This is a genomic window from Nonomuraea sp. NPDC054003 (genome assembly GCF_055585125.1).
Window position 1 is genome coordinate 1 of the sequence record NZ_JBVJKR010000009.1, and the last position, 53938, is coordinate 53938.

A 53938-nucleotide genomic window follows, 5' to 3' on the forward strand; every position below is an offset into this window, starting at 1 on the left:
AACACCCACCGGCCGCATCAGGCGCTGGACATGAGCCGGCCCGCCGACCGGTTCCGCCCCCGCCACGAGGACGCCTTGCCGCTGCGGCTGCCGCCCGCCCTGCGCGCACCCTGCGATCCGCACTCCGGAGCTGCGCCCGAACCTCAGCCTGAGCCCGTGATGATGCCGTCGACGCAGGCCGAGACAGCCGACCTGGTGGCGACTGACGACACTGACTCGGTCGAGCTGGCGGTGGAGTTCACCCGGGTCGTTCCCGCCTCGGGCAACCTGGCCGTCTGCGGGCAGCAGTTCTGGCTGGGCACCCACCGCGCCGGCCTCACCATCACGCTGCGGGCCGATACCGGCACCGTCGAGCTGCTGGCCGGCGGGGTCAGGATCAAGAAGGTCCCGTCCCGGCTCACCCCACAGCACCTGCAACGGCTGATCGTCGAGGGCGGCAGGCGCATCCGGCCCGCTCCCGCACCGGTCCGGCCCGGCGTCGGCGGGGCGGTCGAGGTCGACCGGACCATCAACGCCAGCGGCCTGGTCGCCCTGGGCGGCCGGCAGTACTCGGTCGGCTACCAGTTCGCCGGGCGCCGGTTGACCGTCCGCATCGACGGTGCCGTGCTGCACCTGAGCGATGGGCACACGCTGCTGCGCACCCTGCCCAACCCGCTCACCAGCACCGAGATGGCCCGCCTGCGTGACGCCCGTCCCGCCGGGCCCGAACCACGCCCGGCCGCCGAACCCGTCCGCGGGCAGCGGCGCGTCAGCAGCCGCGGCCAGCTTTCGGTCGCCGGCCAGCGCATCCGGGTGGGTATCGGCCACGCCGCAACGACCGTGACCATCGAGGACACCGACGGGACCTTCCGCATCACCACACATGCCGGCCAGGTCATCGCCGAGGTCGCCCGCACCACCACCAAGCCGATCGCCCGGTTCAAAGTCCGCAAGCCCCAGCACCAACGGAAGGTCACCTCGGGCGGGTAGAACTGCGTCCATGGACGTGATCAAGCTGCAGCAGGCGTTAGACGACCTCTTCGACCAGGCCCTGCTGCGGCACGGCTTCGTGGATCACCTGCGCGACTACCAGCTCGTGATCCTGCCGATGCCCGATCCCCGGACCGGGACCACACCGGCGACGCGGCGTTACCTGTTCCGGTACTGCGTGCAGGCCACCTGCACCACCGCGCTGCCGGCCCACACCTGGCGGGTATCGCTCGATGACCGGCTCACCACCTACGAAACCGGCGTCGAGCTCGACGGATACGTCTGGGGCGTCAACTGGCAGGAGCTTTATCCCGGCGCCACGCTCATCACCGACTCACCCACCGCCCGCAGCTGGGCCGCAGCCATCGGCATCGACTTCCATGAAGTCCGGATCGAGACCAACGCGCACGACCTCACCCTGGTCTTCTCCGACCTGACCATCGAAGAACTTCCGCCCCCGTCACCGGGACACGGCCACGAATTCCCGGTTCAATAGGCACCAAGAGAACGACAGATCATCTAGCCGGAGTGTCACCCACCTCCCGAGCCGGATCTGTCACACAGGTCCTGAGACCTGACATTGAGCCGTTGCGGCTCTAAGCAGGTCTTTTCGCCTGTCACTCGAAGCCGCTCGGCTGTACCGCCTGATCCCTGGCTGGTACCTATCCTTCAGCGGGCTCGGTTGAGGTGACGAAGCTGCCGAGGTTGGGGACGGTGTAGATCTTGCCGGCGGCTCTGAGGCGTTCCATGGCCTTGCGTATGGTGGGGCGGGAGACTCCGAACTCTTCCATGAGCTTGACCTCGGAGATCTTGAACTTGGTTCCCCATTCTCCTGAGTCGATCCGCTCCATGAGGACTTCGAGGATCTGCTCCCAGCGGGAACGGTCCTCTTCGTACTCCCAGGTGCGTGTGTGCTCGACGTATCTGGCCACGGTATGAGAATAGGAGGGCGTTTCATGCTCCTTCAGTGCGGATCGTGGCATTCCACGGAGCTGCATGAAGCTTCATGGAGTGGACAGGGGCTTACAGGATTGGTAGCTTGGTGACATGGCGTTGGTGAGCGACGGTTCAGAGCCCCTCCGGGTGGGGCTCCGCCCGTGCGCTCCGGCTGGCTGCCCCGTGAGGGTGCATCGCGCGGCTAGAGCTGGCTACCGCTCACCAGCGCCTACCCCTGTGTTCGCGGCCTGGCTCGGCGTCGCCGACTAGGGTGCCCCTGAGCTACGGAGGTTGATGGACCTGTGACCCCGCTCGACGATCTTCATGGCAGGCATCCCGCCTCACCCCGGCCGCACGCGCTAGCTGTGAGATGGTCGCTCCATCAGCCACAAGCAACCAGAATCCGCGTCCGCGACTACACCTGTGAATGCCTGGACGTGGTCTTCGAGCAGTGCCGGGCTGGCGGGCTCGCCTTTATTCGGCGCTATGACCGGTCGGTCTTTCCGTGGGTGATCACCGAGAGTCCGTGGGAGAGGGTCCGCGACACAGAGCTGTTGTGGCGGCAGCTCATGACGGGGAAGGCGAGGTAACGACGCACCGGGTCAACCACCAACGCGCACTCAGCGTCACGATTTATCGCTGATCTGTGACGAGCGTTTCCGCAGGTCGAAGGCTGACCTGCGGTTTCGCGCGCCCGCCGACTGGCAGTTTTTCTGCCAGTGACGCAGGTCACCCGCCTTATCGTCGAAGCAAGCGACGGCGAGAGGAAGGGGCTCGGACGTGGCAACAGAGTATGCGACGCAGGGTCAGCGGATCGCGCGGGCTCGTCACCGTAAGGGCTGGGATCAAGCAACTCTCGCCGAGAAGATCGGCCGTTCTGTCTCCTGGCTGTCGAAGGTGGAGAACGGGCGGATGCCGCTGGACCGGATGAGCGTCGTCGGCCAGCTCGCCGAGGTACTCGGGATAGAGGTCGCCGAGCTGACCGGCCAGCCGTACCAACACGAGACGCCCGAACTCGACTCCGGTCACGCGGCGGTTCCGGGACTACGGCTCGCCCTGCAGCAAGCCTCGCTTCCCGGCGGCGTCATGTTGCCGACGGCCCGGGAGCCGCGGAGCTTGCAAGAGTTGGAGGCGAACGTTCGCCTGGCCGAGCTGCTTCGCCAGGACGCCAAGTTCACCGCCCTGGGTGAGGTGCTGCCCAGGATCCTCACCGACCTGATCGCGATCATCAGCAGCTCTTCCGGAGATCGCGACCGGGCCGAGGCGTTGATGCTGCGGGCCTGTCACATGGCCCGGGTGTCGTCGAACCTGCTGGGACACCATGATCTCGGCTGGACGGCGGTACAGCGCGAACTCGTCGCCGCTCAGCACGTGGGTTCGCCTGAGCTGATCGCCGCAGCAAGCTGGGATCTGTGCGGGGTGTGGCTGCACGAAGCACAGCTCGACCCGGCCAAGGACGTGGCTCTGTCGGCGCTGAACCAGATCGAGCCGCATGTGAGCGGAAACGACACGGTCAAGGCGATGTGGGGTGCTCTGCATCTGAGGGCCGCCGTGGCGTACTCCCGGCTATGGGATCAGCGAGAGGCGGAGGACCACCTTGAGGAGGCTCGCCGCGTCGCCGAGGTCCTGCCGCGCGACGGCAACGCATTCCAGACCCAGTTCAACCGTGTCAACACCACTATCCACGCCGTCGAGGTCAGCATGGAGCTGGGCCGTCCGCGTGAGGTCATCTCGCGGGCCGAACACGTCGAGGTCGCCGAGATCGCCTCGTCCGAGCGCCAGGCTCACTACTGGACCTGCACCGCGGCCGGTTACCACATGAACAGGAAGGAGAACGAAGCCGCAGATGCTCTGCTCCGTGCCGACCGGATCGCGCCTCAGCACGTCCGGAACCGTCCGTTGGTCCGCAACATCGTGCGCGACCTGCGAGACAGCGGCAAGCTGCATCGTCAGCGCGAGATCCTCAATCTCGCAAAGGTGATGCGGCTGCTCTGAGCGCGACAATGGAGGGCCATCCGCGCAATGGCTCCCCACCCATCAGGTAACCCGGGGGCGCTTCGGCGTCCTACCTACACAATGGGGTGGTACGTGGGTCTCAGTGAGACTGAACGACAGATCTTGCTTCGCGAGCTGGCGGAGATAACCGTCGACCTGGCCGAACTCCACCAGCGCGCGATCAGGATCACTTCTCGGCTTGATCAGGGCGAGTCCGAGCGTCTAGCTCGTCCAGCCTGACCGCCAGCTTGCTCATGTGCTGACGGATCTCGCGCAACTGCTCGGAGATGATGCGGAACTCTTCGCTGTGCTCGCCGGGGGAGGGGGCGGCTTCGACATCGTCAGGGGTGCGGGTGACGAAACTGCCCGACCCCTGGCGAGTCTCGATGAGCCCTTCGTCGCGGAGCACAGCCAGGGCATTGCCGATGGTCATCATGGCCACGCCGTACTGTTCGGACAGCTCGCGTGCCACGGGGAGTTGCTCTCCCACGGCATACCGGCCTGAGGCGATGTCGCGCCGGATGTCTTCGGCAATCCTCAGGTACGGCCGGCGCCGGTCAGTGGTTGCCATGACTCCACAGTAGACGTTCTAGATGCCTAGGTCCCTGGGCAACCTGTAACCAATCTCGAAAAGATCATGGCGTTCTCAGTTTGAAGAGCTAGATATCTAGGTATCTTGATATCCAGCACAGTCACTCAAGGGAGTTGCACCAATGCGCACCGTCCCCATCCCCGTCGACACGAACAAGCTCACCATCACCTGCGTGAAGGCCCCGCGCCCGCGCGTCCTCAACCGCGACACCGGCGAGATCAAGACCGACAAGAACGGCAACACCGTCTACGAGGTCACCGTCTCCGTCGAAGACGAGACCGGCCGCATCGAACTCGTCAAGATCGGTATCACCGGAGAGCCGCCCATCAAGGCCGGCGACCCGGTCAACGCGGTCGGCCTGCTCGGCTACGTCTGGGAGATGGCCGGCCGGTGGGGGATCTCCTACCGCGCCACCGCCCTCCTCCCGCTACGGGAGGCCGCCGATGTCTGACCAGCACTGGTCGATGCTCGGAGTCCTGGCCGCCGTCGCGGCCGGGCTCTGGGCCTGGCGCCGCTTCCACTACCGCTCCTTCTGGCTCGTCGTCGGCTTCCCGATCGTTGCCATCACCGTGCGGGCCACCTGGCGCAAGGTCGCGCTCGGCTGCGGGCTGACCAAGAAGCGGCAGCGCTTCTGGTTCACCACCGTCCCCGGCCTCGTCTCCTCGACCGGCGTCATCCGCGTCCGGCGCAAGTTCCAGCGCGTCGCCGTGGACACCAAGCCCTGGATGTGGCTGCCAATGCCGACCCGGCACGGCTGGCGCGTCACCTTGCACACCCTGGAAGGACAGATACCTGGCGACTACGCCGACGTCGCCGAACGGCTCGCGCATTCCTGGGGCGTGCACGCCGTGCGCGTCTCCTCCGACAGGCCCGGACGGGTCCGGCTGGCCGCGACCATGCGCGACCCGCTGGTGCGGGTCGATGAGCTGCCGCCCTCGCCCGAGCTGCTCAAGGTCACCGTGGGCCGGTTGGAGACCGGCGGGCCGTGGGTCGTCGACTTCAAGACCGTCCCGCACTGGCTGAACGCCGGGGCCACGCAGTCCGGCAAGTCCAACCTCGCCAACGCCCTGATCGTCGGCTTGGCGCCGCAGCCGGTGGCGCTGGTCGGCTTCGACCTCAAGGGCGGGGTCGAGTTCACCCCGTACGCGCCGCGCCTGTCGGCGCTGGCCACCACCCGGGCCGAATGCGGCGGGCTGCTCGATGACCTGGTGGCGCTCATGACGGACCGGATGGGCGTGTGCCGGATGGCTGCCGCGCGCAACATCTGGCAACTGCCGCCGACCATGCGGCCGGTCCCGGTTGTGGTCCTGGTGGACGAGCTGGCCGAGCTGTACCTGATGGCGGACAAGAGTGAGAAGGACGAGATCGCCAAGACCTCTACCGCGCTGCTGCGGGTGGCGCAGCTCGGGCGGGCGTTCGGCATTTACCTGTTCTGCTGCGGCCAGCGGATCGGCTCCGACCTCGGGCCCGGCGTCACGGCGCTGCGGGCGCAGTGCTCGGGCCGGATCTGCCATCGGGTCAACGACCCGGAGACCGCGACCATGACCCTCGGTGACCTCGACCCGGCCGCGCTCGACTCCGCCCGCGCCATCCCTGCCCAGACGCCCGGCGTCGCGATCGTCGCCAGCCAGGACGGTCAGTGGTACCGGGCCCGCTCCTTCTACGTCAGTGAAGCCGCGGCCGAATACGCCGCCTGCACCTACGCCGCTCTCGCCCCGTCCTGGGCGGACGTGATGGCCGCGCAGCCTCACGAGCTGCCCGACTCGCAGACCGCCTGACCAGAAGGGAGGAACCGTGATGTGCCGCTTGGCCGCCTGGCTGCTCGACACCGGCCCGGTCGTCGTCCTGGCCCTGATCGCGGGCGCGGGCTCGTTTACCCACATCCGCGACACCGCCACCGAGCACGGCCAGAGCGGCTGGATGGCCTGGGCCGTGGCCGTCTGCATCGACCTCACGTGCGTGATGGCCGCTCGCGAGCGCCAGCGTGACAAGAGGACCGGCCGCATCCGGCGCGGCCCGGTCTCCTGGCCCGTCCTCGTCCTGGCCGGCGGCATCGTTCTGTCGCTGGCGGCGAACCTGCAACAGGCCGACCCGACCGTGTGGGGCTGGATCACCGCTGCCACCCCGGCCGCCGCGTTCCTCGTCGCCGTCTCCATGCTGGAGCGCCGCGCCGAAGCGAACCGTACGGAGCCGTCCTCGGACGTCCCGCAGACGTCCCCGTCCTGGACAGCGGCGTCCCCGCCGGTCCCCGAACGTCCGCAAGCCGTCCCGGCCGCGGTCCCGTATGAGGACCGTCCCGCGCTCGTCCCCGCTACCGAGGACGGCCAAGACGACAGGCAGGACGGGCCCACGCCCGACCCGGCACTCGTCGACTACGCCCGCCGCGTCGCCGACGAACACCGCACCACCTATGGCAAGCCCATCACCCGCGACCAGCTCCGCGCCCGCCTGGGCGTGTCCAACCAGCTCGCCTCAGACCTGCTGCGCACCCTGCGTACCGCATGAGGACAAGGAGATCACCGATGCCCGACGACCGCCTCGCCCTCGTTCACGGCCTCATCCACCTGGCCGCCTTCCTCCAAGCCAACCCCGACGTGCCCACCCCACGAAGGGCCGTCATGCACTACTTCGCCGAGCACGGCGACGACGACCAGATGCGCGCCCAGATCGACACCATCGCCCGCCTTCTCGGCAGCACGGCCGACCCGGACGGCGGCCACTACACCACGTCGGTGCGCTTCGGCCCTGTCGAGTACCGGGCCGTGGCCATCCTGTCCGACGCCCGCGGCCGCCACGCCGCCCACGACAGCTACCGCGACTGCATCACACCCGACGCCAACTAAAGGAGAACCGCCATGCGTATCCGCCTCGAAGGAAACCGCGCCGAGATCGCGCTCGGCATGCTCCACCTGCGCGACGCCTTCGACGTCACCTCGATGTCGCGGGCCTACCCCGACCGGACCCGGCCCCGCAGCTACCGCATGTACGTGACGATCAGCCCGCGCAAGAGCCGGTGACCGCCATGACCGAACAGCCCTGGGCCGACTGGCCCGAGATCCTCGACGCCATCCCGATCGCCCGCTACCGCTGCTGCACCTGCGGCGGCACCGGGCTCACCGACGACACCTGCGCCGACTGCCACGGCACCGGCTTCGACACCCACGGCGCATAGCCGTAGCGCCCCCCGCCTGGCCACACATCCGCCAAGACGTCCGCCAGGCCGGGGGCCATCCCACACCAGCTGACTGGATAGGACGGTCCCATCTTGCCCTGCCTTGCCCACTCCCACGCCGTCGCCGGAATGATCGACCGGCTCAACCACCCCGACTACGACCGCTGGGCCTCCCAGATCCGCCGTACCGGCGGCTGCCGCCAACCCATCCACCTGCGCGGCAAGGTCGAACACTACGACCAGGCCACCGGCCAACTCCTGCACCGCTACACCACCCGCACCGAACCCGACGGCATCCTGCGCGTCCCGTGCAAGACCCGCCGCGCCTCCCGCTGCCCGGCCTGCGCCGAGATCTACCGCGCCGACACCTACCAACTCATCCGCGCGGGCCTGGTCGGCGGCAAGAGCGTGCCGGAGACGGTCAGCGCGCATCCGTGCCTGTTCGTCACCCTGACCGCCCCGTCCTTCGGAGCCGTGCATGTCCGGCGGGAGAAGAACGGCAAGGTCCTGCCCTGCCACGCCCGCCGGAATGCCGCCACCTGCCCGCACGGCCGCATCATGTCCTGCACCGTCCGGCACGCTGCCGACGATCCGCGGCTCGGGGAGCCGCTGTGCCCAGACTGCTACGACTACGACGGGTCGGTGTTGTTCAACGCGATCAGCCCGGAGCTGTGGCGGCGTTTCACCGAGGCCCTGCGCCGCCGCTTCGCCAAGCTCTCCGGCCTGACGCTGAAGGCCCTGCGTGAGCAGGCGGTCATCTCGTTCGCCAAGGTCGCCGAGTACCAGCGGCGCGGCGTCGTCCACTTCCACGCCGTGATCCGCCTCGACGGTCCAGACGGCCCCACCTCGCCGCCCCCTGCCTGGGCCACGGCTGAGGCCCTGGCCGACGCCGTCCAGCACGCGGCGGCAGCCGTGACCGCAGAGATCAAGCCACTCGGCCGTGTCTTCCGCTGGGGGAGCCAACTCGACGTCCGCCGCATAACCCTGGACGGCGAACTCACCGAGCAGGCCGTCGCCGCCTACATCGCCAAGTACGCGACCAAGGCCGCTGAATGCGTCGGCACCCTGGACCGGCGCATCCAACTCCTCGACGACCTCGACGCGCTCCCGATCCGGCCGCACGCCCGCCGGCTGATCGCCGCATGCCTGCGCCTGGGCACCCTGGAAGACCTGGCCGACCTCCGGCTGATCCAGTGGGCGCACATGCTCGGCTTCCGCGGCCACTTCTCCACCAAATCCCGCCGCTACTCCACCACCCTCGGCGCCCTCCGCGCCGCTCGCGAAGAACACAAGCGCGCCGAGAACATCACCACCGGCCGCCTGCCCCTCTTCGAAGAAGACACCGTCCTCGTCATCGCCCACTGGGAGTACGCCGGACAGGGCCTCTCCCTCGGAGACCAACTCCTCGCCGCCGCACTCACCGGCACACGGCTTCCCGCCACTGGTGGTGATGCTTGATGAGCAGGCGTGACGAGCTGCTGACGGTTCCGCAGGTCCTCTCCGAACTCGGTGGGGTCTCTCGCCGCACCTTCTACCGCTGGCGCGAACTCGGCCGTGCGCCGGTCTGCGTTCAACTGCCCAACCTCGAACTCCGCGTCTGGCGGAGCGACCTCATGGCCTGGCTCGACTCGCGACGGGAGGCAGTGTGAACACCACCTACGACGTGCGTTTCAGCCAGATCCAGCAAAGATCCAATGGTGGCGCGTCGAGCTTCGTCGCGCGCTGGCGGGTGGCGGGCAAGGAGAGGTCGAAGAGCTTCCGTACCAAGGGCCTGGCCAACGCCTTCATGTCCGACCTTCGGCAAGCGGCCAAGCTGGGGGAAGAGTTCGATGTCGCCACCGGCCTGCCGGTGTCGATGGCAGCGCCGCCAACCTCCGGTCCGTCGTTCCTGGAGTTCGCGCAGTCGTACGCGCTTTGGCGCTGGAACACCTCGGCGGCTCGAACTCGGGAAACGGACGCATACGCGCTCCTGAGCCTCATCCCCGCCCTGGTGGCGGACGCGCCGCGCCGTCCCTCTGCGGAGGAACTGCGGGAGGTGCTCAGGATTCATGCGTTGCTTCCGGAGAAGCGGCGGGTCGACCTGACCACGGCGCAGACGGCGACTCTGCATTGGCTGGAACGGGCGTCGCTTCCGCTGTCGACCCTCGGGGAGGCAGACGTTCTCCGTACGGCCCTCGACGCCATCTCAGTCACGTTCGCCGGTAAGCCAGCGGGTGCGAACACGGTGCGTCGTAAGCGTGCCGTCCTTCATCACCTGCTGGAGCATGCGGTTGAACAGAAGGTGTTCAGCGGCAATCCGCTGGATGCGATCAAGTGGACGGCGCCCAAAGCCGTGACGGTCGTCGACCCCCGCACCGTGGTCAACCCGGCCCAAGCGCGTCAGCTCCTCGACGCCGTGCCCAAGGTGGGGCGCAAGCGAGGTCCGCGGCTCAAAGCGCTGTTCGCCTGCATCTACTACGCAGCCCTACGGCCGGAGGAAGCGGCCGATCTGCGGCTGAAGAACTGCACCCTGCCTGCGTCGGGCTGGGGCCTGATCGTCCTGGAGCGGGCTCGGCCACAGGGGACGAAGCGCTGGACCAACTCCGGCGAGACCCACGAGTCGCGCAGCTTGAAGCACCGCGCGGACAAGGAGACGCGAGAGATCCCGATCCCACCCGTCCTGGTCGTCATGCTCCGCGAGCACATCGTCGAGTACGGCACTGCCAAGGACGGCAGGATCTTCCGGACCGGCACCGATGGGAGCTACTCCAGCTCGGCGTATTCCTACGTTTGGCAAGAGGCCCGGAAGCTCGCCCTCACCCCGGCACAGGCTGCCTCGTCGCTAGCCGCCCGGCCGTACGACCTTCGCCACGCCGCCGTGTCGCTCTGGCTGAACGCGGGAGTCCCGGCACCGGAGATCGCCAAGCGCGCCGGTCACGGCGTTGACGTCCTGTTGCGGGTCTACGCCAAGTGCATGGACGGCCAGCAAGCACAGATCAACAGCAAGATCAACGACGCCCTGGACCCATAGCCCACCTTCACTCCGACTTCGGCCCCGGCACGACCGGGGCCTTCTGCTTCATACGCGGCGTCAGCCGAGTCGGTCCCACCAGGCGACGCCATGGTACGTCAACCTTTAATGCACGGGTAGTGATCAGGGAGACCCTATGCACGATGAGAACGACCGCCCTGGCCCTTCAACCGAAAACCTTCCTCCACTGCGCCGACCTCCGTACGGCCTGCCACTTCGAAGGCGAGCCCGGCCGATCGACGCCACCGCCAATCTCCGCTGGAGGAGGTACGCGACTCCGACGCCGCCGAAGAAATCAACATTGCACGGCTCGGATCGTCGGGCAAGGCTCGCACTGGTCGCCGGGTTCCTGGCCTGCGTTGTTCTCGGCGTCTGGTCGAGCGTCCCAGGCACCGGCGGGGCCTCCGAGGGGTCGAGAGGCGCCACGGGGACAACACACCACCTGAGTACGGCAGAGAAGCCGGCCGTATCGCTTCCCCCGTCGCCAGAGCCCACGACCAGCGCTCGGGCCTCGACCGTGCTAAGCCCGAAATCTACGCCAGTGAAAACCGTGAAGCGTGAACGGGCAGAAACATCGGGCGTGAGCCGTCACCGGAGGCAGCGCGTAGTTCGGGTCGAACCGCGTAGGAAGCCCTCCGCATCCGCGGGCCGGGGTAGAGCGACCGAGAGAAGAGGCGCGCGTCGGGGTACCGGAAACCCGCTGGTTCCCCTGATCGCCGCGAGGTGCGACGCGATGTTCCCGCCTTCCCGCCCAGCGTCCCGTCTGCGCAACCGGGTATGCCATCAGGTCTACGGTCGATAGTCAGCGCCGTCACTCGTCGAAGCCGGCGATCCAGCCCTCGATGTACTTCGCCGCTTCCTCGGCGAGAACCACGGCCTCCCTGGGGGCCGGGCCGAGGGAGTCGACGAGCTTCTCAGGGTCTACCGGCTGGCCGGGGCTCACGAGATAGCAGGACAGGCCCGTACTCATCTGCCGGGCCATCGAGGAGACGAACGCGTTCCGGCGGAACCTGTTGCACAGCAAGAGCAGGCCCTGGCGCTCAAGTTCCTGCCTCAACTCCGTCAGCGTGTCCTCGAAATCCACCGGAGAGCGGAACACCAGAGGCGCAGCGTTCTGCCGGTCGAAGCGGAGTTCGCAAATATCGTCGTCTTCGATGTCCCGCAGCGTTACGACGCATGGCAGGCGTGACTCATCTGCGAGATTCACTGCTTCAAGCCGGTACATGCTCACCTCGGTTCATAGTTCGGGTTGGGTATCCACGTGTCCGGCTGGTCGAATCGGCCTAACCGCCAAGCGCCCCTGATCTGGCCTGGTTCGATCCGCTTGAACACAACTTCCTGCTCAGGGAGCAGGTACTTCACCCCGTCCCTGTATTTCACGGGCTCGCCGTTACCCCAGTTGTCTATCTCGTAGATGAAGCCCTTGTGTTTGATCGCGAACCCTCGTGCCACGTTCTTGCTTTCGGAAGCCGCGATCAAGCCGTTCCCGCCGGTCATGTGTTCTTCGAGGCCCATCTCAGGGTTGCGGGCGGTCATGCCGTTCTCGAATATCCTCCCCGTTCGTCGGCCGTCGCCCCGGAACAGCGGGGGAGTTCCTTGGTCTACGCGTCCAGAAGTCGCGCTCTCGAGTGATGATGTCTTCCCTGAAGGGCGTACCCTCGTGCTCTCCGCGGCCTTCGCTAGAGCTCCGGCAATGCGCTTGCCACCAGAGGCTACGCTGCTCGACCCGCCTGATCCGAGGGCCGCCAGGATGTCCGGGATGAGGCGTCCGAAGGCTCGTTCGGGGTTGGTTATCCAGGTGTCCCAGTCCGCCGCTGCCTTGGCGAACCCGAGCGGATCCTGAACGCCCGCGATCACTGCTTGCGCGACGTCACCGGCGTCGCGTTCCCACCCCCAGTAGTCGAAGATGATGCGGTTGGGGGACATGGTGAGTACGGTCTGGCCTAGTCCGGTTGCGCCCTCGACGGCGCCCTTGGCGAGTTCGATCACCGGGTCGCCGGAGTTGAGATTCGGGTCGAAGGTGGCTTGGATCTGCTGGCCCACGCGGTCCCAGAAGCCCCCGGTCACTGGGAGCACCGCGCCGGGGGCGAGCAACGCCTCGTCCACCATGACGGGCTTGCCGCCGCTGAACAATTCCGGCTTGTCGAGCTCCATCCGCTCCAGGAGCAATAATCGCCGGTTGATCTCCGGGCCTTGCTGTCCGGCCCACCCGGCTACCTGGCGGATCTTGTTGGCTGAGACCGGCGACAACCAGGCCCCGCGCAGCAGCTCCCATAACTCGTCGCCGATGGAGCCTAGAAAGGTCTCAGCCGTGTGCATGGCTGCCTTCAGCGCCCGGACGCCCTCGGGGACCATGCCTTCGAGTTCGCCCATGGCTCAGCCGGGGCTGTTGGCGGGGGTACGGGCGAGCAGGGCCCGGAGTTCGTCAACGGCCTCGATGCACGCGTTGAGCAGGACCTGGTGCTGTCCGGTGAGCTCTTGGCCGAAGCGCTGCGCGGCTGGGCCGGTCCAGATGCTCTGCGCCATCAGCGTCACCGCTCGGTCGAGGCTGGTCCTGGCCTCGTCGGTCAGTTGCTCTGCTCGGCGTAACGCCTGTTCCACTTGCTCCCGGGTCATGCGCGACTCCCTCGGGCGCGGTGATGGGGCATGAGATCGAGGTTTGTTGCCATTGGACTTCGGTGCATGAGTCAGAGCAACCGAATCGTCGGGATTGGTCTGATATCGCCGAACGGAGTACCTCGCAGGTTTGGACGGCATTCTGGCGGCTCTACGCGGTCGAAGCGGGCGGAGTCTTCCCTAGTACGGCAGCCGCCATTTGCTGTGCAACAACCTCTTCTTCGGCGGAGTCTGTCTCATCCAGGCGAAGCGGTGGGCGGGGCTTGTCGGGCTGGACGCGGTCCACGCGCTCACCGGTGTCATGGCGGACCACAACGCCACGACGGGTGTCCTGGTCACCACCTCATGGTTCGGGCGCGCCAGCGAGCAGTTTGCCCAGCGGAACAGGATCACCTTGATCAACGGCGCCGAGCTCAAGCACCTCATCAAGCAGTACTTGAGCATCGATGTCATTCCGGGGACAACGCCTCCTCGGAATGCGAGAGCCTCGGACAATACGCAATCTGGTCGCCCAGGCCCCGACGCCTGAACGCAGCTTCGTAAGGAGTAGCGGATATGGCGCCGCTACTCCTGCGCCTGAGCTCCGCGCATGATCGTGATGCTCTGGAGGACGTTGCTGACAACGTGGTCGGCTCGGTGCTCGTGGCCTGACCACGTGCCTCGGTCGATCCAGATCGCACGTAGGCCGGCTCCCTGGGCACCTTGAATGTCTGCGATGAGGTTGTCGCCCACCATCCAGCCGCCCTCGGCGAGGCTGACCCCACACCGCTCGGCGGCGATGTGGAAGAGCTGGCTCTCCGGCTTGCGGACGCCCTCGACTCCCGAAACCGCGTATCCGTCCACCGCGGCGGCCAAGCCGGTCCGCTGGAGTTTGCCGAGTTGGTTGTCGGCCATACCGTTCGTGACGATTCCGACTCGCCATCCTGCGGCGCGCAGCTTGGCCAGCGCTTCGAGCACGCCTGGGTAACAACGTACGAGATGCGGCATGCGCTTGCGGTAGGCGGCCCAGAGCTCGTCGACAGGTTCCGGCAGTGCGAAGCGCTCGCGCACTTCGCTGAAGAAGGCCTCTCGATGCGGGTACCCATCTCGATCCAGCGAGAGGAGCCAGGCAACCCCCTCAGCCCCCAGCCAGCGGGCATCTGCGAACTCCTCGGCCCAGCGGACGAACGCGGTGTCGAGGTCAATGAGCGTTTTGTCGAGATCGAAGAGGGCGAGCCGCTGCACGAGGCCACTCTAGTTAGCGGCAAGGGCGCGGCGTGGACATAGGTTCCGGCGGCAGGGAACTTCAGCCTCGAACATCTCTCCGATGCAATCACGGTTGCTCGTCGCCGTAGGACTCCTCCTCGTCCGGGATGACAGCCTCATCGGAGGCGTCGAACTGGTCAGCGGACTCCTGCATCTCGCCTTCAGAAGCGTCGCGTTGCACGGTCTTGCCCATAGCCTTCTCCACCAGCTTGACCAGGGCCTCACGCCGGGCCACGAAGAAGGCGTCGAAGTTGTCGGTACGCATCGCACTCGGATCACACCGGTGTGATGAAACTAGGGCGTCCAGCCGTTCGGATGGGATGTGCGCAGCCTTCTCGATAGCGGCCATGTACTTCGACGGTGCGACGCCTCCGATCTTGCGATTGGTAGCTGCGGACAGTGGCGTCTTGTTCACGATGCTCTCGCGGCGCTCGTCGTCGATGTCGTGGTCGAGGCACCATTTGTAGGGGAAGATGTGGTGGATGTCGACGTTCATGTCGATGTATTGGATCTTGTTGAAGGTCTTGTCGTACATCCAGTCCGCTGCGTCGTCCGCGATAACGAGTGCGTGGATCCCCTTGTAAGCCGCTGCTCCACGTGTCCGCAGCGAGTGCAGCCGGGACTCCACGAATGCCGCGTCCTGGATGGTCCGTGGTGTTGTGGCGCCGTCCTGGCCGCGTGCCCAGTGCGGAACCTGCTCTAGATCCCGGACGAATCGGGTTTCGTTGGCGCTGCCGTAGAGCTCGCCCAGGACACCGCACCAGTACCACTGGGTGATCCGTTCGCGGATCCCGTAGAGATCGATGTCGTTGCCCAGCACTACCCGCAGCGTCGCCATCGGCACGAGTTGCTTTGCGTAGGGCACCGAGCGTTGATCGAAAATGTGCTGGTTCGCGAGGAATGTGGCTGCCCACAGGAAGCCAACGCGCAAAGGTTGTACCCATTCAAGGTATTCGCTCAGCTGGAGCTTGAGGACGTCCTCGCGCTTGGCGGAGACCGCCGGGGGGCGCTCCGAGGTGTCGGCCTGGTTGCGCTTGAGCGTGGCAAGCATTGTGACTGCTTGTAGGAAGTCTGTGTTCTCAACGGCGTGCAGCACCGGATGAGCGGCGAAGACCTCCTGGGTCTTCAGCCAGTCTTCGTTGAGGCGGAAGTCCTCGCCGTGCTCGTCGTAATAGTCCTTGTCGCCGGCAAAAGTTGCGGTGAGGAGTTCGAACACGTTGAGGGTCAGGCCGCCTGTGTTGACCTTCTCGAAGACGGTGGCGACAGCCGACTTGCTCGTCTCCTTATCCAGCTCGATCGCCGGGATATCGTACGTCGTGGCTGGACTCAAGACCTTCGCCATGAACTCTGGCATCAGTGAGATGTCGGGCAGCTTGGTCAGCCAGGTCGCGGCGTTCAGCGGGTCGTACAGCAAGCGGAACGGGAAGTAACCTGCCGCCCGCTCTCTGTCCTCGTCGGAAAGGTCGAGCACGATGTCCTTGCCGAAGTTGGTACGGATCACGCCGTCGCCAGGGACAGAGATGACGGCCTCGTCCATGCGGTCCGTGCCCTGGAGAGCAAGCCCGATGTCGACGTAGTACCGGCGGTCCATGAGCTTGCCGCGGCTGTCCTTGGTTGACACGACACCGTTCCTGGTCAGTGCTTGGGTCAGCGACGTCAGCCGCTGTTGCCCGTCTAGGAGCAAGGCGGCCGGCTCGGTACCGTCAGCAAGCACCACACCTTCGATCGCACGCGGCTTGAACCTGATCTGATCGTTGCCGGTCTTGAGCAGCATCACCACTCCCATGGGGTGGCGCTGCAGGACCGTGACAAGCAGTTGGCGGATCCGCTCTTCCTCCCACTTGTAACCGCGCTGGAAGTCAGGCAGCTGAATCTCCCCGCTTGTGGTCCACTTCAGGTAGTCGGCCAGCTTGTAAAGCGGTGTCTGAAACCCCATCTGAACTTGTCCTCCGTGACATTGAGCTTGCTCTACATCTTGGCCGGAGCAGCCTTGGATGGTGTGACGACGACCGAATTCGAGGGCGGAAACGCGCACTTCTACAGGATGGTGTGGTTATCAGCGAGCGATCCGAGATCAGACGAGGGATGCGGTTGTGGACTGCATGATCTTCGCGTGGCCTCGCAAGCAGGCGCCTATTGCAGACGTCCTTCCATGGAGAATGCGCGCCTGACCTGTGGAGCCGCTCGCGCTCAAGCCCGCTGTGCCTCTTGTTCGGCCGAGCTGAGATGTATGGGGAGAGAGGGGCCTGGTCGATCCCTGGGCCTCGAGCCCAGAAGCATCTCCAAGATCATCCCGCGTATATCCCGTGATCAAGGTCCTACGGCTGCACACAGGTGCCCTCGGCGACCTATTTAGAGTCTGGAAAGCAGAAGACCTGCGGTCAAGAAACCGCAGGTCAGCGTACGAAAAGCCTGGTCGAGATGAGTGCCCCCGGCAGGATTCGAACCTGCGGCACCCGCTTTAGGAGAGCGGTGCTCTATCCCCTGAGCTACGGAGGCGGACAGACCAAGCCTAGCGAAAGTCCGGCCCTCCGTGTGCCACCCGGCCCCCGTGACTTGCCGGAGCCCACGTCATGGGTGGTGTGAGCTGCGGTAAAGCCCTGGCAAGTGATCACCTTTCGGGACAGGTGACGCGGATACCGTCCCACCTGTGGATGCGAGGCGACGGAGGCAGGCGCGCCGGCGGCCGGTGGTGCTGTTTGCGGCGCTGCTGGCGCCGGCGATCTTCGCTGCTGGGTTGGCGGCCGGGGAAGCGGGGCGGGACGAGCGGGTGGGTGGTCGGCGGGGTGTGGTGGCGGGGGAGAGGCCGGTCGTGTTCGGGCCGGTGGTCGCGCCTGCGCCGGCTCATCCGGTACGGGCGTTCGCGGCGCCGGTGCCTGCTCAGGTGGCACCTGCTCCGGTCGTTGAGGAGGCGCCGGTGGTGAGGGCTGTGGTGGCGCCCAAGGTTCGGTCGCGGACTCGGGAGCCGGAGGACGTGGTGAGGGAGACGTCACGGGGCAAGCCGTCGCCGACTGCGGAGGCGTGTCCGGAGGAGTGGGAGGACACGTGGCTGTGGGAGTTCTGCCGGGAGCATGAGCGGAGGGTGGCGGCCGGGTCGCGGCGCCGTGACTGACTCCCGGTGTGGGGGTGGCTGGGGCTCGGCGCCGCGTCCTGAGCCCCAGCAACCTCCCTGCCCCAGAAGTCTCGCCGTGCCAGAAGCCGAGGCACGTCGAAAGCCTAGGTGCCCGAGGCCAAGCCTTCCGGAAGCCCAGGTGCCCGGAGCCGAGCCTCCCGGAAGTCGGGGTGCAGGAGGCCGGGGGCGCAGGAGGTCCAGGGCGCCGCAAGCCAAGCGTGCCGAAAGCCGAGGGTGCCGAATGCCCAACCTGCCGGAAGCCCAGCAGTCCAGAAGCCCAGAAGTCGAGAAGCCCAGCCGCCCTGAATCCCGCTCGCCATAGAACCGCAAGCCTGTCCGCCGCGTACTGACAGACAAGGGCAGCGGTCGTCTTGAAGGGGCAAAAGCGTCGTTCATGTCATAACGGCTCTCCGGAGTTCGGTCCGGACACTCAGAGGGCTGTAGTAACGTGCGTGCCGGACCCGCGTCACGAGTTTGCAAAGCGGAGGAGTCGAACGTGCCAGCCCCTCGGTCAGCAGGTCTGATCGCGGTTGTCATGACGATGACCTCCCTGGCGGGCGTGCCCGTGGCCGGGGCGGCCCAGGCCGCCGGGCAGGCCGCGCATGCCGGTCAGCAGTCCGTACGCGAGGCCGCGGCGAACAAGAAGGCGAACAAGAGGGCGAACGAGAACCCGAAGGACCTCACCGCGCTGCGCAAGGAAGCGCAGCGTTCCGCCCAGGAGCTGGAGGACGCCACCAAGGCTCTGGAGAAGCGCCGCACGGACTTCGCCGCCGCCGAGAAGGAGCTCAAGGAGAAGCTGAAGGCCCTTGAGGTGGCGGAGCGGCAGCTCGCGCAGGTGCGGCGGCCGGTGTCGCAGCTGGCCGAGCTGCTCTACCAGCAGCCCGTCGGCGCCGATGGGGTGGCGTCGTTCCTGGCCGGTGACTCCAACAGTGAGACCTTGCGGGCGCTGGCGAACGTCAACCACATGGTCACGGTGCGGCAGCACGCGGTGGAGGAGACGAGCACGCTCACCCTGCACACGCAGCGGCTGGCCGGCGACGCGCAGGAGTTGCGGGCGGGCAACCTGCTAGCCGAGGCGCAGATGGCGGCGGAGATCGACCTGCTCAGGAAGAAGTCCGACAAGGTCGTCAAGTCGCTGACCCAGCAGTTGGTGAAGCTCGGCATCAAGATCGACAAGGTGGAGAAGGCGGCGCTCGGGTGCAACCCGCTGCGGGCGGCCACGGCCAACGACTACCCCAACGGGCTGATCCCGACGAGCATGCTCTGCCCGTTGCAGCAGAAGGGGCACAGCCTGCGGGCGGACGCGGCGATCGCGTTCGTCAGCCTGAACGAGGCCTACCGCAAGCAGTTCGGCAGGCCGATGTGCGTGACGGACGCCTACCGGAGCCTGGCGGAGCAGCAGTCGGTCTACTACCGGCGGCCGGGGTTCGCGGCCGTGCCGGGGAAGAGCAACCACGGGCTGGGGCTGGCCGTGGACCTGTGTGGCGGGGTGGAGAGGTTCCGGTCGGCGGAGTTCAACTGGCTGGAGAAGTACGGCAAGAAGTACGGGTGGATCCACCCCGACTGGGCCTACCGCAGCCCGTTCGAGCCGTGGCACTGGGAGTACGATCCCGAGGCCGACTCGGTGCTTTAGGGCTCTTCACGCGTGCTCGTCGCCGACGCGCTGATGGTCTGCTCGATGCTGATCAGGGCTTCCAGTTGTTGTGCGGACAGCGACGCGGTGAAGTGGCGGTGGATCGAGGCGAGATGGGCCGGGGCGGCCTCGGCGTAGACCTGCCGGCCTGACTCGGTGAGCACGACGTCGTCGCCGCGGCCGTCGAGCTCGCAGGCTTGGCGGGCGATCAGCCCTCGCCGTTCCATCCGGCCGAGTTGGCGGGACAGCCGGCTGTGGGCCCAGTTCATCCGGGCGGTGAGGCCGTTCACCCGGATGCAGTGCTCGTCGTCGGACAGCGCCGCCACCGCGTCCAGCACCTCGTAGTCGGCCATCGACAGGCCGGTGTCCCGCTCCAGGTCGCGCGCGATCTCCGCGTCCACGAGCAGGTGCAGCCTGCGGTAGGCCGCCCAGGCCTGGCGCGCGGTCTCTTCTTGCGGTCGCGGTCTCGTCATGGGGATCAGTGTAAGGAATTTTCGTGACATGTAACGAGACTTCCTCTATCGTCTTCGTTACATGTAACCAAAGAGCGGAGGCGTGATGTCGTTCGAGCAGCGCATGATCGAGGTCAACGGGGTCGAGCTGAGCACGGAGTCCTTCGGCCGGCCGGAGCATCCCGCGATCCTGCTGGTCCATGGCGCGGGTCACTCACTGCTGGCATGGGAGGAGGACTTCGTCCGGCGACTGGTGGCCGGGGGCCGATACGTCATCCGCTACGACAGCCGGGACGCCGGCCTGTCGACGAACTATCCGGCGGGAGCGCCGGCGTACGGGCTGCGGGACCTGGTCGCCGATGCCGCCTGCCTGATCGAGGCCCTCGGCCTGACCAGTGCCCACGTCGTCGGCATGTCGCAGGGTGCGGCGGTCGGTCAGCTTCTGGCGCTCGATCACCCCGGCCGGGTCGCCTCGCTCACCCTCGCCTCCGCCACGCCCGGCGGGCCCGGGCACGAGCACCCGGACCTGCCGCGGATGTCGGCGGACCTTCAGGCCCTGTTCGCGGAGGAAGACCCCGGGCCCGACTGGTCCGACCGGGCCGGTGTCATCGACTACCTGGTGGAGGCCGAGCGCCCGTTCGCCGCCGCCTCCAGGCCGTTCGACGAGGCGGGCATGCGGGCCATGGCCGCCCATGTGGCCGGACGCACCAGGAACATCGCCGCCCAGCTGACCAACCCCTTCATGATCGACGCCGGGGAGCCGTGGCGGGGCCGGCTCGGGCAGATCACCGCGCCGACGTTAGTGCTGCACGGCACCGAGGACCCCATGTTCCCCATCGAGCACGGACGCGCCCTGGCCGAGGAGATCCCCGGCGCACGTTTCATGGCGATGGAGCAAACCGGTCACGAGGTCTTCCCTCGCGCCCAGTGGGACACCGTCGTCGACGCCATCCTTGATCACACAAGGGCCATCAGGCCGGTTTGATGGCGATGGACAGGTGGCCCGACGCCTGGGCGCCTGCCAGGGTCTCCGCCTGGGTGAGGGTGGTGGCTAGGACGACGAGGGCGCCGTGGTCGTCGTCGGCCGACGGGATGGTCAGCACGGTCACGTCGTCGGCGACCAGGGAGGCGGTCTGGGTGTCGCCGGCGGCGAGGACGCCGATGCGGGAGCCGGGGGAGATCAGGCGCACGGCGTCGGGGTCGGAGATGCGTACGGGGGTGGCGACCATGCCGGGCGGCAGGCGTAACCGGTCGAGGAGGCGGGCGTCGGTGAGCGGCTCGCCGCGGCGCATGGGAGCGGCCAGGACGCGGCCGGTGGCGCCTGTGCGGAGGGCGCCGTCGGGCGGGGCGGGCATGGGCACGGCGCGCAGGTCGCCGGGGCGGAGCACGCCGGGTGACAGGTCGCGGGCGGCGACCAGCACCGCCGGGCCCGGGAGCGGGCGCAGCGCGAGGTGGCCGCACAGGACGCCGAGGGCGGCCAGGACCGCGGCGATGAGGCGGCGGCGCCGCTCGCACCGCCGCAGCCAGGCGCGGATCACGGCAGCTCGAAGGGAAGCTTGATGCCGTCGAGGGCGGACCCGCAGGAGCACGTGCGCTCCTCCGGCAGGGCCTGGACCGTGTCGGAGACGAGGGTGCGCATGCGGGCGACGTTGCGGGCGAAGAAGGCCAGCACCTCTTCGTGGGTGACGCCCTCGCCGGCCTCCACGCCGGCGTCGTGGTCGGTCACCAGCGACAGCGAGGTGTAGCAGAGGGCCAGCTCGCGGGCGAGCACGGCCTCGGGGAAGCCGGTCATGCCGACGATGGTCCAGCCGTTGCGCTGGAACCACTGCGACTCGGCCCTGGTCGAGAAGCGCGGGCCCTCGATGACCACGAGCGTGCCGCCGTCGGCGGTCTGCCACTCGCCGGCGCGGGCGGCGGCGACGGCGACCTCGCGGCCCGACGGGCAGTAGGGGTCGGCGAAGGAGACGTGGACCGCGCCGCCGGCGTCGTAGTAGGTCTGGACGCGGCCGGAGGTGCGGTCGACGAGCTGGTCGGGGACCACGATCGCGCCGGGGCCGAGCTCGGGCTTCAGCGAGCCGACCGCGCTGGGGGCGAGGACCTGGCGGACGCCGAGGGAGCGCAGGGCCCACAGGTTGGCGCGGTAGGGGATGCGGTGGGGCGGGAACCGGTGGTCCCGGCCGTGGCGGGGGATGAAGGCCACCGGACGCGAGCCTATGCGGCCCACCGTGACGACGTCGCTGGGCGGGCCGTAGGGGGTGGCGACCTCCACCTCCTCCGCCTCGTCGAGCAGGGAGTAGAAGCCGGAGCCGCCGATGACGCCGATGTCTGCGCGAATGACCATGGCGCTGAGAGTAGCGGGCGGGGGAATGGGGTCGAAAAGGCCGAATCTCGTTCTGTGGATATCGCGGGCGGGCGGGGTGAGGGCTGTGGACAAGGCGCGACCACCCAACGTGGCCGATGCGATACGCGGCGTATTATCGGCGCATGCGGCAACGGGGCCTCGGGCTGATCATCATCGCGCTGATGCTCGGCATGCTGCTGGCCGCGCTCGACCAGACCATCGTGTCCACGGCGCTGCCCACGATCGTCGGCGACCTGGGCGGGCTCGATCACCTGTCGTGGGTGGTGACGGCCTACATCCTCGCCTCGACGGTGTCCACGCCGCTGTGGGGCAAGCTCGGCGACCAGTACGGGCGCAAGCGGCTGTTCATCGCCGCCATCGTGATCTTCTTGACCGGCTCGGCGCTGTGCGGGCTCAGCCGTAACATGGGCGAGCTGATCGGCTTCCGCGGCCTCCAGGGTCTCGGCGGCGGCGGGCTGATGGTGCTGGCCCAGGCCATCGTGGGCGACGTGGTCTCGGCCCGCGACCGGGGGAAGTACCAGGGGTTCTTCGGCGCCGTGTTCGCCGTGTCGAGCGTCGTCGGGCCGCTGGTCGGCGGCCTGTTCGTCGACCATCTGTCGTGGCACTGGGTGTTCTACGTCAACCTGCCGCTCGGCGCCGTCGCGCTGCTCGTGATCACCGCCGCGCTGCCCGGCGACCGCCAGCGCGCCCGCCACACCATCGACTACGCGGGCGTGGCCCTGCTGGGCGGCGCGACGTCCTGCCTGGTGCTGATCGCCACCTGGGGCGGCACCGTCTACCCGTGGGCCGACCCGGTGATCGTCGGGCTGGCGGTGGCGGCGGTCGTGATGCTGGCCGGCTGGGTGGCGGCCGAGCGCCGGGCGCGTGAGCCGGTGCTGCCGCTCGCCCTGTTCAGGAACCAGGCGTTCGCGGCGTCGTCGGTGGTGGGGTTCGTGGTCGGGTTCGGGATGTTCGGCGCGCTCACGTACCTGCCTCTCTACCTGCAGGTGGTCCACGGGGTGAGCGCCACGCTGTCGGGGGTCTACCTGCTGCCGATGATGGCCGGCATGCTCACGCTGTCGATCGTGAGCGGGTTCGTCATCTCGAAGACCGGTAAATACCGCTTCCTGCCGATCGCGGGCACGGGCATCGCGACCGTGGGGATGTTCCTGCTGTCGACGCTGACCGAGTCGAGCGGCATGCCGGCCCTGGCGGTCTACCTGCTGATCCTCGGCGTGGGCATCGGCATGACCATGCAGGTGCTGGTGATCGTGGTGCAGAACGCGGTCTCGTTCAAGGACCTGGGGGTGGCCACGTCGGGGGCGACGTTCTTCCGGTCGATCGGCGGGTCGTTCGGGGTCGCGGCGCTCGGGGCGGTCTTCACCGGGCGGCTCGCGCAGGATGTGCGCGAGGTGCTGGCCAGGTCGTCGCTGCCGCCGGGGTTCGACCCGGCCGAGGTGCAGAAGGATCCCACGGTGGTCCGGCGGCTGCCGCCCGGCCTCGCGGCCGAGTTCCTCCACGCGTACGCCGACTCGATCGCCATGGTGTTCCGGGTGGCGGCGCCGGTCATGCTGGTGGCGTTCCTGCTGTCGTGGTTCATCCCGCAGCAGCGGCTCAGGGAGACGACGAAGGCGGCCGACCTGGGCGAATGCCTGGGCGCGACGTCGGCCGAGCGTTCGTCGCTGGAGGAGGTGGAGCGCGGCCTGGTCCGGCTCGCCGACGCCGAGCTGCGCACGGGCTACTACACCCGGATGGGCGATCTGGCCGGGCTGGCGGGCATGAGGCCGGAAGGGGTGTGGATCATCGCCCGGCTGGGCGGCAAGGGCTGGGTGTCGGCCGCCGCCCTGGCGGAGCGGGCGCGGGTCAGCAGGGAGCAGGGCAGACCGTACGCCGACCAGCTCGTCGACGACGGGTTCCTGGAGCGTTCGGCGGACGGCGAGATGCTGCGGCTCACCGAGCGCGGCCAGGAAGCCGCGCTGCGGCTGCTGCGTTGCTCACGCGAGGCGCTGAGCAGGTCGGTCGCCGACTGGGGGCCGCATCCGCAGCTGGAGGAGCTGCTCGACCGGGTCGCTCCGGATCTGCTCGGAGCCCTGGTGGACCGCCCGCGCTAGTTGGAGGCGGCGGCGGGGGCGGGGGCCGACTCGGCGGGCTTGCTGTCCGACTTCGACTCGGACTTCGAAGAGGACGAGCTGTCGGACTTCGAGGAAGAGGACGAGGAGGAGCCCGACGACGAGCGGTTGTCGGTCTTGTAGAAGCCCGAGCCCTTGAAGACGATCCCGACCGCCGAGAACACCTTGCGCAGCTGCCCCTCGCACGCGGGGCACACGGTCAACGCGTCGTCACTGAATTTCTGAACGACCTCGAGCTGCTCGGCGCAGTCGTTGCAGGCGTACTGGTAGGTCGGCACGCGTTCCTCCTAGCAGGCTTTGGCACTCATGCCTTGCGACTGCTAATGGTAACCGATGCGGTCAAACGCCTATTCCAATCCCCGGTCCCCGTACCATCCGGCGAGCTTGCCGCGGCGGCTGACGGCGCGTAACCGGTGTTCGACCTGGTCACGGGTGGCGGCGGTGGTGACGAGCAGGAGCTGGTCGTCGGCCCTGATCTGAGTGGTCTCGCCGGGCACGAACGACCTGCCGTCGCGCACGACCAGCGTCACCTGGGCGTCGCGCGGCAGCCGCAGCTCGAAGATCTCCACCCCATGCAACCGTGACCCGGGTGGCACCGACACCTGCAGCAGGTCGGCGTTCAGCTCCTCCAGCGGAGCCGCCTCCACCTCCAGCTCGTGCGCCTCGACGGGTGTGGTCACCTTGAGCAGGCGGGCGGCCCACGGCAGCGTCGGCCCCTGGAGCAGGGTGAACACGATGACGATCACGAACACCTCGTTGAAGATGTCCTTGGAGCCCTCGACCCCGGCGGCCCACGGGATCGTGGCCAGCACGATCGGGATCGCGCCGCGCAGCCCCGCCCACGACAGGAAGGCCTGCTCCCGCCACGGCACCCAGCCCTGCCCGATCAGCCGCCCGAGAGACGCGCTGACCAGCACCGCCAGCGGCCGTGCCAGCACCACCATGACCGTGCCGGCGATGAGGCCGGGCACGATCGCCGACGACATCTCCATCGGGCTGGCCAGCAGGCCCAGCATCACGAACAGCCCGATCTGCGCCAGCCACGCCATGCCCTCCGCGAACCCCCGGGTGGCGGCCCGGTGCGGCAGCTTCGAGTTGCCCAGGACGAGCGCGGTCAGGTAGATCGCGAGGAAGCCGGAGCCGTGCAGCAGCGCCCCTCCCGCGTACGAGAAGAGGGTGAGGCCCAGCACCGCGATCGGGTAGAGGCCCGAGACGGGCAGCGCGATGCGGCGCAGCGCGAACGCGCCCGCCGGGCCGATCGCCAGCCCGACGGCTGCGCCGATGGCCAGCTCGCTGCCGGTCTCGACGAGGAACGAGCCGAGGTCGGGCGACGCGTGGACGGTGCCGCTCAACAGCACCACGGCGAGCACCGTCGGGGCGTCGTTGAAGCCGGACTCCGCCTCCAGGATGCCCGCAAGCCGGGGCGGCAGCGGCAGCCGGCGCAGGACGGAGAACACCGCGGCGGCGTCCGTCGGCGCCAGCACCGCGCCGATGATCAGCGCGGTGATGGTGTCGACGCCCAGCAGGTAACGGACGGGGATGGCCACGGCCAGGATGCTGACCGCGACGCCGACCGTGGCCAGGATCAGCGCCAGCGGCACCGATCGGCGGACCTGACTCCAGTTCGTGGTCAGGCCGCCCTCGGCCAGGATCACCGCGAGCGCCAGGAAGCCGATGTCCTTGGCCAGGCCGGGATCGGCGAACGGGATGCCGAACCCGGCGTCTCCCAGGACCAGCCCGAGCCCGAGGAACAGCAGCAGGCTGGGCAGTCCGCTGCGGTGCGCGACCCGTACCGAGATGACGGCGGCGATGACGATGACGGCACTGACGAGGAGCCAGACATCCAGCGTCATCCGGCCCCCTTTGATCACCTGTGTCTAGGTAAGTTTAATTAGTCCCGAAGGTGTGATCGCAAAGCGGACGGCCCGATCGTGCGGTTCCGCCGGGATGTCGTCCCTGAGCTCGCCCTCGTGCAGCGGCGCGACGGTCGGCACGTTCGGCCCGACCCGGGCCAGCGCCCGGTCGAACGACCCGCCGCCGCGGCCCAGCCGCACCCCGGTGCGGCGGTCCACGGCCAGCGCGGGCGCGATCACCAGCGCGGCCGTGCGGATCGCGTCGACCCCGCGCCGCGTGTCGACCGGCTCCATCAGGCCGAACCGGCCCGGCGCCAGGGTGTCAGGCCCGTCGTACACCGCCCAGTCGAGGTCGTCGTCCTCGCGCAGGACCGGCAGCATCACGGTCGCGCCGTGCTTCCACAGCGCGAACACCAGCCCGTGCGTCCCGGGCTCGGCGCCGATCGACCAGTAGCAGGCGACCAGCCCGGCCATCTGGACCCAGGGCTGGTCGAGCAGGGTTTCGCGGACTTTGGTGGCGTTCGCGCGGAGCTGATCGGGGGTGAGCGAGGCGCGCGCCGCGAGCAGTTCGCGACGCAGGTGCGGCTTGTCCACAGGTACCTCCACTAGGGTCTAGGCATGGCTGACTTCGACCCTGTGACGAAAGCCGTCGTGCCCGCCGCGGGTCTGGGCACCCGGTTCCTTCCGGCGACCAAGGCGACACCCAAGGAGATGTTGCCCATCGTCGACAAGCCCGCCATCCAGTATGTCGTCGAGGAGGCCGCCTCCGCTGGCCTGCTCGACGTGCTGATGGTCACTGGCAAGAACAAGCGGTCCATAGAGGATCATTTCGACCGCGCGTACGAGCTGGAGGACGTGCTCGAGGCGAAGGGCGACGAGCACCGGTTGTCCCAGGTCCGCGAGCCGGCCTCACTGGCGACCCTGCACTACGTGCGGCAGGGCGAGCCCAAGGGGCTCGGGCACGCGGTCCTCTGCGCCAAGCAGCACGTCGGCGACCACCCGTTCGCCTGCCTGCTCGGCGACGACCTGATCGACCGGCGCGACCCGCTGCTGCAGCGCATGATCGAGGTGCGCGGCGCGTACGGCGGCAGCGTGATCGCGCTGATGGAGGTCCCCAGGGAGCAGGTCTCGCTGTACGGGGTCGCGACCATCGAGGCGACCGGCGAGGACGACGTCGTCAAGGTCGTCGACCTGGTGGAGAAGCCTCCGGTCGAGGAGGCGCCCTCCAACTGGGCGATCATCGGGCGCTACGTGCTCGACCCGGAGGTCTTCGCCGTGCTGGAGGAGACCCCGCCGGGCCGCGGCGGCGAGATCCAGCTCACCGACGCGCTGCGCACCCTCGCCGGCCGCGACGCCGACAAGGGCGGCCCGGTGCACGGCGTGCTGTTCCGCGGCCGCCGCTACGACACCGGCGACAAGCTCGACTACCTGCGCACGGTCGTGAAGTTCGCGGCCGACCGGCCCGACCTCGCCCCCGACTTCCTGCCCTGGCTGCGGGAGTTCCTCGATGAAATCGGTTGACGCGCACCTGGCCGACATCCTCGCCACGGTGCGCCCGCTCGCGCCGCTGGAGCTGGAGCTGGAGCAGGCCCTCGGCGCCACGCTCGCGGAGGAGATCACCTCCCCGGTGCCGCTCCCGCCGTTCGCCAACTCCGCCATGGACGGATATGCCGTACGAGCGAGCGACATCGCGGACGCGCCGGTCACGCTGCCCGTGATCGACGACGTGGCGGCCGGGGCCGGCGAACTGCTCGCCGTCGGCCCCGGCCACGCCGTCCGCATCATGACCGGTGGCCCGATGCCCTCGGGGGCCGACACCGTCGTGCCCGTCGAGCTGACCGACGGCGGCACCGTCCAGGTCCGCATCGACGAGACCGTGCGGGAGGGCAACGCCATCCGCCTGGCCGGCGAGGACGTGCAGGCCGGCGCGGTCGTGCTCAAGCCCGGCACCGTCATCGGCCCCGCCCAGCTCGGCATCATCGCCGGCGTCGGCCGCCGCCGCGTCCTGGCCCGGCCCAGGCCGCGCGTCGTCGTGCTCGCGACCGGCGCCGAGCTGATCGAGCCGGGGCTGCCGCTCGGCCCCGGCCAGATCTGGGACTCCAACAGCTTCACGCTCACCGCCGCCGCCCGCTCCGCTGGCGCCGACGGCTTCCGCGCCCCCACCGTGGGCGACGACCCGGCCGCGTTCCTGGAGCGTCTCGACGCCCAGCTCGTCCGCGCCGACGCCGTCGTGACCAGCGGCGGGGTGTCCATGGGCGCGTACGAGCCGGTCAAGGAAGCCCTCGGCCCGCTCGGCACCGTACGGTTCGACAAGGTCGCCATGCAGCCCGGCATGCCCCAGGGGTTCGGCACCGTCGGCGACGACCAGGTGCCGATCTTCGCGCTGCCCGGCAACCCCGTCTCGTCGTTCGTGTCGTTCACGCTCTTCGTCCGGCCCGCGCTCGACAAGATGCGCGGCCTCCCGGCGGGGCCGCCCGCCACCGTCACCGTCCGCACCACGGCGTCGCTGCGCTCCCCTGCCGGCAAGAGGTCGTTCCTGCGTGGCATGCTCGGTTCCGACGGCTCCGTCGCCCCCGTGCACGGCCAGGGATCACACCAGCTCGCCGCCCTGGCCTCCGCCAACGCGCTCATCGTGGTGCCGGAGGACGTGACCGAGGTGCCCGCCGGCGAGCAGGTGGAGGTGATCAGGCTGTGAGCGAGCTGACGCACGTCGACGAGACCGGCGCCGCGCGCATGGTGGACGTGTCCGCCAAGGACGTCAGCGCCCGCACCGCGACGGCCACCGGCCGGGTGCTGCTGTCGCCCGAGGTGGTGGCGCTGCTGCGGTCCGGCGACGTGCCCAAGGGCGACGCGCTCGGCGTGGCCCGCATCGCCGGCATCATGGGCGCCAAGCGGACACCCGACCTCATCCCGCTGTGCCACCCCATCGCCATCCACGGCGTCAAGGTGACGCTCGACGTGGCCGACTGGGGGGTGACGATCACCGCCCGGGTCAAGACCGCCGACCGCACCGGCGTGGAGATGGAGGCGCTCACGGCGGTGTCGACGGCGGCGCTGGCGCTGTTCGACATGGTGAAGGCGGCCGATCCGGCAGCGGTGATCACCGACATCCGGGTCGAGGAGAAGACGGGCGGCAAGACCGGCGAGTGGAGGCGGGCGTGATCAGGGCGCTGGTGGTGACGGTGTCGAACCGGGCGTCCGCCGGGATTTATGCCGATAAGTCAGGACCGCTCCTGGTTTCCCTGCTCACCGAGGCCGGCTGCACCGTCGAGGGCCCGGTGGTCGTCCCCGACGGCGACCCCGTCGAGGCCGCCCTGCGCGACGGCGTCGCCCAGGAGTACGACGTGATCGTCACGACCGGCGGCACTGGCCTCACCCCCACCGACCTGACCCCCGAGATGACCGCCCGCGTGATCACCCGGGAGATCCCCGGCATCGCCGAGACCATCCGCGCCGCCAACCGCGACCAGGTGCCCACCGCGATCCTCTCCCGCGGCCTCGCCGGCCAGGCAGGCCACACCCTCATCGTCAACCTGCCCGGCTCCAGCGGAGGCGTACGCGACGGCGTCGCCGTGCTCGCCCCCGTGCTCAAGCACGCCGTCGACCAGATCCGCGGCGGCGACCACCCACGCTGACCTCAGATGCGCCACCAGACCCGTGGCGGCATCGCGCCGAATCGGGGGATGATGTCAGATGTGGATCGACTACGCGGCTGGCCTGCGACGCTGACCGAGGGCCCGGTGTCCCTCAGGCCGCTCCGGCTGAGCGACGTACGCGTCTGGCGCGACACCCGGGTGCGCAACGCCGACTGGCTGCGCCCCTGGGAGCCGAGCAACCCCGAGACACCGCTCTTCCGCACCGGGCTCGGCCCGTACATCACCATGGTCGCCACCCTGCGCCGCGAGGCCCGGCAAGGCCTCGCCCTGCCCTGGGTGGTCACCTACCGCGGCCGCTTCGCCGGGCAGCTCACCATCGGCGCCATCGTCTGGGGCTCGGCCCGATCCGCCCAGGTCGGCTACTGGATCGACGGCGCGCTCGCCGGCCGCGGCATCACGCCGACCGCCCTCGCCATGGCCGTCGACCACTGCTTCTTCACCACCGGCCTGCACCGGATCGAGGCGAACATCCGCCCCGAGAACCAAGCCAGCCGTAGAGTGGTTGAGAAACTGGGCTTCCGGGAAGAAGGCATTCGGCGTCGCCAACTCCACATCGACGGAGCCTGGCGCGACCACATCTGCTACGCGCTGACCGCGGAGGACGTCCCCGGCGGCCTGCTCGTACAGTGGCGTCGCGCCCGGTCGTCCGTGGAAGAGGTTTGACGATCTCGCGACACACCGCATCGAATGCTCGTCAATCAGTGACACGCGGTCTTACGGTGCGTGACGTGAGCACAATGAGAACGCCCGACGCACCGAGGCGTTCTCGTGCTGCCCGGAGGTGCCTGTGAGCGGTGCTCTCCTCTACCTCGCCATCGTCATCATGTGGCTCTGCGTGCTGGTGCCCATGTGGCTGCGCCGGGACAAATCCAACCTCGCCGAACTGGCCGAGCTCGAAGAGCACTACACCGGCGAACACCAGATCCCCGACCTCACCACCGCGCCCGACGAGGAGCCGGTGGAGACCGAACGCGTCGACCCGCGCCAGTTCCGTTACCGGCGGCGGGCGATCATCGTAGCGCGCCGGCGGCGGTTGCTGTTCTTCACCGTCCTGCTGGTGGTGGCCTCGGTGGTCACGGCCTCGGTCCAGATGATCCCCTGGTGGGGCGTCGCGCCGTCCGGCGCCGTCATGTTGCTCTACCTCGTGTTCCTGCGCATCGCCGTCAAGGTCGACCGCGAACGCCGCCAGCGCGCCCTCCAGGCCCGCGAGCGCACCCGCCGCATCCGCGCCCGCCGCCGCGCCGAGGAACTCGCGGCCAGGGAGGCGGAGGTCATCGAGTTCACGGGGGCGCAGGGGGACGTTCTCTTCGACCAGTACGCCGAACCGCCTCGGCGAGCGGTGGGCGACTGAATACTGTGGCGCGAGGACCCTCGGTTGTTTGCTAATCTGGTCGAGGTCTTGGGGATGTAGCGCAGTCCGGTAGCGCACTTCGTTCGCATCGAAGGGGTCAGGGGTTCGAATCCCCTCATCTCCACAAAATCAAAAGGCTCGGTTCCGACTTCGGGGCCGGGCCTTTTTGCTGGTCAGAGGCGATGCGGGTTGTCAGTGATCCCCGATCGGTGGCGGAGTTGTCAGCGCAGAGGTTCGGCCCGGAGTCAGCGAGAAGTCAGCGGACGTCCTTGGAGCCGCTTGCCGTAGGCGGGGGTGTCAGGGACGGGCTCGCTTGACTGGCAGCCATGAGGTGAGCAGCGGGGCCAGTTCGGGGAGCAGGCTGGAGCCGAAGATGCAGAGGGTCTGTTCCCAGGGGTGGCCGAAGGTGCCGTTGGTCATGTCTTCGGAGAGGAAGACGTAGTAGTCGCCATTGGGGAAGATCTCGACGGGCCAGTCGGCGGTGTCGGCGAGGGCCTGGCGGTGGGGCCGGAACCACCAGCTTGGGTGCTGCCAGTCGAGCACGAGCAGGCGTTGTGAGTCGGCGAAGGCGCGGGTCATGGCCAGCAGGCTAAGGGCGTTGACGGCGTCGTTGGCCGCGGAGAACCGGGCTGGGGAGCTGGTGAAGATCGGGACCAGGTCGATGGTCAGGGACGGGGTGGGTTCGTTGATCGCAGGTTCGCCGTCCTTCCATGAGTACGGCCGGAAGGCGAAACGCGCGTCGAACGGGGCCCAGCCGTCTTCGTAACGTTCGATTTCGATCTGCTCCCAGGCGGGGGTGGTCACGGGAGAACCATAACGGTGGGTGTGGTCTGGGTCGTGCTGTTCGCGTGGGAACTGGGCTGCGAATCCGGAAAGGCCCGACTCCAAATCTCGGAATCGGGCCTTCTCCGGTCCTCGGCTACGAGGTGGATTGGTGGTCTTCTGGCCAATGCTCCGAGGAGGGATTAAGCGAGAAGTCTGCGAAGACGGCGCGGGCCCTGTTGTTGCGGTCGCGTGAGGCGTGTGTGTAGCGGTTGAGCGTGGTCGAGATCTGCTCGTGGCCGATGAGCCCGGCGACGTCGTTCACCGGCACGCCGCTGGAGACGAGCCAGGTGGCGTAGCAGTGTCGGAGGTCGTGGAAACGCAGCCCTTCCCCGGCGTGCTGGGCGACGTAGGTGACGGCCTCCTCCCTGGTCATGAAGCGCTTGCTCTGCTCGGTACCGGCCTTGGTCGTCCAGGTGCCGACGAACCCTTCCCCGGCCGGTGCGACCGAGCCGAGGAGACCGGCGCGGACGAGCGAGGGCCGCCAGACGCGGGCGCGGAAGGTGTGGCGGCTCATCAGGTTGCCGCTACGTAGGGTGAAGACCTCGCCGAGCGGACCGGCCGAGAAGGCCTTCCGATGTGCGGTGAGGAGGTCGAGCGCGAAGCCGGGCAGCGGGATCTCTCGTCGTCCTGCTCGGGACTTGGGATACGGCTTGATCGTGATGTGCCCGTTGATCTCGACTGCGACGCGGAGCACCCGGACGGTACCGGCATCGAGGTCGATGGCATCCCATCGCAGCCCGGCGCACTCGCCCCACCGTAGCCCCGCTCCGGCGGCCAGGCCGACGACGGCACGATACCGGTCGGGGACATGCCGGAGGAGCATGGCGAACTCCTCCCGCGTGATGATGCGGTCATCGTCGGCCTGGCGGCGGCGCTTGGGCAGGCGTACGCCCTCACACGGGTTCGCGCCGATGAGCCGATCCCGTACGGCCGAGCGCATCACTCCCGACAGCAGCCGATGGCACTCGATCACGGTGGCAGGGGAGAGGCGCTTGCCGAGATCGGTGATCCACGCCTGTACGGCGGAGTGGTCGATCTTGCCGAGCGGAAGGTCCTGCCAGCGGGGCTGGACGTGGTTGCGCATGATGGACTGATCGCGCGCGGCGGTGGCCAGCTCGTGATTGCGCGACGCGAGCCAGCTACTCGCGTACGGGCCGAACTTGGTCTTGCCCGCGTGCGGGTCGACGTACGAACCGCGGTTGAGCGCGCTCTTGATCTCTGCGAGGAACGCGGCTGCCTCTCGCTTCGTGGAGAAGGTCTTCGAGCGCTGGCGGTCGGTGTGGTCGCGCCAGTTGGCTCTGTACGTCCCGGCCTTGGTCTTGACGATGTGCCCCATGTCAGTTCGCCTCGCTTTCCGGCGTGCCGTCCAGCCAGGAGTGGAACCGGCGCTTGGGGATCACCCAGCGGTTGCCCATGCGGATGGCCGGGATGGTGCCGTTGCGGACAAGGGCGTAGGCGCTGCCCCGAGACAGCGACAGCAGGTGTGCTGCCTCGATCACGGTGTAGACGGCGCGCTGCTCATCCGAGATGGACTCGGCAGGAGCGTGCTGTGAGGTGCTGATCAGGTGATGCATGGTTAGTTACCTCCTGCCGGGTTGTGGTTGCTGATCTGGCTGGCCAGTGCGGATTCGCCGGGGGTGAAGCCTTGTCCGGCGTACTTCCAGTGGGCCAGGACGAGGGTGCTGGTCGGGTCGTGCCGCAGGCGTTGCAGCTCTTGGGCCTCGCGGTACTCCAGGCGGACGCGGCGCAGGGCGGTCAGGGTGGTGGAGTAGGCGCGACTCTTGGTGGAGAAGTGGCCTCGGAAGCCGAGCATGTGAGCCCACTGGCGCAGCCGGAGCGGAGCCAGGTCGGGGTGGGCATCGGTGTTGCCGAGGTCCCAGGCGGTGCGGATCAGGCGGGAGGCGTGCTCGGTGACGCCGTGGGTGTGCAGGCGGGCCAGGTCACTCCGGGTGACGCGGCGGTCCAGGGTGCCGGAGGTCTCGGCGGCCTTGGTGGCGTACTTGGCGATGTAGCCCGCGACGGCGGCCTCCGACAGGGCGTTGCCATCGAGGCCGGCGGACTGGATCGGGCGGACGTCGACGGTGCCCCAGGTGAGCGGTTGCCCGGTTTCCGGAGCGGGCAGACGGACGGCCTTGGCGGCGGAGGTGATGGCGCTGGTGAGCAGGTCGAGGGTGGCCCAGGCGGGCGGGTTGGTGAGCGTGTCGCCGTCGCGGCCGTCGAGGCGGATGACGGCGTGGAAGTGGACGACGCCCCGGGCCTGATACTCGGCGACCTTGGCGAAGGACAGGCGGGTGGTGCGGGCGAACTCCTTGCGGGTCAGGCCGGTGGCGGCGGCCAGGTGCTGGCGGAGGTAGATGGTGAAGCGGTGCCACAGGACGGCGGCGTGGGCGTTCCACAGGACGTGCCCGGTGTGGTCGTAGGTATCGGAGTCGAGCGGTTGGCCGATGGTCGGGTCTCCCTTCTGGTGCCGGGTGAAGCAGGACGGGCCGGTCCGGCGCGGGTGGCAGAGGTTGAGCGCGCCGTCCTTGTCGGGGCCTCGGTGGACGGGGCCGAAGGACGGGGCGGTCAGGGTGGCGAGGACTCGCGGGTGGGTGCGGACGATCTCTGGGACTCCCTTGTCTCCGCCGATCAGCCCGGCGCGGATGAGGTGGAAGGTGTCTTGGCGGTAGGTCTCGGCGCAGGCCGGGCAGCGGGAGGCGCGGCGGTTGCCGCAGCGGATCAGGAGTTGGCCGTGTGGTTCGTCGCGGGTGGTGAAGGTGTGCAGGAGTTCGCCGGTGGTGCTGTTCAGGGTGGTGGATTCGCCGGTGAGGCGGATCGGGTCGGTGCAGCCGCGGAGCCGGTCGACCTGGTGAAGCCAGCGGGTGACGTCGTGGTTGGAGCGGCGGGCCAGGTCCCGGATGACGGGGCCGATGAGGTCGCCGAGCTGGGCGGGTGCTTCGGTCACTGAGCCTCCTCTCCCCTGCCTTCGCAGCACGGGCAGTAGATGACGATCAGTCGGTGGGTACGGGTCGAGCGGATGCGGACAGAGCCGTATCCGCCGCATTCCGGGCAGGGCCGGTGGCGCATACTGGGATTCCTTCGTTTGTGTGCGGAGGGTGACGTCCCACGGGGACGGCGTGGCTGCCAGGCTTGAGCCGTCCCGTGGTGGCGTCGCCGGGGTCAGTCCCGGTTGTCGAGGTCAATGCCGGAGCCGGAGCAGTCGCGGCAGGTGTCGTTGTCGTAGAGGCCGGTGCCGTTGCAGGTGGCGCAGGCGTAGTGGTGGATCACGTGGGTTCACCTCCTTGGCGGGTGCAGGGGCAGGGCTGAGCGGGTGTGGTGGTGTCGCAGTCGGGCGGGTCGCCGTCGAAGTCGCAGCCGTAGCGGGCGCAGCAGGAGCAGAACGGGCACGGTAAGCGGGTCATGATCGGGTGCCGGTTCCTCGGCAGGTGGGGCAGGTTTCCGAGACTTCGATGACGAGGGTCTGGCCGGTGGGCTGGGGCTGGCTGCGGTAGGCGGTGATGGTGCCGGAGCCGAGGCAGCGGCGGCAGTAGGGCTGGTTCATGACGTGGTGTCTCCTCTCGTGATCCAGGCGGTGCGGTTGCCGCTGGCGTGGGCGATGGCGGCCAGGACGCGGGCGAGGTTGGTGGCGTCCAGGCACGTGACGGCCGGGCCGAGCTCGACCGGGATCCCGTCGGCCAGGGACAGGGCGATGCGCAGGACGGCGGCCTCGCTGCCGGAGCAGGGCATGCGGCCCCGGACGTGGGCGGCGTGGGCGGCCTGCCAGTCGATGACCGCGTACGGGGTGCGGGTGTAGGTGGCGGTGACGTAGTCGATGGCGTAGCGGCGGAACTCCGGCCGGTGCAGCCATACGCCGTGTTGGATGAGCAGTTCGACGGCGGCTTCCAGGGCGTAGGAGCCGCGTGCCCAGGCGCGGGCGGCTTCGATCAGGCGGGCCGGGGTGGGGTTCTTGGTCATGCGACGGGTTCCTTCTGCAGGTGGGTGAGCAGGTCGGCGGCCAGGTCGGGCGAGACGTGCATGCGGGTGGCGAGCTGGTCGCCGGTGATGGGCCGCTGGTGGGTGGTGTGGTGGTCGTCGGCCAGGCGGCGGGCGTAGGCCAGCAGCGCGGGCGACGGACCCGACTCGGCGTGACCTGACTCGGCCGGGCCGGAGCTGAGCAGCGGGGCCGGGTCGAGCTGCGGAATCTCCACGGCTGTGGCTGTCTCGGCGGGGCCGGGCTGTTCGTCGGCGTTGTCGTCGGCCAGCTCGGCCGTGTCGATGGGGGAGCGGTGGGAGGCGCGGCGCTCCAGCATGGAGACCGCGACCAGGAAGGCGACGGCGGGTGTGGCGGCGGTGATCCAGCCCCACACGCTCGGATGCGCGGTGGCCAGGTTGGCGGCCAAGGTGAGGACGATGCCGCCGGTCAGCACAAGTGCCGGCCACGAGATCGGGCCGTGGCGGTGGCGGCCGGTGCGCTTGTCGCGCTGGAGTTCGCGGGCGGCCATCACGCACATCAGGTCGATGCACACGGCGACCGCCCACGCCTGCCAGCCGTGCTGCCCGTGCCGGTTGGCCAGGTCGCTGATGTGGGTGAAGGACCCGACAGCGGCGATCACGGCCAGGACGACGACGGGGCCGGTGTCGAGCAGCCGGGCGCGGATGCGTCCCATGGATGGCACCTCCTTTCGGTTTCGGGCATGGGGCGGGTAGGGACCTGGCGCGATCAGGCCCGCGCCGGGCCGAGGTGGAGAAGTGGTTAGGTGGGTTCGCCTTCGCGGGCGAGCGCCTCCAACTCGGCGTCCGTGACGGTCACGGTGTCGGCGCCGGTGAGCAGGTCGGCCCAGGCGGGCGCGAGCTGGGCGTGTGCGGTGGCGGCGTTCTCGGCCGCTTCTTCGCTGACGTAGACGGAGCGGGCGCGGTACCAGCGGCCGTCATCGCCAACCACGATGGCGGTGCCGGGCATGCTGGCCGGGATCTGCCGGGCCGCGTCCAGGGCGGCCGGGTCGGTGTCGCCGAGGGTCATAGTGGCGGTCTCCGGGTCGTTAACCCGGTGGCAGATCCGGCCCGAAAGCTGGGAACGCAGGGCGGTGACGCCGGGGCCGAGGTCGGAGCCGACCCGTTGCCCGCACACCACCAGGTACACCCCGAACGCCCGGCCGAGCTGGGCAAGCCGCAGCAGGGCAGTGGCGGTGGTGGCGATCTCGTCCTTCTCGCCCTTGTGGGCCATCAGGAACAGCTCGGCCACCTCGTCCACCAGGACCACGACCGGCGTCGGCCGCAGGTGTTCGGGCAGCTTCCAGACGTTGCGGGCCTTGTTCGCCCGGCACAGGGCCATGCGGGTCTTGACCAGGCAGATCAGATCGTTGAGCAGGCCGACGCATTCGGCCCGCTCGGTGGCGATGGCTGACAGGCGTCGGCCGTAGGCGGTGAGTTCGACGCCGCCCTTGAGGTCGAAGCCGACCAGGGCGACCGGTTGCGCGGATAGGCCGGTGATCAGGGCGTTGAGCAGGGTGGACTTGCCGGATTGGGTGGCTCCGGTGATCAGCCAGTGCGGCACCGTACGGAAGTCGAGCACCCAGGGCGCGCCGGTCTCCAGCAGCCCGACCCGCACCCTGAGCAGCCCTTCCGACAGCAGCGGGATACGGATCTCCGACAGCGGATCTCCCCGGGTGGCCAGCAGCGTGACCCGGCCCGGCCGGGAGCTGATGAGCCGGACGGAGTGGACCCGCCAGGCGTGCGCGAGGTTGGACAGTCGGGCGGTGTAGTCGTCCGGCGTTTGCCCGTCCATGAGCGTGACGTTGACGCGGAAGCCGAGGCGGTGCGGCCGGATGAGGCCGAGCCGGGGCGGCTTGTCGATCTGCACCCGGCGGACCTTCCGCCGCTGTGCGAGGGAGACGGTGGCGTGGCCGACGACCGGCAGGCCGTCGAAGGTGTAGCGCCAGCGGCGCCGCTTCCGGGTGAGTGAGCAGCCGAGGGCGACGTTTCCCCAGGTGAAGTAGACGTGAGCGGTCTTGAGCGGGTAGCCCACGACCAGCCAGAACGAGACGGGGTGCAGCATGCGCCACACCATCAGGACCGTGCAGACCGAGGCCACGGTGATGGCCAGCGGGATCAGCCAGTCGGACATACTTGGAGCGTTCCTTTCGAACCTTCGAAAAGGGACGGGCCCCGGGAGCGGGCGGGTAGCTGCCAGGCGATGCGCCCGCTCCCGGGGTACCTACGGGTCAGGCCGCCTTCGCCGCGGCCAGGGTGATGGTCTCGGCGCGAAAGCCGAGCCCGGACCGGCCGTTCATGGACCAGAAGAAGGCCGCCAGGCCGACCGGGCGGACCTGCACGCCCTCGGGGATCTGCGGGAACGTCTCGCTCGGGAACGTCACCACGATCACCGGGTTGCGCCGGTCGTCGTTCGGCTTGGGCAGCAGCGGGATGGTGTAGAGCTCGCGGCCTTCGGCGTCGCGCTTGACTTCGCCGGTGGCGCGGTCGACGATCTTCGGCTCGGGCTCACCGGCGACGATGAAGGCCAGGCCGGTGATGTCGACGGGGATGTTACGCATGCTGAACTCCTCTGAAGGTTGCCTAACTTGGCTAGGCATCTTGCTGACGAGTCCATGTTGACCAGCATGGCTAGCCATGTCAAGCATCTCTGAGTAACTGGACTAGGCAACCTAGGAGAACTACGCTGGTTTGCGTGATGAGTCTCGATCCCGACGACCCCCGCCCGCCGTACCAGCAGGTCGCCAAAGCCTTGCGCGCCGCGATCCTGACCAAGAAGTTCGAGCCGGGCGAAAAGCTGCCCTCAGGCCACGACCTGGCGAAGAAGTACGGCGTGGCACGCATGACCATCCAGCAAGCCATCCGCCTGCTACGCGACGAGGGCCTGGTCGTCTCCCGCCAAGGCAGCGGCGTCTTCGTCCGCGAACGCACCGAACGGCCGGTCGAGCTGCGCCCCCACATCGAGCGCGCCTTCGAGGAGCCCAACGTCTCCATCGACTTCGCCGGATTCTCCGGCGAGACCCTCAACGGGATGCTTCAAGAGCCCCTGGACAAGATCCGGCTAGGACGGCTCACCCCCGAGTCCATCGCCATCCGCATCCTGGTCCCCGACATGGAACGCCCCATGTCTCTGCCGTGCCGCGCCGAAGACCTCACTGACGATCCCGTGATCCGGACCCGCGCCCTGCGCATCCAGCAGCGCAGCACCCAGGCCATCGCCGACGCCGTCCACGAGCTGGCAGACCTCGGCCTGGTCAAGACCGCCACCGTCCAGGTACGCGTCCACCAGACCGCACCCGCGTTCAAGTTCTACGTGATCAACCGCGAACGGGTGTTCTTCGGCTTCTACCCCGTCGTCAAGCACACCGTCCGCATCAAGGGCGAACCCCACGAGTTGTACGACGTCATGGGCAAAGACGCCCTGCTCTTCCACTACGAGATCACCGAAGATCCCACCTCGATGGCCTCGCAGTACGTCACCGAGACCCGCCGCTGGTTCGACAGCATGTGGACCACCATCAGCCGCGAGATCGAGCTATGACCACCGCAGCCGACCTCGTCCGCCAGGCCGACGCCGTCCTGCTCGACTTCGACGGCCCCGTGTGCAGCATCTTCGCCGGACTACCCGCACCCGTGGTCGCGGACCGGCTCAAGCAGGTGCTCGTCAAGGAAGGCGTAGAACTGCCGGAGGACGTCGAGGCGCTGGAGGACCCGCTCAAGGTACTGCGCAGAACCGCCGAGATCGCGCCGGAGCTAGTCGACAAGGTGGAGACCGCCCTCATGGGCAACGAAGTCGAGGCCGCAACCTACGCCGAGATCACGCCCGGCGTTCGCGAGTTCCTCGAAGCGTGCGCAGAGGCCGGCAAGCCGGTCGGCATCGTCAGCAACAACTCCGCACCCGCCATCGAGACCTTCCTTGCCCTGACGGCGTTGGAGGAGTGGGTCACCGCGGTTTCCGGGCGCCCCATCGGTGTGCCGGAGCAGATGAAGCCGCACCCGCAGTCAGTGCTGTGGGCGTGCAAGGCCCTGGGCGTCGAGCCAGCGCAGGCCGTGCTGATCGGGGACTCGGACTTCGACATGCAGGCCGCGCGTAACGCCGGAACCTGCAGTATCGCCTACGCCAACGAGCCGGGAAAGGCCGACAGGCTCACCCAGGCCGGGGCCGACGCAGTGACTGCGAGCATCGTCGAACTGATTGGCAAGCAGTAGCGGAACAAGATCGACAGTCGCGCAGGGGAGTGCGTGATTCAAACCTTCCCTACGTCATCAAGCCGCCGCCCGTTGGGCGGCGGGCGGCCGGGCGGTCCGGGCGGGCGTGCGGCCTCTCCGGGCCGGTCCCGCCCGGCCACCCCGCCGCACCAACAAACTCAGCCAAAACGACGAAGCGGGCATCCACCAGCACCATGCGGGACGCCGACTGCCGGACAGAGCCGACGAGGTCAAAGCATGCCTCCGGCGGGAGCACTCCGGCACCGAGGTGATCGCCACACGGCCCTGAACGTAGATGGGGTGGCTGGGGGCTGATCACCTCGCACACCATCGACTCAGGCAAGCCCAGCAGACCGGCTCCTCCGTATCAAGCCCGGCTCTGACCGCAGGACAACGCATGATCGAGGAACGGCGAATGGCGAACGTACACGCGAAGCCGAGCTTGACACTCCGTCCCCGGCCCGCTGCCGCTACGCGGTGAGTCGACGGCGTACGAGGTGATCAGGTGGACGGGCGCTGCTGGGAGCAGCACTGCTTGTAATGGTCACTGATCACGGCCTTCCGGAAGAACTCGTCCGCAATTTATTTGCCTCTCAGATAATCAAGGCGTTGTTGCTTCAGGCGCTCGATATCCCAAATGAATCGAGCCGCGGGTTCCTCGATCCCCTCCAAGGGTCGCTCGATCTTCGCGAAGGCCCGAAGTGCATCGTGTGCTACGGGTATAGCCTGCAATGAGCGGGCGCCTGAGAACCAGCTCTCGATGACTTCCTCTGTAATCGGCAGCGGACGAGTCCAGAAGTCGTCCGCTGGTTTGGCATGGAAATCCTCAAGCTTCTCAGGTGCCTGTTGCACTAACCTCAATGTGGCCCAGCGAGTGATTCCAGGAGGAATGCTCGCGCCAATCTCGTCCAAGTCCCGAACGAGCTTGTCCAGTCTGGCGACGAGGTGTTCGGACAGTACTTTCGCGATCCCGTAGTTATCGAGCCTTAGTTGGTCAAGAAGTCGGTCCGCAACGTGGTGTGCGAGCGTTTGAGTGTCGAACGAATTCGCTGGCCGGGAGGACTCTGGCAGACTCCCGTCCAAAACTTCTAATATCCCAGAGGGAGCTTCCCTGATCTCGCTCATGAGTTGCCGCTCGCTCTTGATCAGATGACAGCACAAGAAGAAAAAGATCTGCACCGCAGGTCCAAGTATATCCGCATGAATGGTGTCGCGATGATAAGCGGCATTGCGGTATCGATGCAAGATTTTCAGGCAGTCGCCGTACTCGATTGCAAGTGTGTGCCGTTCATCTGCAAAGACGTAGTCCACGAGTGCATCGAAGTTGCGGTCGATTTGCTTTTTCTGCCTATTTGATAGGGTTTTGGCTTCGATCTGTGCCTTAAGTTTCTGGCCCTCTTCGTCATCGGGCTCGACACTCCGCATACTGTAGGCCATGCTGTTGTACATTTCCGCCTCAAGCATGTTTGCGCCCGCCGTACGCCTTAGGGATATCTCGGCGGCATTGTCCAGCAGTAGGAGAGCGAGCCGTCCGTGCGGGATATCGCCCCATGCTGCAAGGCGCTTCGCCTCCCATAGCTGCACGACTGTTCGTTCCAACTCATCCATAAACGACGCCAATGATTTCACCTCAGTTGCTTGTGTTGCGAGAGGGCCGATGCATCAGAACGGCAGACCCTCGGTCTCTTCGGTGCCGGGGGCGCGATGCTTCGGAAGAAGCTCCAGCGGGGCTCCAAGTGCCTGAAATATGTCAACCGCACTTTCTAGAACGATGAATGCCCGACGAAGGTCTTCTTCCAAATGTAGCTCTGATATCTCTCCGCAATCGCCATCCCAGCCCATGTCTCCGGGATTCCGGACATTTTCAAGTCTGGGAGCGAGCTCCCAAGGTACCCGGATGTCGTTGCCTTGTATTTCCACAAGTAGGACAATGACTGGCTCTCGTCGGGCGTGTGGTCCTGGTGAGCTATAGCCAACGTGCACAATCGCATGAACCAATTGATTGCGACGAGCCAGCAGCCATCTTATTTGTGCAAAAGCGTTGTGAAGATCATTGGCTTTCCCTGTTGATGTGGCAACGGCGCGAATGATCTCTAGCGCCCGGCTTGCTGGTAACTTTTTCGCCTTGGTTGCTGCTGGGAGCCACTTGGGACGATGTTCAGTAATCAATCGGAGTAGCGTATGCAGAAGGTCTTCGATTTCTGCAGCCTGAGCCATAAACATGCCCCGGAGTTCGCAAATTCTGCGCGCTTCAATGCTTGCATTGACGCGATCATCCAGATCGTCCGCGTAATCCTTATGCTCGTGAGCTGCTCTCAGTTCGTGCACTCCCCGCCAGGATCGAACCGTCAATTCAGGCCACATGGCGCCTCCTGTTCCTCCTCGGCTACCCTCAGCATCATCGCCGATGACCGATGATCCGCGCGATCAGATTTATGCCGATCTTGCACTGGCTCGAAGTGACCCTTCGTGGGGGCACATCCGGAGTTCATGGGTTCGACGCAGCAAGGGCGCCCTAGAGTGACTAACTGGGTGACAATCGAGGTGTACTGCCGCAGACGTTCGCGGACTTCTGAAGACTGAGTACCCAGGTAGGGCGGCACAACTGGCCCCGCTGCGATCCACAGCAAGTGGCTTCGCATCGAAGGGGTCAGGGGTTCTCTGCACCCAAGTCAAAGGCCCGGTTCCAGATCACGGAGCCTGGTCTTCGCTACGGCTTTTGATCAGTTCCGCCAGTCCCGTTCGGGGAGCCTCAGCCATATGTCGGGTGGACCGGTGATCGCCTTGGCGTCGGTCAGGCGCAAGCCCATGCGGGCACAGCAGTAGGCCACGGCGTGGTGGTGGTAGAGGTAGGTGGCGAGGATCTCCTCGGCGGGGTCGTCCGGGTACACGCCGCCGCCACCGGGGTGGGTGTCCCCTTCCTCCAGGACGCCGTCCCGGAAGACTGTGCCGTGATGGCCGCCCTTGGGGTTGTCGTACATTCCGTAGCAGACGGTGCCTGCTGACAAGCGCTTGGCGACTCCTGGCGTGTTGGGGAGGTATCCCCATGGTTGGCTGACGATGCATCCGCCGGGTACGTCCGTGACGCCGACGACGGTCTGGCTGTCGTCGAGGTGCCCCCCGAGATCCTCGTTGATCGCCGCGACGTCCCCGTCATCGGCCGGGACGGCCTCCAGTCGCCGTGCCGCCTCGGCTGCTGTGATGTCGGCCACGCAGGCCATGCCCAGCCCGAAATAGTCGAGATCCCTCAGCGCGCCGATGAGACGTCTGGCTTCCGTCACGGCGGCGGTCTCGCTTGGAGACAGACCGCTTACACCGGGCGGGATGCTGAACAGAGCTGGGGTGGGGCCGGCCAGGCTGAGCCGTCCGGGGGACCAGCCGTTCATCATGGGCCGCCACGGGTCCGCTCCGGCGGCTACCAGGACGCGCGCGTTGTCGGGACGATTGGCGAAGACAGCTGTCCAGAGCGCGGTACGGCCGGGATACTCCTCGTCGTCATTGTCAAGGAAGTCGACATCGGCGATGCGCTGGGCCAGCTCCGTGACCGCCTCGGGCGAGTCGTTCTCGGCTGCGTCGTGCAGCAGGAAGTACTGCTCCGGGTCCGGGGCTGCGTCGATCTCAGGCCGGGTGCGGACAGGGTCAGGATCGGTCTGATCGTCTCGGCCGTCGTCGGGTAATCCGGGTCCGTCGTTGATGGCCACGGCACTCCTTGAAGGGCACGTACTGGAAGCGGGTGTGGCCAATGATGACGTACGACGCCGACAGATCCGGATTGGCCAAGGAAGGCGAGTCGATAAGAACAACGGTCTCGGGGCCCCGGTCGATTTGGGTGGTGAGATGCTGAACGAAGTCAGCGAAAAGTCAGCGGACCCGCTGACACGGGAGCGTAGCCGAGATCAACGGACGTCATCCCTGCCGCGCTCGACGACACCGGATAGCATCCGGTGATCGGAAGCGGCATGTCCCACCGGGGTTCGCATCGAAGGGGTCAGGGGTTCGAATCCCCTCATCTCCACCCAGGTCAAAGGCCGCTTCCAGAGTTTTGGAAGCGGCCTTTGCGTTGCTGGGTGACTAAGTGAGTGACTACGGTTCATCCATCAGGTCCGTTTCCCTCCGGCCCTGCGGCGCTCAGGGATGAGGTGTCTCCACAGTGAGTGATTCCGGCCCCGCGACAGTGTGGGTGTTTCTGGGCGAGGACGCTCAGTGGCCCTCCGGTGTGTTCCGGACGCGGGATCGTGCAGAGTCCTGGATCAAGGCCGCCAAGATGACGGGGATGCTCACGGAGTACCCCCTCGACACGGGCGTCTACGACTGGGCGATTGAGCACGACCACTTCCGGCCGCGCGCCGCTCATCAGCAGACCCCCTCGTTCGTGGGACGCTTCACGACTGCGCATCAGGAGCACTTCCACTACACCGATGGGGATCAGGACTGAAGGCAGCACGACGAGACGGAAGTCGCGTTGATCACGAAGACCTAGGCCGCCATGCCGCGACGAACGTTTCGGGAAGTTGATGGGGAACGGGTCGAGGGCGTGTCACGGCCGGTGTTCATCCGCAATGCCGGCCGATACTTCCTGACCGATCTGGTGATCTATGCCGATGGCGCAATCGACGCCTGGGGCCTGACGGATCTGGATGGGCTGCGACGGCATTTGGAGACCGGCTGGGTCGCGACGTCGCTGAAGCCAGGGCAGTGGGCGTCCGCTCATCAACTTGCGTCCTGGAAGCTGGCGGAGCCGTCGATGTCCGTGACGGCGGACGACCTGTTGGGCCAGGTAGCCGATGCGATCGAGCAGCTCAACGGGCGCCCGGACTCCTCCCGGCGGTGCTGGCTGGCGATCGAGAAGTACATGGACACCAGGTCCGAGGAGGATCGGCGTGCGCTGCGGCAGGCGTACCAAGCCATTCCGGAGATCGATCGAATCTATGTTCTGGGGGACATGGACCGCAAAGACGTGCCGCTCCGGGTCTTGATCGCTGAACTCGGTGAGCCTCTGCCGGTGCAGTGGCAGCCATACGACCCCGAGGTGGTGACCGAAGACGACCGGGCAGAGGCGATTCGCTACTTCGAGGAGGTTCTCAGTTATCGGAAGACTCCGCGGCCTGCTCCGCCTGACGACCCCGAGCCCTTAGAAGCAGGCGCGATCACTCTGTACCAGACCGTCTTCCCGCACGGGTGGCCGGAGGATCCGGGCATCCTGGTCCTGCGCAACGAGTACCCGGCCGACATCGAGGTCGGGAGTGTTTCCTATCCGACGGTCACCCATGCCTATTGGGCCCTGTCCACGGCGGACCAGGCGGCGCGCGAGCAGATCATGATGGCCGAGCGCCCTTACGACGCTGAAACCCTCGCCAAGGAGACCGGCCGCGTCGACGGTTGGGCGACCGTCCGGGCAGCCGTCATGATGCGACTGCTGCGCGTCAAGTTCACTCAGCATCCGGCCCTTGCTGAGATCTTGGTCGGCACGGGGACCGCCCGCATCCACTACACCGGCACGGGGTCGGACTATTGGCACGAGGCAGGGGAGCGGGGCCGTAACTGGATGGGCCGCCTGCTGGAACTGGTCAGAGCTGAACTCCATGCCGAACGACTTGGGCTCGCGACGGATGGCTGAGTCTGCGAATAGGGCTCAGCAAGATTCTTGATCGGTACTCGGTGATGAGCTGAGGCCGTGACGATCGCCGACTTCGGCTCCCACGCCGCCGTGTGTCGCGAGTCCCTGGGCGCCACATCCGCGGGGTCATCCCCCTGCTCGTGCGTCTACGAGAACGGATCGATGTACGGGCGGTCTCTCACCCGGTCATAGATGCGGCGCAACCACGGCTGCTGAACCGCCGTCAGCCGCTCCAGCGTGCGGAGGAACACTCGCCCATCGGGACAGAAAAGAGTGTGTGGCAGCAGCGGGGGCGGATCATCACGGCGAACGACGGCTGGCATCCCGTACGCCGCCGGCATGAGCCGCCGATCATCGTTGAAGGCCAGGTACGTCCACACGTCCGCAGCCAGCGGCACCACCGTTCCTGCGTCACACGGCCATATCTCACCGGTCTGCGGATGCTTCGGCGCCAGTGCGATGTCCGTGATCGCGGCGGACAGCCCGGGCCCGGCCAGGACGAGGTGTCGTTCCGGTGATCCCGGAGGGAGAAGACTGTCGATCGCCCGGCGAAACGCCTCTGCGACAGGCCCATCAGGGAGAGACACCCGCCTACCACCCGAAACCACCAGCAGGTGCGCCAGTGCCACCGCGACCGCGGCCTCCCACACCGGGCTCCAGAAACCACGCGAATCAACGGGCGGGGTGCTCGGCAGTTCCGCCCAGTCCATCACCCGCTGGACGGGGCCATCGACGGCGACAGGACATACGGCGTCCGGCTCCAGCCACACCACCTGCCAGAACCCGCAGTCGTCGACGCGCGTCGCCACCGGACAGCCGCACTCCGCGCACGCCAGGTTGGGACCGTACTGGCCGTCCCAGCCACAACAGCAGCCGCCTAACCGCTCCGGGATGAAGACGGTTCCGCGGACGTCGCCCGGCGCGATCCCGATCCTGTTCGGGGGTCCCGTAATGCCGTACATCTGGAGTCGGACGCCATGCTCTTCCAGCTCGGGCTTCCTTGGTTCCCAAGGCCGGTCGTCTCCAGGGTCCACCGCGTACGTTCCTGGCTCCAGAAGACCGGGGAGCAGGTCATGGCTGTACTTCTGACCAGAGTGGTCGGGAAGCGCCACCCGCGCCACCCTCGCGGTCATCACAGCGCCGCACCCCGCACAGGAGAAAACGACCAAGCAGCCTCCTTCGTCGTAACGAGGCGATCATGGTGGCACAACATCCCGCCTCGCGTGGAAGCGTTCAGAATCACTGTGTCTCAAGGCCGCCCGAGGATGAAAAGGCTTCAGTTATCGCGAAGTATTGGTCGAAGACTGAGATGAGCAGGTCGGCCAACCCTGGGGTGGTGACCGCCGCCCATTGCTGGGCGAGGCCGAGGAACCCGGAGAAGTGCTGTTGGGCTGTAGCGAGCAGGCCGGAGAGCTCGCCGCGAGTGATCTCGATGGACGGAGAGTCTTCATCGTCCTGCCGGAGCTGGATGACGTGACCCACGTGTGTGATGTGTGGCGTGGGGTCGTGCCCGAGCCAAGATTCTTGCCCGCGAGCCACGTCCCACCAGTCCCGCCAGTTCTCCAAGCCGAAACAGCAACCGGGCGAGACGGTGACGTTGGTGGTGGTGTCGCGGAAGCGCAGACCGCCCGGAGCGCTCAGGCCTTCCGCTTCGGCGAGATGTCGTTGCAGATGCGCCTCGGTCAGGTCGGCGGCGTGCGTGACGGGGATGTTGTTGTAGCTGAAGATGACGGCCATGGCCGTCCCGACGTCGGCGAGAGACATCCGCTCGGACAGGGCGAGAAGGCAGTCACTCAACGGCTCCGCGATCGGCCAAGCCGTGAAGTCCACCGCGTCGTCGGTCTCCAGGACGACTTCAACGATGACCATGGCTGGCAGTATCCAGGCATAGCGCGTACGTGTCGTTGCTGGAGGTACGAGGAGGGCTCGCCGGCAGGTTGGAAGGTCAGGGGAGCCAGCGAACTTGCTGACACGGGAGCGCAGTAGAGAGCAACGGATGCCATCCTCTCGGCACTTGACGACGGATGGCGTTGCAGAACTCAGGCCCATCACGACCTGGTGCCGGGCGCGCGGCCGGGCAGCCCCGGCTACCCCTTCGGGTGGGACGACGGCAGACGGGCAGGCAGGAGTGTCGCACACCCTTTAGCGTCAACCGCTCCTTGACGCTCCAGCTCTTTAAGATCGTGCAGTCTGCGAAGACCACGCCTGTCAAGTCGACCATGATCTGTACCGCAGGGCGGTGGGACATTCATAATGGCGCCTCATGACGACAAACGGACGGTGGGTCTCATACAGCCTGCTCGGGTTCGCAATTCTGTGGCTTGCCGCCACGTTCCAGTTATTCCGACAGCTCCATGGCATGATCGACATGCCTGACCCGTTGATTACAGCGACGGGGTTGGTGTGGCTGTTTGCTCCACCGCCAGCCTTCGTGCTCGCCCTCATCTATCGCAGAGACGCTGCCGCCATCCTGTCCGGCATCGCCATGGGCCTGGTGGGTCTGCTGACCCTATCGTTCATCGCATCCCTGGACTGATGAAACGATCGGGCAAGCACTGGATTGATTGACAAACTGAGTGAATCAGGGATGCCTCAGGCCACTCAAACATGCACGTCGATGCACACAGGCAAACCGGTTGACCTGCTCACGCCAGGAAAAGCGATCAATCCGAGTGTTTCGCATCGAAGGGGTCAGGGGGTCGAATCCCCTCATCTCAACCAGACACAGCAAGCCCCGTCCGGGATGTGATCGGACGGGCTTTTGTGCTGTTCAGAGGCGGGATCTCGTCTGATCGGTCCGCCTTGAACCTAGGGCTGGCCGCCCTGAGGGACCGTCGATCACCAGTCGACGATGAGGTTCTTGGGTGGGGTTGTGATCTTGACGGGTTCTCCCCACCCTCGATAGATGATGTTCATCGTCATGGTCTCGGCCTTGCCTTCAGTGAACCTGATGATGGCGTGGAAGCGTCGTGGCAGGTTGTCCGGGCCCGCCCATAGTTTCCAGGTGATCAGTCTGCGCTTCCAGGCATCCACCTCCTCGGTCCCGAAGACCATCCCGGCCTGCCGTTCATCCACCTCGGGAACGGTCACCGTGCCGCTGTGGAGGGTCGTCTTCACTCCCTCGAACATTCCGCCGTCGGTGCTGGTCGCGCCGTGAGAGGCGCCCAGCTTAAGGAAGCCCGGGTTGATCCCGTCGATCAGGTTCTCTCTCCGGATGACCCCCGACAGGTCCCGGTCATGGTTCCATTTTCCCAGTGTCTGCGGCGACTTCCAGATGTACTTGCCGTTCTTGGAACGCAAGTAATGCTGCCAGTAAAACTCCCGGCCGATGCTGATTCCCCGGGATCGACCTTTTCCATATGGTCCGTGGGAAATCTCCGTGGTGTCGGAGGCGTACACGCCTGAAGCCCTGAAGCGGTACACACCGGACACCTTAACGGTGTTCACGACGATCGAGGGCCCGCCGCGTCGCTTGACGGAGAAGCGCACGCTGCTCTTCTTCTTGAACTGCTTCTTGATGGCTTCGACGACGGAGTTGAGAGACTTCGATTCGGGGGCCGCGTGTACGGCGCCGCCGGGAATCACGACGCTTAGCAGGCCGGCCACTACCAGCGCGATGCTCATGCGTTTCATGCGCCGATCATCACGGACGATGATCTCACTCTTGTCACAGCGACTTCCCTACCCAGCATGATCGGCCAGATCGAGGAGAGTCTGACGGGATCCCGTCTGGTCATCGCGATCGGGCGGGATCTTGTCGTTTCGGGAGTTTCGGTCGGGATCGTCCTGGGTTGGGAGCTGCGGAGCGGGTGTCCAGGGAGGCCCGGGTGGTGTCAGGTCGCTGGTGGAGGACGGAGTTCGCGTCGCTGGGCATGGCGATGGCAATGATCAGGCCCTTGACCTACACCCCACAGTGTCGGGGTGGCGGGATCCGCGACCCGGCCCGACGGCACATCGATGGAGCCCCGCTCACGTCAGGACGCCACAGGTGGCGAGGTGGACGAATCGGCGGTAGACCTCTTCCGGGGCAAGGTCGGGCCGGGTGTCCAGCCACCAGATGAGCAGCCCCATCAATCCGCTGACCAGGAATGCCACGGTCGGTTCGAGCTCGATTGCGTCCGTAGCCGGCCGTGCTCGCCGCAGGTGATCGGTGAAGACCTCGGTCAGCATTCCTTTCGCGATGGAGACGACCTTGGCACTACCTCGGCCTCCGATCAGGGACTGGTAGAGCTGACGGTTGGCCCCGGCCAGCCGGAAGATGAGCAGCGCAGGAAGCAGTGGATCGTCATCGGCGGCCGCAGGATCGCCTGGACCGGCAGAGGCTTTGGCGATCATCGCGCGGAGATGATCGCTGCCGCTCTCGACCAGGAGGTCGTCCTTGCTGTTGTAGTGGCTGTAGAAGGTGGATCGGCCGACATCGGCGTGGTCGAGGATGTCCTGCACGGTGACGCGTGTGTAGCCCTGGGCCATGATGAGCTCGATCAGAGACTGGTGCAGGAGTGCGCGAGTCCGGCGCACTCGCCTGTCGCCGTCTCGCTGCATGGCTTCCTCCGCCCGTTCAAGGCCAGTTCGGGAGATCTGTCCGGTAACGGACGGATCCGGCGAACTGCTTCTTGAGCTCACCTCCGAAGCACATCAATCATGAACAGTATGTTCACTAACCGTACTGATGTCCATGAAGACGCCCGCCCGTCGTCCTTCGTACCCGCCCTCGGCCACGCGGCGCTCACGCCGCTCTATGCGGCGCTGAGCGGGATGACAAGGCCGACGCTGCGCCGCTTCCTGCGTCGAACCGGCATCGAGCCGGATATGACGGTCCTCGACCTGGGCTGCGGCACCGGGACACTCGCTCTGCTGATCAAACAGGCTTATCCGACGACGAGGGTCATCGGGCTCGACGTGGACCCGGCCGTCCTCGAGGTCGCTCGCGAGGTGCTCGCACGCGCCCATGTCGACGCCGAGCTGCATCAGGGCACAATCGAGACCGCTGAGTTCCCGCCCGGGTCCTTCGACCGGATCCTGACGACCTTCGTGCTGCATCATCTGACCACCGAGGAGAAGCGGTCGATGCTCGCCGCCTGTCAGCGCCTCCTGCGACCGGGCGGACAGCTGCACGTCGCCGACCTCGGACCACCCAGCACAGCGCTGATGAAGCTCGTGTCCCTCCCTCTGCGCGCACTCGGCGGCGAACGCGTCGCGGCCAACCTCTCAGGGGCGATCCCTACGCTGATGCGCGCGGCCGGCTTCACCGAGGTGTCCCAAGTCAGCGCGTCCAGCAGCGTCCTCGGCACCATGACGCACTGGAGGGCCACGCTCCCGGCACAGGCCGACTCCGCGCGTCACGGCGATCACCAAGGGCGCACGCGATGACGACGCAGGAGACCCGGGCCTTCCGCTGGACTCCGGCGCACGTGATCGGGCTGCTGGTGCTGTGTACGGCCCAGGTCCTCGACGGCGTCGACGTGACGGTCGTGAACGTCGCACTGCCCGCGATTCGCCACCATCGCGCCGCAGGGATCGGTCTGGAGCAATGTGATCCTGCCGTCCCTGATCGTGTGCACCGGCCTCGCGATCGTCATCGTCCCGTCCACGATCGCCGCCCTGAACGACGTCCCGCAAGCAGACACCGGCGTCGTGTCCGCGCTGCAGAACGTCAGCCTCCAACTCGGCGGGGCCCTCGGCCTCGCCATTCTTTCCAGCGTCGTCACCGTGCGCACCACGGACCTGCTGGCCGCCGGGGAATCACCGGCGCTCGCCCTCACCTCGGGCTTCGGGGTGGGTTTCGCCATCACCGCCGGGCTCATGGTCGCCGCGGCGACCGCGGCGGCGCTCATGCTCCGCGACCACGGGCGCGGCGAGCGAGTGGACATGAGCAGGCTCAGCCAGCCCGGTTTCGACGAATGACCAAGCGTGGCTTCCTCCGGGACTCGATCGGCACCAGCGACTCGGCCTCGTCCAACGGCTATGCGATCGGCCAGGCCGTGAAGTCCGCCGCGTCAGCCGGCGCGGTCGAGACGAGAGCTGTTGTCGTACGACTCGCGGGCGTCGAGCAGTTCGTCCCAGTGTTCCTGCGTCCAGGCGCAGGCGATCGCCATCGGCCTGAGCATGCTACGGCCGAGCGGGGTGAGCCCGTACTCGACATGCGGGGCGGCGCCGGTGTAGACGGTGCGTTCGACCAGACCGTCCCGTTCGAGGGAGCGCAGCGACTGGGTGAGGACCTTGGGGGTGACGCGACTCAGCGGCACACGCAGCTCGGAGAACCGGCGCGGCCCGTGCTCGAGGCAACGGATGACGAGCGCCGCCCACTTGTCGCCGAACCGGATCGGATTGAGCGAGGACGGGCACAGCTCGTCGAACATGTCGGCGGGCAGAGGTTCCCTCATGGCCTCACGATAACCGGTATCCCCGTGGTAACCGCAGCCCTCGGTAGCGTCCGGGAAGCGGCCGGGCGAACGGGACCCGGCCCCGGTGAAAGGCGGTTCTCCATGAACATTGTGGTCTTCGGCGCGGGCGGCAGAGCCGGTAGGCAGGCCGTCGCCGAGGCGGGCCGGCGGGGGCACCGGGTCACCGCCGTGGTGCGTGACCCCGCGAGCCACGGCGATCTGACCGACGTACGCGTGGTGGCGGGTGACGTCACGGACGGGACGAGCGTCGCACATGCGGCCGCGGGCCATGACGCGGCCATCAGCGCCGCCGCTGACCTGTCCGCGCCGCCTCACGAGTTCTTCACCGCGTCGGCCCGCGCCCTGACCACCGGTCTGGCGGAGGCGGGCGTGCGCCGGCTGGCGGTGGTCGGGCTGGCATCGATCATGCCCGGGGCTTCGGGTGCTCCGCTGATGGACGAGCCCGGTTACCCCAACGAATACCGCGCCTTCTACCTCGGCCACGCGGCGGGTCTCGCCGTGCTTCAGGAGTGCGACCTCGACTGGGCGTACGTCGCTCCGGCAGGCGACTTCGACCATGCCGGAACGCGCACCGGCCGGTACCGGATCGCCGACCATGCGGACCCGGCCAGCAGGATCACGTACGCGGACTTCGCGGTGGCGCTGCTCGACGAGATCGAGGCCCCGCACCAACGCCGTGCCGCCGTCAGCATCGGGGAGGCGTGATCCCCTAGGTACATCCAGGTGGCCTCCGACCGCGGCGCGGACCGCCATCCGGCGCGAACGGGTCAAGACGGGGACCCCGGTGGCAGGAAACCCAGCAGATCGCTCAGGCGGGTACGGGCTCCTGGTCGGCATCGTGAAAGGGCGGATAGCTCTCGCCGGCCATGCGCTCGGCCGCATCGATGTAGTCGGCAAGAGCGTCGCGGGACTGAGCGAGCCGGTCCATCTGATCGTCCAGTCGCCGCAGCCGTGACCTCATCGCGGCCAGCAGCTCGGGACATCCGAGCAGCTCGGGGGCCTCTCCGACCGCACAGGGCAGCAGGTACGCGATGTCCTCAGAGGACAGACCGGCACCGAGCAGGTGCCGGATCTGCTTCACCCGCAGCACGGCGTCCTCGTCGTACTCGCGGTAACCGTTCGCGCCCCGGTCTGCCGCCAGCAGCCCCTGGGCTTCGTAGTAGCGCAGCTGATGGGCGTTCACACCCGTCCGGCGACTCAATTCCCCGATCAGCACCGAAACCTCACTTGACCTTCATACCGGTATCAACGTTGACGATGCTGCCATGGACAGCACAACCAATGCACCCGTGACAGTCATCGGACTCGGACTGATGGGCCGCGCGCTCGCCGGCGCCTTCCTGAAAGCCGGGCATCCCACAACCGTGTGGAACCGTACAACCTCCAAGTCCGACCAGCTGGTAGCCGAGGGTGCGCGGCGGGCGCCGACGGTCGGTGACGCGATCGAGGCAAGCTCCCTGACGATCATCTGCGTCACCGATTACCAGGCCATGCACGAGCTGCTCGGCGCGAGCGACGTCGAGCTGGACGGCACGATGGTGATCAACCTGACCTCGGGTGACTCGGCCCAGGCCCGGGCGGCCGCTCGATGGGCCGGGCAGCGCGGCGCCCGTTACCTGGACGGCGCCATCATGGCCATCCCGTCGGCGATCGGGACCGCCGAAGCGGTGATTCTGCACAGCGGGCCGCAGCCGGACTTCGACGCGCACAAGTCGACGCTCGACGCTCTCGGCACCGTCACCTACCTTGGTGCGGACCATGGGCTGGCGTCCCTGTACGACGTGGCCGGCCTCGCCATGATGTGGAGCGTCCTGAACGCCTGGCTCCAGGGCACGGCCATGCTCAGGACGGC

61 protein-coding genes, 2 tRNA genes and 1 pseudogene (1 of these 64 cut by a window edge) are annotated in these 53938 nt (G+C 67.4%); 32 read left to right on the plus strand and 32 right to left on the minus strand.

The features are described 5' to 3' along the window. Together ACZ6YG_RS23645 and ACZ6YG_RS23650 are read left to right on the plus strand one after the other, a co-directional pair. A pseudogene (locus tag ACZ6YG_RS23645) lies at positions 1 to 969 on the plus strand (IS481 family transposase); the annotation flags it as partial. A gap of 10 nt (positions 970 to 979) precedes the next feature. Next, positions 980 to 1465, plus strand: coding sequence for a YxiG-like protein (locus ACZ6YG_RS23650; protein ID WP_466019206.1), 486 nt, complete (start codon positions 980 to 982; stop codon positions 1463 to 1465). Between the two features lie 166 nt (positions 1466 to 1631). Here ACZ6YG_RS23650 and ACZ6YG_RS23655 read toward each other — a convergent pair whose 3' ends face one another. Continuing rightward, entirely contained in the window at positions 1632 to 1901 is a 270-nt protein-coding gene (locus tag ACZ6YG_RS23655; protein WP_466019207.1) for a winged helix-turn-helix domain-containing protein, read from the minus strand. Positions 1902 to 2685: 784 nt separating this feature from the next. On the opposite strand from ACZ6YG_RS23655, the gene ACZ6YG_RS23660 reads away from it, so the two are divergent. Continuing rightward, on the plus strand, positions 2686 to 3900 hold the full coding sequence (locus tag ACZ6YG_RS23660; RefSeq protein WP_466019208.1) for a helix-turn-helix domain-containing protein: 1215 nt from the start codon (positions 2686 to 2688) through the stop codon (positions 3898 to 3900). A gap of 187 nt (positions 3901 to 4087) precedes the next feature. Here the strand turns inward: ACZ6YG_RS23660 and ACZ6YG_RS23665 are convergent, their stop codons facing one another. Beyond that, entirely contained in the window at positions 4088 to 4471 is a 384-nt protein-coding gene (locus tag ACZ6YG_RS23665; RefSeq protein WP_466019209.1) for a GntR family transcriptional regulator, read from the minus strand. Positions 4472 to 4613: 142 nt separating this feature from the next. Between ACZ6YG_RS23665 and ACZ6YG_RS23670 the strand changes: the two genes are divergently transcribed. The 9 genes from ACZ6YG_RS23670 to ACZ6YG_RS23710 all read left to right on the plus strand — a co-directional run bounded on the left by ACZ6YG_RS23670 (position 4614) and on the right by ACZ6YG_RS23710 (position 10674). Next, a complete protein-coding gene (locus ACZ6YG_RS23670; protein WP_466019210.1) occupies positions 4614 to 4943 on the plus strand; it encodes an SCO3933 family regulatory protein in 330 nt (109 codons plus the stop codon). Further along, positions 4936 to 6270 carry an FtsK/SpoIIIE domain-containing protein gene (locus ACZ6YG_RS23675; protein WP_466019211.1) on the plus strand — a complete coding sequence of 445 codons (1335 nt, stop codon included), beginning with the start codon at positions 4936 to 4938 and terminating at the stop codon, positions 6268 to 6270. The genes ACZ6YG_RS23670 and ACZ6YG_RS23675 overlap by 8 nt, the downstream gene beginning before the upstream one ends. Positions 6271 to 6289: 19 nt before the next feature. Then, positions 6290 to 6997, plus strand: coding sequence for a DUF2637 domain-containing protein (locus ACZ6YG_RS23680; RefSeq protein WP_466019212.1), 708 nt, complete (start codon positions 6290 to 6292; stop codon positions 6995 to 6997). 17 nt (positions 6998 to 7014) lie between these two features. Continuing rightward, the gene (locus tag ACZ6YG_RS23685; RefSeq protein WP_466019213.1) at positions 7015 to 7335 is read left to right on the plus strand and encodes a hypothetical protein; all 321 of its coding nucleotides are present in this window, start codon (positions 7015 to 7017) and stop codon (positions 7333 to 7335) included. A 12-nt stretch (positions 7336 to 7347) separates the two neighbouring features. Next, a complete protein-coding gene (locus ACZ6YG_RS23690) occupies positions 7348 to 7509 on the plus strand; it encodes a hypothetical protein (RefSeq protein ID WP_466019214.1) in 162 nt (53 codons plus the stop codon). 5 nt (positions 7510 to 7514) lie between these two features. Continuing rightward, on the plus strand, positions 7515 to 7664 hold the full coding sequence (locus tag ACZ6YG_RS23695) for a hypothetical protein (protein WP_466019215.1): 150 nt from the start codon (positions 7515 to 7517) through the stop codon (positions 7662 to 7664). Positions 7665 to 7793: 129 nt separating this feature from the next. Next, complete coding sequence (locus ACZ6YG_RS23700; protein ID WP_466019387.1) at positions 7794 to 9122, plus strand: replication initiator; 1329 nt, start codon at positions 7794 to 7796, stop codon at positions 9120 to 9122. Then, the gene (locus tag ACZ6YG_RS23705; protein WP_271275777.1) at positions 9122 to 9313 is read left to right on the plus strand and encodes a helix-turn-helix transcriptional regulator; all 192 of its coding nucleotides are present in this window, start codon (positions 9122 to 9124) and stop codon (positions 9311 to 9313) included. Before ACZ6YG_RS23700 ends, ACZ6YG_RS23705 begins: the two co-directional genes overlap by 1 nt. Next, positions 9310 to 10674 (plus strand): tyrosine-type recombinase/integrase, encoded by a 1365-nt coding sequence (locus ACZ6YG_RS23710; protein WP_466019216.1) that lies wholly within the window; start codon positions 9310 to 9312, stop codon positions 10672 to 10674. Before ACZ6YG_RS23705 ends, ACZ6YG_RS23710 begins: the two co-directional genes overlap by 4 nt. 811 nt (positions 10675 to 11485) lie before the next feature. Here ACZ6YG_RS23710 and ACZ6YG_RS23715 read toward each other — a convergent pair. Genes ACZ6YG_RS23715 through ACZ6YG_RS23725 form a run of 3 tightly spaced genes read right to left on the minus strand, consistent with a single transcriptional unit; the run spans position 11486 to position 13290 of the window. Further along, positions 11486 to 11905, minus strand: a complete 420-nt coding sequence (locus tag ACZ6YG_RS23715) for a hypothetical protein (protein ID WP_466019217.1) — start codon at positions 11903 to 11905, stop codon at positions 11486 to 11488. Continuing rightward, positions 11902 to 13047, minus strand: coding sequence for a hypothetical protein (locus ACZ6YG_RS23720; RefSeq protein ID WP_466019218.1), 1146 nt, complete (start codon positions 13045 to 13047; stop codon positions 11902 to 11904). The genes ACZ6YG_RS23715 and ACZ6YG_RS23720 overlap by 4 nt, the downstream gene beginning before the upstream one ends. A 3-nt stretch (positions 13048 to 13050) precedes the next feature. Next, positions 13051 to 13290, minus strand: a complete 240-nt coding sequence (locus tag ACZ6YG_RS23725) for a hypothetical protein (protein WP_466019219.1) — start codon at positions 13288 to 13290, stop codon at positions 13051 to 13053. A 199-nt stretch (positions 13291 to 13489) separates the two neighbouring features. Between ACZ6YG_RS23725 and ACZ6YG_RS23730 the strand changes: the two genes are divergently transcribed. Beyond that, entirely contained in the window at positions 13490 to 13819 is a 330-nt protein-coding gene (locus ACZ6YG_RS23730; RefSeq protein WP_466019220.1) for a restriction endonuclease, read from the plus strand. Between the two features lie 35 nt (positions 13820 to 13854). On the opposite strand, the gene ACZ6YG_RS23735 is transcribed toward ACZ6YG_RS23730, so the two are convergent. The 3 genes from ACZ6YG_RS23735 to ACZ6YG_RS23745 all read right to left on the minus strand — a co-directional run bounded on the left by ACZ6YG_RS23735 (position 13855) and on the right by ACZ6YG_RS23745 (position 17034). Beyond that, entirely contained in the window at positions 13855 to 14514 is a 660-nt protein-coding gene (locus ACZ6YG_RS23735) for an HAD family hydrolase (RefSeq protein WP_466019221.1), read from the minus strand. Between the two features lie 88 nt (positions 14515 to 14602). Then, a complete protein-coding gene (locus tag ACZ6YG_RS23740) occupies positions 14603 to 16471 on the minus strand; it encodes a GmrSD restriction endonuclease domain-containing protein (protein WP_466019222.1) in 1869 nt (622 codons plus the stop codon). Between the two features lie 490 nt (positions 16472 to 16961). Then, positions 16962 to 17034 (minus strand) — tRNA-Arg (locus tag ACZ6YG_RS23745). Positions 17035 to 18182: 1148 nt separating this feature from the next. Here ACZ6YG_RS23745 and ACZ6YG_RS23750 point away from each other — a divergent pair. Further along, positions 18183 to 19280, plus strand: a complete 1098-nt coding sequence (locus ACZ6YG_RS23750; protein ID WP_466019223.1) for a D-alanyl-D-alanine carboxypeptidase family protein — start codon at positions 18183 to 18185, stop codon at positions 19278 to 19280. Here the strand turns inward: ACZ6YG_RS23750 and ACZ6YG_RS23755 are convergent. After that, entirely contained in the window at positions 19277 to 19753 is a 477-nt protein-coding gene (locus tag ACZ6YG_RS23755) for a MarR family winged helix-turn-helix transcriptional regulator (protein ID WP_187280921.1), read from the minus strand. The two genes, ACZ6YG_RS23750 and ACZ6YG_RS23755, sit on opposite strands and share 4 nt — an antisense overlap. Positions 19754 to 19838: 85 nt before the next feature. Between ACZ6YG_RS23755 and ACZ6YG_RS23760 the strand changes: the two genes are divergently transcribed. Further along, complete coding sequence (locus tag ACZ6YG_RS23760; protein ID WP_466019224.1) at positions 19839 to 20717, plus strand: alpha/beta fold hydrolase; 879 nt, start codon at positions 19839 to 19841, stop codon at positions 20715 to 20717. On the opposite strand, the gene ACZ6YG_RS23765 is transcribed toward ACZ6YG_RS23760, so the two are convergent. Next, positions 20704 to 21270 (minus strand): RcpC/CpaB family pilus assembly protein, encoded by a 567-nt coding sequence (locus ACZ6YG_RS23765; RefSeq protein WP_466019225.1) that lies wholly within the window; start codon positions 21268 to 21270, stop codon positions 20704 to 20706. The two genes, ACZ6YG_RS23760 and ACZ6YG_RS23765, sit on opposite strands and share 14 nt — an antisense overlap. Further along, entirely contained in the window at positions 21267 to 22073 is an 807-nt protein-coding gene (locus ACZ6YG_RS23770) for an S-methyl-5'-thioadenosine phosphorylase (RefSeq protein WP_466019226.1), read from the minus strand. Before ACZ6YG_RS23770 ends, ACZ6YG_RS23765 begins: the two co-directional genes overlap by 4 nt. A 143-nt stretch (positions 22074 to 22216) precedes the next feature. Here ACZ6YG_RS23770 and ACZ6YG_RS23775 point away from each other — a divergent pair, with 143 nt between their 5' ends. Further along, entirely contained in the window at positions 22217 to 24184 is a 1968-nt protein-coding gene (locus tag ACZ6YG_RS23775) for an MDR family MFS transporter (protein ID WP_466019227.1), read from the plus strand. On the opposite strand, the gene ACZ6YG_RS23780 is transcribed toward ACZ6YG_RS23775, so the two are convergent. The 3 genes from ACZ6YG_RS23780 to ACZ6YG_RS23790 all read right to left on the minus strand — a co-directional run bounded on the left by ACZ6YG_RS23780 (position 24181) and on the right by ACZ6YG_RS23790 (position 26649). Beyond that, positions 24181 to 24480, minus strand: a complete 300-nt coding sequence (locus tag ACZ6YG_RS23780; protein WP_219551114.1) for an FmdB family zinc ribbon protein — start codon at positions 24478 to 24480, stop codon at positions 24181 to 24183. The genes ACZ6YG_RS23775 and ACZ6YG_RS23780 overlap by 4 nt on opposite strands. Before the next feature lie 69 nt (positions 24481 to 24549). Beyond that, on the minus strand, positions 24550 to 26055 hold the full coding sequence (locus tag ACZ6YG_RS23785; protein ID WP_466019228.1) for a potassium/proton antiporter: 1506 nt from the start codon (positions 26053 to 26055) through the stop codon (positions 24550 to 24552). Between the two features lie 24 nt (positions 26056 to 26079). Beyond that, positions 26080 to 26649 carry a 5-formyltetrahydrofolate cyclo-ligase gene (locus ACZ6YG_RS23790; protein WP_148029027.1) on the minus strand — a complete coding sequence of 190 codons (570 nt, stop codon included), beginning with the start codon at positions 26647 to 26649 and terminating at the stop codon, positions 26080 to 26082. A 24-nt stretch (positions 26650 to 26673) separates the two neighbouring features. On the opposite strand from ACZ6YG_RS23790, the gene galU reads away from it, so the two are divergent. The 7 genes from galU (at position 26674) to ACZ6YG_RS23825 (ending at position 31186) form a co-directional block, all read left to right on the plus strand. Then, positions 26674 to 27576: a UTP--glucose-1-phosphate uridylyltransferase GalU gene (gene galU / locus ACZ6YG_RS23795; protein ID WP_148029028.1), complete on the plus strand. Its 903-nt coding sequence runs from the start codon at positions 26674 to 26676 to the stop codon at positions 27574 to 27576. Beyond that, positions 27563 to 28750, plus strand: coding sequence for a molybdotransferase-like divisome protein Glp (gene glp / locus ACZ6YG_RS23800; RefSeq protein ID WP_148029029.1), 1188 nt, complete (start codon positions 27563 to 27565; stop codon positions 28748 to 28750). The genes galU and glp overlap by 14 nt, the downstream gene beginning before the upstream one ends. Then, entirely contained in the window at positions 28747 to 29217 is a 471-nt protein-coding gene (gene moaC, locus ACZ6YG_RS23805) for a cyclic pyranopterin monophosphate synthase MoaC (protein WP_148029030.1), read from the plus strand. The genes glp and moaC overlap by 4 nt, the downstream gene beginning before the upstream one ends. Further along, positions 29214 to 29690: a MogA/MoaB family molybdenum cofactor biosynthesis protein gene (locus ACZ6YG_RS23810; RefSeq protein WP_219551122.1), complete on the plus strand. Its 477-nt coding sequence runs from the start codon at positions 29214 to 29216 to the stop codon at positions 29688 to 29690. Before moaC ends, ACZ6YG_RS23810 begins: the two co-directional genes overlap by 4 nt. Positions 29691 to 29741: 51 nt before the next feature. Continuing rightward, positions 29742 to 30374: a GNAT family N-acetyltransferase gene (locus ACZ6YG_RS23815; protein WP_187281380.1), complete on the plus strand. Its 633-nt coding sequence runs from the start codon at positions 29742 to 29744 to the stop codon at positions 30372 to 30374. 124 nt (positions 30375 to 30498) lie between these two features. Further along, positions 30499 to 31062, plus strand: coding sequence for a divisome protein SepX/GlpR (gene sepX, locus ACZ6YG_RS23820; protein WP_466019229.1), 564 nt, complete (start codon positions 30499 to 30501; stop codon positions 31060 to 31062). 50 nt (positions 31063 to 31112) lie between these two features. After that, positions 31113 to 31186: transfer RNA gene (locus ACZ6YG_RS23825), tRNA-Ala, on the plus strand. A gap of 173 nt (positions 31187 to 31359) precedes the next feature. Here the strand turns inward: ACZ6YG_RS23825 and ACZ6YG_RS23830 are convergent. The 9 genes from ACZ6YG_RS23830 to ACZ6YG_RS23870 form a co-directional block, all read right to left on the minus strand. Further along, positions 31360 to 31866: a DUF2716 domain-containing protein gene (locus ACZ6YG_RS23830; protein WP_466019230.1), complete on the minus strand. Its 507-nt coding sequence runs from the start codon at positions 31864 to 31866 to the stop codon at positions 31360 to 31362. 115 nt (positions 31867 to 31981) lie between these two features. Beyond that, positions 31982 to 33223: a site-specific integrase gene (locus tag ACZ6YG_RS23835; RefSeq protein WP_466019231.1), complete on the minus strand. Its 1242-nt coding sequence runs from the start codon at positions 33221 to 33223 to the stop codon at positions 31982 to 31984. Position 33224: 1 nt separating this feature from the next. After that, on the minus strand, positions 33225 to 33461 hold the full coding sequence (locus ACZ6YG_RS23840; protein WP_466019232.1) for a helix-turn-helix domain-containing protein: 237 nt from the start codon (positions 33459 to 33461) through the stop codon (positions 33225 to 33227). A gap of 2 nt (positions 33462 to 33463) precedes the next feature. After that, positions 33464 to 34831: a replication initiator gene (locus ACZ6YG_RS23845; protein ID WP_466019233.1), complete on the minus strand. Its 1368-nt coding sequence runs from the start codon at positions 34829 to 34831 to the stop codon at positions 33464 to 33466. 453 nt (positions 34832 to 35284) lie between these two features. Beyond that, positions 35285 to 35428 carry a hypothetical protein gene (locus ACZ6YG_RS23850; protein WP_466019234.1) on the minus strand — a complete coding sequence of 48 codons (144 nt, stop codon included), beginning with the start codon at positions 35426 to 35428 and terminating at the stop codon, positions 35285 to 35287. Further along, the gene (locus ACZ6YG_RS23855) at positions 35425 to 35841 is read right to left on the minus strand and encodes a hypothetical protein (RefSeq protein WP_466019235.1); all 417 of its coding nucleotides are present in this window, start codon (positions 35839 to 35841) and stop codon (positions 35425 to 35427) included. Before ACZ6YG_RS23855 ends, ACZ6YG_RS23850 begins: the two co-directional genes overlap by 4 nt. Further along, on the minus strand, positions 35838 to 36533 hold the full coding sequence (locus ACZ6YG_RS23860; RefSeq protein WP_466019236.1) for a DUF2637 domain-containing protein: 696 nt from the start codon (positions 36531 to 36533) through the stop codon (positions 35838 to 35840). The genes ACZ6YG_RS23855 and ACZ6YG_RS23860 overlap by 4 nt, the downstream gene beginning before the upstream one ends. 86 nt (positions 36534 to 36619) lie before the next feature. After that, a complete protein-coding gene (locus ACZ6YG_RS23865) occupies positions 36620 to 37990 on the minus strand; it encodes an FtsK/SpoIIIE domain-containing protein (RefSeq protein WP_466019237.1) in 1371 nt (456 codons plus the stop codon). 97 nt (positions 37991 to 38087) lie between these two features. Further along, positions 38088 to 38417, minus strand: coding sequence for an SCO3933 family regulatory protein (locus ACZ6YG_RS23870; protein ID WP_364233215.1), 330 nt, complete (start codon positions 38415 to 38417; stop codon positions 38088 to 38090). A gap of 137 nt (positions 38418 to 38554) precedes the next feature. Between ACZ6YG_RS23870 and ACZ6YG_RS23875 the strand changes: the two genes are divergently transcribed. Next, the gene (locus ACZ6YG_RS23875) at positions 38555 to 39397 is read left to right on the plus strand and encodes a GntR family transcriptional regulator (RefSeq protein WP_466019388.1); all 843 of its coding nucleotides are present in this window, start codon (positions 38555 to 38557) and stop codon (positions 39395 to 39397) included. Beyond that, on the plus strand, positions 39394 to 40065 hold the full coding sequence (locus tag ACZ6YG_RS23880) for an HAD family hydrolase (protein WP_466019238.1): 672 nt from the start codon (positions 39394 to 39396) through the stop codon (positions 40063 to 40065). The genes ACZ6YG_RS23875 and ACZ6YG_RS23880 overlap by 4 nt, the downstream gene beginning before the upstream one ends. 582 nt (positions 40066 to 40647) lie before the next feature. Here the strand turns inward: ACZ6YG_RS23880 and ACZ6YG_RS23885 are convergent. The 3 genes from ACZ6YG_RS23885 to ACZ6YG_RS23895 form a co-directional block, all read right to left on the minus strand. Then, the gene (locus tag ACZ6YG_RS23885; protein ID WP_466019239.1) at positions 40648 to 41694 is read right to left on the minus strand and encodes a hypothetical protein; all 1047 of its coding nucleotides are present in this window, start codon (positions 41692 to 41694) and stop codon (positions 40648 to 40650) included. 33 nt (positions 41695 to 41727) lie between these two features. Beyond that, positions 41728 to 42429: a hypothetical protein gene (locus ACZ6YG_RS23890; RefSeq protein ID WP_466019240.1), complete on the minus strand. Its 702-nt coding sequence runs from the start codon at positions 42427 to 42429 to the stop codon at positions 41728 to 41730. Between the two features lie 359 nt (positions 42430 to 42788). Continuing rightward, positions 42789 to 43766, minus strand: a complete 978-nt coding sequence (locus ACZ6YG_RS23895; protein WP_466019241.1) for an ankyrin repeat domain-containing protein — start codon at positions 43764 to 43766, stop codon at positions 42789 to 42791. A gap of 449 nt (positions 43767 to 44215) precedes the next feature. Between ACZ6YG_RS23895 and ACZ6YG_RS23900 the strand changes: the two genes are divergently transcribed. Both ACZ6YG_RS23900 and ACZ6YG_RS23905 read left to right on the plus strand, forming a co-directional pair. Then, on the plus strand, positions 44216 to 44500 hold the full coding sequence (locus ACZ6YG_RS23900; protein WP_466019242.1) for a DUF7710 domain-containing protein: 285 nt from the start codon (positions 44216 to 44218) through the stop codon (positions 44498 to 44500). 51 nt (positions 44501 to 44551) lie between these two features. Continuing rightward, positions 44552 to 45682, plus strand: coding sequence for an NADAR family protein (locus ACZ6YG_RS23905; RefSeq protein WP_466019243.1), 1131 nt, complete (start codon positions 44552 to 44554; stop codon positions 45680 to 45682). A 146-nt stretch (positions 45683 to 45828) separates the two neighbouring features. Here the strand turns inward: ACZ6YG_RS23905 and ACZ6YG_RS23910 are convergent, their stop codons facing one another. Further along, positions 45829 to 46794, minus strand: a complete 966-nt coding sequence (locus tag ACZ6YG_RS23910) for a hypothetical protein (RefSeq protein WP_466019244.1) — start codon at positions 46792 to 46794, stop codon at positions 45829 to 45831. A gap of 127 nt (positions 46795 to 46921) precedes the next feature. Further along, positions 46922 to 47551, minus strand: coding sequence for a hypothetical protein (locus ACZ6YG_RS23915; protein ID WP_466019245.1), 630 nt, complete (start codon positions 47549 to 47551; stop codon positions 46922 to 46924). Between the two features lie 394 nt (positions 47552 to 47945). Between ACZ6YG_RS23915 and ACZ6YG_RS23920 the strand changes: the two genes are divergently transcribed. Further along, a complete protein-coding gene (locus tag ACZ6YG_RS23920; protein WP_466019246.1) occupies positions 47946 to 48218 on the plus strand; it encodes a hypothetical protein in 273 nt (90 codons plus the stop codon). 302 nt (positions 48219 to 48520) lie between these two features. Here the strand turns inward: ACZ6YG_RS23920 and ACZ6YG_RS23925 are convergent, their stop codons facing one another. Both ACZ6YG_RS23925 and ACZ6YG_RS23930 read right to left on the minus strand, forming a co-directional pair. Then, positions 48521 to 49315, minus strand: coding sequence for a hypothetical protein (locus tag ACZ6YG_RS23925; RefSeq protein ID WP_466019247.1), 795 nt, complete (start codon positions 49313 to 49315; stop codon positions 48521 to 48523). 336 nt (positions 49316 to 49651) lie between these two features. Next, on the minus strand, positions 49652 to 50224 hold the full coding sequence (locus ACZ6YG_RS23930) for a TetR/AcrR family transcriptional regulator (RefSeq protein ID WP_466019248.1): 573 nt from the start codon (positions 50222 to 50224) through the stop codon (positions 49652 to 49654). A gap of 108 nt (positions 50225 to 50332) precedes the next feature. Here ACZ6YG_RS23930 and ACZ6YG_RS23935 point away from each other — a divergent pair, with 108 nt between their 5' ends. Together ACZ6YG_RS23935 and ACZ6YG_RS23940 are read left to right on the plus strand one after the other, a co-directional pair. Then, entirely contained in the window at positions 50333 to 51052 is a 720-nt protein-coding gene (locus ACZ6YG_RS23935) for a class I SAM-dependent methyltransferase (RefSeq protein WP_466019249.1), read from the plus strand. A 162-nt stretch (positions 51053 to 51214) separates the two neighbouring features. Next, a complete protein-coding gene (locus ACZ6YG_RS23940) occupies positions 51215 to 51586 on the plus strand; it encodes a hypothetical protein (protein WP_466019250.1) in 372 nt (123 codons plus the stop codon). A gap of 92 nt (positions 51587 to 51678) precedes the next feature. Here the strand turns inward: ACZ6YG_RS23940 and ACZ6YG_RS23945 are convergent, their stop codons facing one another. Continuing rightward, the gene (locus tag ACZ6YG_RS23945; RefSeq protein ID WP_466019251.1) at positions 51679 to 52065 is read right to left on the minus strand and encodes a winged helix-turn-helix transcriptional regulator; all 387 of its coding nucleotides are present in this window, start codon (positions 52063 to 52065) and stop codon (positions 51679 to 51681) included. A 102-nt stretch (positions 52066 to 52167) separates the two neighbouring features. Here ACZ6YG_RS23945 and ACZ6YG_RS23950 point away from each other — a divergent pair, with 102 nt between their 5' ends. Further along, complete coding sequence (locus tag ACZ6YG_RS23950; RefSeq protein ID WP_466019252.1) at positions 52168 to 52791, plus strand: NAD(P)-dependent oxidoreductase; 624 nt, start codon at positions 52168 to 52170, stop codon at positions 52789 to 52791. 103 nt (positions 52792 to 52894) lie between these two features. Here the strand turns inward: ACZ6YG_RS23950 and ACZ6YG_RS23955 are convergent, their stop codons facing one another. Then, entirely contained in the window at positions 52895 to 53302 is a 408-nt protein-coding gene (locus ACZ6YG_RS23955) for a MerR family transcriptional regulator (protein ID WP_219552471.1), read from the minus strand. 49 nt (positions 53303 to 53351) lie between these two features. On the opposite strand from ACZ6YG_RS23955, the gene ACZ6YG_RS23960 reads away from it, so the two are divergent. Next, on the plus strand, positions 53352 to 53938 hold the 5' portion of the coding sequence (locus ACZ6YG_RS23960; protein WP_466019253.1) for an NAD(P)-dependent oxidoreductase. The gene runs 298 nt beyond the window's last position; 587 of the gene's 885 nt are visible here — the first part of the coding sequence; the start codon lies at positions 53352 to 53354; its stop codon lies beyond the right edge, outside the window.

Bases quoted from the DNA above. Each gene is read 5' to 3' on its own strand.
- ACZ6YG_RS23650 (WP_466019206.1), top strand. From the start codon at position 980: ATGGACGTGATCAAGCTGCAGCAGGCGTTAGACGACCTCTTCGACCAG.
- ACZ6YG_RS23665 (WP_466019209.1), bottom strand. From the start codon at position 4,471: ATGGCAACCACTGACCGGCGCCGGCCGTACCTGAGGATTGCCGAAGAC.
- ACZ6YG_RS23670 (WP_466019210.1), top strand. From the start codon at position 4,614: ATGCGCACCGTCCCCATCCCCGTCGACACGAACAAGCTCACCATCACC.
- ACZ6YG_RS23675 (WP_466019211.1), top strand. From the start codon at position 4,936: ATGTCTGACCAGCACTGGTCGATGCTCGGAGTCCTGGCCGCCGTCGCG.
- ACZ6YG_RS23680 (WP_466019212.1), top strand. From the start codon at position 6,290: ATGTGCCGCTTGGCCGCCTGGCTGCTCGACACCGGCCCGGTCGTCGTC.
- ACZ6YG_RS23685 (WP_466019213.1), top strand. From the start codon at position 7,015: ATGCCCGACGACCGCCTCGCCCTCGTTCACGGCCTCATCCACCTGGCC.
- ACZ6YG_RS23690 (WP_466019214.1), top strand. From the start codon at position 7,348: ATGCGTATCCGCCTCGAAGGAAACCGCGCCGAGATCGCGCTCGGCATG.
- ACZ6YG_RS23695 (WP_466019215.1), top strand. From the start codon at position 7,515: ATGACCGAACAGCCCTGGGCCGACTGGCCCGAGATCCTCGACGCCATC.
- ACZ6YG_RS23700 (WP_466019387.1), top strand. From the start codon at position 7,794: ATGATCGACCGGCTCAACCACCCCGACTACGACCGCTGGGCCTCCCAG.
- ACZ6YG_RS23705 (WP_271275777.1), top strand. From the start codon at position 9,122: ATGAGCAGGCGTGACGAGCTGCTGACGGTTCCGCAGGTCCTCTCCGAA.
- ACZ6YG_RS23720 (WP_466019218.1), bottom strand. From the start codon at position 13,047: ATGGGCGAACTCGAAGGCATGGTCCCCGAGGGCGTCCGGGCGCTGAAG.
- ACZ6YG_RS23725 (WP_466019219.1), bottom strand. From the start codon at position 13,290: ATGACCCGGGAGCAAGTGGAACAGGCGTTACGCCGAGCAGAGCAACTG.
- ACZ6YG_RS23740 (WP_466019222.1), bottom strand. From the start codon at position 16,471: ATGGGGTTTCAGACACCGCTTTACAAGCTGGCCGACTACCTGAAGTGG.
- ACZ6YG_RS23750 (WP_466019223.1), top strand. From the start codon at position 18,183: ATGACGATGACCTCCCTGGCGGGCGTGCCCGTGGCCGGGGCGGCCCAG.
- ACZ6YG_RS23755 (WP_187280921.1), bottom strand. From the start codon at position 19,753: ATGACGAGACCGCGACCGCAAGAAGAGACCGCGCGCCAGGCCTGGGCG.
- ACZ6YG_RS23760 (WP_466019224.1), top strand. From the start codon at position 19,839: ATGTCGTTCGAGCAGCGCATGATCGAGGTCAACGGGGTCGAGCTGAGC.
- ACZ6YG_RS23770 (WP_466019226.1), bottom strand. From the start codon at position 22,073: ATGGTCATTCGCGCAGACATCGGCGTCATCGGCGGCTCCGGCTTCTAC.
- ACZ6YG_RS23775 (WP_466019227.1), top strand. From the start codon at position 22,217: ATGCGGCAACGGGGCCTCGGGCTGATCATCATCGCGCTGATGCTCGGC.
- ACZ6YG_RS23785 (WP_466019228.1), bottom strand. From the start codon at position 26,055: ATGACGCTGGATGTCTGGCTCCTCGTCAGTGCCGTCATCGTCATCGCC.
- galU (WP_148029028.1), top strand. From the start codon at position 26,674: ATGGCTGACTTCGACCCTGTGACGAAAGCCGTCGTGCCCGCCGCGGGT.
- glp (WP_148029029.1), top strand. From the start codon at position 27,563: ATGAAATCGGTTGACGCGCACCTGGCCGACATCCTCGCCACGGTGCGC.
- ACZ6YG_RS23815 (WP_187281380.1), top strand. From the start codon at position 29,742: ATGTCAGATGTGGATCGACTACGCGGCTGGCCTGCGACGCTGACCGAG.
- ACZ6YG_RS23835 (WP_466019231.1), bottom strand. From the start codon at position 33,223: ATGGGGCACATCGTCAAGACCAAGGCCGGGACGTACAGAGCCAACTGG.
- ACZ6YG_RS23840 (WP_466019232.1), bottom strand. From the start codon at position 33,461: ATGCATCACCTGATCAGCACCTCACAGCACGCTCCTGCCGAGTCCATC.
- ACZ6YG_RS23850 (WP_466019234.1), bottom strand. From the start codon at position 35,428: ATGAACCAGCCCTACTGCCGCCGCTGCCTCGGCTCCGGCACCATCACC.
- ACZ6YG_RS23855 (WP_466019235.1), bottom strand. From the start codon at position 35,841: ATGACCAAGAACCCCACCCCGGCCCGCCTGATCGAAGCCGCCCGCGCC.
- ACZ6YG_RS23860 (WP_466019236.1), bottom strand. From the start codon at position 36,533: ATGGGACGCATCCGCGCCCGGCTGCTCGACACCGGCCCCGTCGTCGTC.
- ACZ6YG_RS23865 (WP_466019237.1), bottom strand. From the start codon at position 37,990: ATGTCCGACTGGCTGATCCCGCTGGCCATCACCGTGGCCTCGGTCTGC.
- ACZ6YG_RS23870 (WP_364233215.1), bottom strand. From the start codon at position 38,417: ATGCGTAACATCCCCGTCGACATCACCGGCCTGGCCTTCATCGTCGCC.
- ACZ6YG_RS23875 (WP_466019388.1), top strand. From the start codon at position 38,555: ATGAGTCTCGATCCCGACGACCCCCGCCCGCCGTACCAGCAGGTCGCC.
- ACZ6YG_RS23880 (WP_466019238.1), top strand. From the start codon at position 39,394: ATGACCACCGCAGCCGACCTCGTCCGCCAGGCCGACGCCGTCCTGCTC.
- ACZ6YG_RS23890 (WP_466019240.1), bottom strand. From the start codon at position 42,429: ATGTGGCCTGAATTGACGGTTCGATCCTGGCGGGGAGTGCACGAACTG.
- ACZ6YG_RS23905 (WP_466019243.1), top strand. From the start codon at position 44,552: ATGCCGCGACGAACGTTTCGGGAAGTTGATGGGGAACGGGTCGAGGGC.
- ACZ6YG_RS23915 (WP_466019245.1), bottom strand. From the start codon at position 47,551: ATGGTCATCGTTGAAGTCGTCCTGGAGACCGACGACGCGGTGGACTTC.
- ACZ6YG_RS23920 (WP_466019246.1), top strand. From the start codon at position 47,946: ATGACGACAAACGGACGGTGGGTCTCATACAGCCTGCTCGGGTTCGCA.
- ACZ6YG_RS23925 (WP_466019247.1), bottom strand. From the start codon at position 49,315: ATGAAACGCATGAGCATCGCGCTGGTAGTGGCCGGCCTGCTAAGCGTC.
- ACZ6YG_RS23930 (WP_466019248.1), bottom strand. From the start codon at position 50,224: ATGCAGCGAGACGGCGACAGGCGAGTGCGCCGGACTCGCGCACTCCTG.
- ACZ6YG_RS23935 (WP_466019249.1), top strand. From the start codon at position 50,333: ATGTTCACTAACCGTACTGATGTCCATGAAGACGCCCGCCCGTCGTCC.
- ACZ6YG_RS23945 (WP_466019251.1), bottom strand. From the start codon at position 52,065: ATGAGGGAACCTCTGCCCGCCGACATGTTCGACGAGCTGTGCCCGTCC.
- ACZ6YG_RS23950 (WP_466019252.1), top strand. From the start codon at position 52,168: ATGAACATTGTGGTCTTCGGCGCGGGCGGCAGAGCCGGTAGGCAGGCC.